General features: G+C 29.6%; 47 protein-coding genes and 5 pseudogenes. 8 read left to right on the top strand and 44 right to left on the bottom strand.

What is annotated here, in order from left to right; all coding sequences use genetic code 11:
- Positions 1–232: IS30 family transposase (locus WAO56_RS05175; protein WP_422144809.1), on the top strand; the 232-nt coding region annotated here is incomplete at its 5' end.
- Positions 233–442: 210 nt separating this feature from the next.
- Here WAO56_RS05175 and WAO56_RS05170 read toward each other — a convergent pair.
- The 21 genes and pseudogenes from WAO56_RS05170 to WAO56_RS05070 form a co-directional block, all read right to left on the bottom strand.
- Positions 443–1,275, bottom strand: a pseudogene (locus tag WAO56_RS05170) (IS256 family transposase); the annotation flags it as partial.
- A 192-nt stretch (positions 1,276–1,467) separates the two neighbouring features.
- Positions 1,468–1,746 (bottom strand): ethanolamine utilization microcompartment protein EutM, encoded by a 279-nt coding sequence (gene eutM / locus WAO56_RS05165; protein ID WP_422144808.1) that lies wholly within the window; start codon positions 1,744–1,746, stop codon positions 1,468–1,470.
- 26 nt (positions 1,747–1,772) lie between these two features.
- A complete protein-coding gene (locus WAO56_RS05160; protein WP_422144807.1) occupies positions 1,773–2,411 on the bottom strand; it encodes a phosphate propanoyltransferase in 639 nt (212 codons plus the stop codon).
- 9 nt (positions 2,412–2,420) lie between these two features.
- A complete protein-coding gene (locus WAO56_RS05155) occupies positions 2,421–3,965 on the bottom strand; it encodes an acetaldehyde dehydrogenase (acetylating) (RefSeq protein ID WP_422144806.1) in 1,545 nt (514 codons plus the stop codon).
- Positions 3,966–4,266: 301 nt separating this feature from the next.
- Positions 4,267–4,536 (bottom strand): annotated as a pseudogene (locus tag WAO56_RS05150) (BMC domain-containing protein); the annotation flags it as partial.
- A 23-nt stretch (positions 4,537–4,559) separates the two neighbouring features.
- On the bottom strand, positions 4,560–5,141 hold the full coding sequence (locus tag WAO56_RS05145) for a cupin domain-containing protein (RefSeq protein WP_422144805.1): 582 nt from the start codon (positions 5,139–5,141) through the stop codon (positions 4,560–4,562).
- A gap of 26 nt (positions 5,142–5,167) precedes the next feature.
- Positions 5,168–5,431 (bottom strand): EutN/CcmL family microcompartment protein, encoded by a 264-nt coding sequence (locus WAO56_RS05140; RefSeq protein ID WP_422144804.1) that lies wholly within the window; start codon positions 5,429–5,431, stop codon positions 5,168–5,170.
- 1 nt (position 5,432) lies between these two features.
- A complete protein-coding gene (locus WAO56_RS05135) occupies positions 5,433–5,729 on the bottom strand; it encodes a BMC domain-containing protein (RefSeq protein WP_422144803.1) in 297 nt (98 codons plus the stop codon).
- 8 nt (positions 5,730–5,737) lie between these two features.
- Positions 5,738–6,583, bottom strand: a complete 846-nt coding sequence (gene eutJ, locus WAO56_RS05130) for an ethanolamine utilization protein EutJ (RefSeq protein WP_422144802.1) — start codon at positions 6,581–6,583, stop codon at positions 5,738–5,740.
- A 2-nt stretch (positions 6,584–6,585) separates the two neighbouring features.
- Positions 6,586–7,128 carry a hypothetical protein gene (locus WAO56_RS05125; protein ID WP_422144801.1) on the bottom strand — a complete coding sequence of 181 codons (543 nt, stop codon included), beginning with the start codon at positions 7,126–7,128 and terminating at the stop codon, positions 6,586–6,588.
- A gap of 1 nt (position 7,129) precedes the next feature.
- Positions 7,130–8,266 carry a 1-propanol dehydrogenase PduQ gene (locus WAO56_RS05120; RefSeq protein WP_422144800.1) on the bottom strand — a complete coding sequence of 379 codons (1,137 nt, stop codon included), beginning with the start codon at positions 8,264–8,266 and terminating at the stop codon, positions 7,130–7,132.
- Between the two features lie 25 nt (positions 8,267–8,291).
- Positions 8,292–8,645 (bottom strand): BMC domain-containing protein, encoded by a 354-nt coding sequence (locus WAO56_RS05115; RefSeq protein ID WP_422144799.1) that lies wholly within the window; start codon positions 8,643–8,645, stop codon positions 8,292–8,294.
- Positions 8,646–8,660: 15 nt separating this feature from the next.
- Positions 8,661–9,611 carry a choline TMA-lyase-activating enzyme gene (cutD, locus tag WAO56_RS05110; protein ID WP_422144798.1) on the bottom strand — a complete coding sequence of 317 codons (951 nt, stop codon included), beginning with the start codon at positions 9,609–9,611 and terminating at the stop codon, positions 8,661–8,663.
- A 19-nt stretch (positions 9,612–9,630) separates the two neighbouring features.
- Entirely contained in the window at positions 9,631–12,177 is a 2,547-nt protein-coding gene (gene cutC / locus WAO56_RS05105) for a choline trimethylamine-lyase (RefSeq protein WP_422144797.1), read from the bottom strand.
- 13 nt (positions 12,178–12,190) lie between these two features.
- On the bottom strand, positions 12,191–13,603 hold the full coding sequence (locus WAO56_RS05100; protein WP_422144796.1) for an aldehyde dehydrogenase family protein: 1,413 nt from the start codon (positions 13,601–13,603) through the stop codon (positions 12,191–12,193).
- A 12-nt stretch (positions 13,604–13,615) separates the two neighbouring features.
- Entirely contained in the window at positions 13,616–13,918 is a 303-nt protein-coding gene (locus WAO56_RS05095) for a BMC domain-containing protein (RefSeq protein WP_422144795.1), read from the bottom strand.
- 13 nt (positions 13,919–13,931) lie between these two features.
- Positions 13,932–14,231 carry a BMC domain-containing protein gene (locus tag WAO56_RS05090; RefSeq protein ID WP_422144794.1) on the bottom strand — a complete coding sequence of 100 codons (300 nt, stop codon included), beginning with the start codon at positions 14,229–14,231 and terminating at the stop codon, positions 13,932–13,934.
- A gap of 27 nt (positions 14,232–14,258) precedes the next feature.
- On the bottom strand, positions 14,259–14,531 hold the full coding sequence (locus tag WAO56_RS05085) for a hypothetical protein (protein WP_422144793.1): 273 nt from the start codon (positions 14,529–14,531) through the stop codon (positions 14,259–14,261).
- Positions 14,532–14,533: 2 nt separating this feature from the next.
- Positions 14,534–15,532: a DMT family transporter gene (locus WAO56_RS05080; RefSeq protein ID WP_422144792.1), complete on the bottom strand. Its 999-nt coding sequence runs from the start codon at positions 15,530–15,532 to the stop codon at positions 14,534–14,536.
- Between the two features lie 41 nt (positions 15,533–15,573).
- A complete protein-coding gene (eutM, locus tag WAO56_RS05075; RefSeq protein ID WP_422144791.1) occupies positions 15,574–15,861 on the bottom strand; it encodes an ethanolamine utilization microcompartment protein EutM in 288 nt (95 codons plus the stop codon).
- A 219-nt stretch (positions 15,862–16,080) separates the two neighbouring features.
- Positions 16,081–16,917: a MerR family transcriptional regulator gene (locus WAO56_RS05070; RefSeq protein ID WP_422144790.1), complete on the bottom strand. Its 837-nt coding sequence runs from the start codon at positions 16,915–16,917 to the stop codon at positions 16,081–16,083.
- 515 nt (positions 16,918–17,432) lie between these two features.
- Between WAO56_RS05070 and pflB the strand changes: the two genes are divergently transcribed.
- From pflB to pflA, 3 genes are read left to right on the top strand one after another with little or no spacing between them, the layout of a single operon-like run.
- Entirely contained in the window at positions 17,433–19,517 is a 2,085-nt protein-coding gene (gene pflB / locus WAO56_RS05065) for a formate C-acetyltransferase (RefSeq protein WP_422144789.1), read from the top strand.
- Positions 19,518–19,534: 17 nt separating this feature from the next.
- Positions 19,535–19,777: an autonomous glycyl radical cofactor GrcA3 gene (gene grcA3, locus WAO56_RS05060; RefSeq protein ID WP_422144788.1), complete on the top strand. Its 243-nt coding sequence runs from the start codon at positions 19,535–19,537 to the stop codon at positions 19,775–19,777.
- Between the two features lies 1 nt (position 19,778).
- Positions 19,779–20,543, top strand: coding sequence for a pyruvate formate-lyase-activating protein (gene pflA / locus WAO56_RS05055; RefSeq protein ID WP_422144787.1), 765 nt, complete (start codon positions 19,779–19,781; stop codon positions 20,541–20,543).
- A 24-nt stretch (positions 20,544–20,567) separates the two neighbouring features.
- Here the strand turns inward: pflA and WAO56_RS05050 are convergent, their stop codons facing one another.
- From WAO56_RS05050 to WAO56_RS05030, 5 genes are read right to left on the bottom strand one after another with little or no spacing between them, the layout of a single operon-like run.
- A complete protein-coding gene (locus tag WAO56_RS05050; protein WP_422144786.1) occupies positions 20,568–21,917 on the bottom strand; it encodes a sensor histidine kinase in 1,350 nt (449 codons plus the stop codon).
- Positions 21,905–22,567, bottom strand: a complete 663-nt coding sequence (locus tag WAO56_RS05045; protein WP_422144785.1) for a response regulator transcription factor — start codon at positions 22,565–22,567, stop codon at positions 21,905–21,907. Before WAO56_RS05045 ends, WAO56_RS05050 begins: the two co-directional genes overlap by 13 nt.
- Before the next feature lie 3 nt (positions 22,568–22,570).
- Complete coding sequence (locus WAO56_RS05040; RefSeq protein WP_422144784.1) at positions 22,571–23,293, bottom strand: lantibiotic immunity ABC transporter MutG family permease subunit; 723 nt, start codon at positions 23,291–23,293, stop codon at positions 22,571–22,573.
- Positions 23,290–24,039 carry an ABC transporter permease gene (locus tag WAO56_RS05035; protein WP_422144783.1) on the bottom strand — a complete coding sequence of 250 codons (750 nt, stop codon included), beginning with the start codon at positions 24,037–24,039 and terminating at the stop codon, positions 23,290–23,292. Before WAO56_RS05035 ends, WAO56_RS05040 begins: the two co-directional genes overlap by 4 nt.
- Positions 24,032–24,733, bottom strand: a complete 702-nt coding sequence (locus WAO56_RS05030) for a lantibiotic protection ABC transporter ATP-binding subunit (RefSeq protein WP_422144782.1) — start codon at positions 24,731–24,733, stop codon at positions 24,032–24,034. The genes WAO56_RS05035 and WAO56_RS05030 overlap by 8 nt, the downstream gene beginning before the upstream one ends.
- A 273-nt stretch (positions 24,734–25,006) precedes the next feature.
- On the opposite strand from WAO56_RS05030, the gene WAO56_RS05025 reads away from it, so the two are divergent.
- The gene (locus tag WAO56_RS05025) at positions 25,007–26,425 is read left to right on the top strand and encodes a cation:dicarboxylate symporter family transporter (protein ID WP_422144781.1); all 1,419 of its coding nucleotides are present in this window, start codon (positions 25,007–25,009) and stop codon (positions 26,423–26,425) included.
- Positions 26,426–26,467: 42 nt separating this feature from the next.
- On the opposite strand, the gene WAO56_RS05020 is transcribed toward WAO56_RS05025, so the two are convergent.
- The 10 genes from WAO56_RS05020 to WAO56_RS04975 all read right to left on the bottom strand — a co-directional run bounded on the left by WAO56_RS05020 (position 26,468) and on the right by WAO56_RS04975 (position 33,093).
- The gene (locus WAO56_RS05020) at positions 26,468–26,677 is read right to left on the bottom strand and encodes a helix-turn-helix transcriptional regulator (RefSeq protein WP_422144780.1); all 210 of its coding nucleotides are present in this window, start codon (positions 26,675–26,677) and stop codon (positions 26,468–26,470) included.
- A 9-nt stretch (positions 26,678–26,686) separates the two neighbouring features.
- On the bottom strand, positions 26,687–27,046 hold the full coding sequence (locus tag WAO56_RS05015) for a DUF6442 family protein (protein WP_422144779.1): 360 nt from the start codon (positions 27,044–27,046) through the stop codon (positions 26,687–26,689).
- Positions 27,047–27,059: 13 nt separating this feature from the next.
- Entirely contained in the window at positions 27,060–27,404 is a 345-nt protein-coding gene (locus WAO56_RS05010) for a DUF6442 family protein (RefSeq protein ID WP_422144778.1), read from the bottom strand.
- A 150-nt stretch (positions 27,405–27,554) separates the two neighbouring features.
- On the bottom strand, positions 27,555–28,049 hold the full coding sequence (locus WAO56_RS05005; RefSeq protein ID WP_422144777.1) for a D-glycero-alpha-D-manno-heptose-1,7-bisphosphate 7-phosphatase: 495 nt from the start codon (positions 28,047–28,049) through the stop codon (positions 27,555–27,557).
- Positions 28,046–28,804 (bottom strand): class I SAM-dependent methyltransferase, encoded by a 759-nt coding sequence (locus WAO56_RS05000; RefSeq protein ID WP_422144776.1) that lies wholly within the window; start codon positions 28,802–28,804, stop codon positions 28,046–28,048. Before WAO56_RS05000 ends, WAO56_RS05005 begins: the two co-directional genes overlap by 4 nt.
- A gap of 67 nt (positions 28,805–28,871) precedes the next feature.
- The gene (locus tag WAO56_RS04995) at positions 28,872–30,611 is read right to left on the bottom strand and encodes a thiamine pyrophosphate-dependent enzyme (RefSeq protein WP_422144775.1); all 1,740 of its coding nucleotides are present in this window, start codon (positions 30,609–30,611) and stop codon (positions 28,872–28,874) included.
- Between the two features lie 60 nt (positions 30,612–30,671).
- Positions 30,672–31,307 (bottom strand): class I SAM-dependent methyltransferase, encoded by a 636-nt coding sequence (locus tag WAO56_RS04990; protein WP_422144774.1) that lies wholly within the window; start codon positions 31,305–31,307, stop codon positions 30,672–30,674.
- 175 nt (positions 31,308–31,482) lie between these two features.
- Positions 31,483–32,616 (bottom strand): helix-turn-helix domain-containing protein, encoded by a 1,134-nt coding sequence (locus tag WAO56_RS04985; RefSeq protein ID WP_422144773.1) that lies wholly within the window; start codon positions 32,614–32,616, stop codon positions 31,483–31,485.
- Positions 32,600–32,878, bottom strand: a complete 279-nt coding sequence (locus WAO56_RS04980) for a hypothetical protein (RefSeq protein ID WP_422144772.1) — start codon at positions 32,876–32,878, stop codon at positions 32,600–32,602. Before WAO56_RS04980 ends, WAO56_RS04985 begins: the two co-directional genes overlap by 17 nt.
- A complete protein-coding gene (locus tag WAO56_RS04975; protein WP_422144771.1) occupies positions 32,845–33,093 on the bottom strand; it encodes an NUDIX domain-containing protein in 249 nt (82 codons plus the stop codon). The genes WAO56_RS04980 and WAO56_RS04975 overlap by 34 nt, the downstream gene beginning before the upstream one ends.
- Before the next feature lie 402 nt (positions 33,094–33,495).
- Here WAO56_RS04975 and WAO56_RS04970 point away from each other — a divergent pair.
- Positions 33,496–33,840, top strand: a pseudogene (locus WAO56_RS04970) (C-GCAxxG-C-C family protein); the annotation flags it as partial.
- Between the two features lie 120 nt (positions 33,841–33,960).
- Here WAO56_RS04970 and WAO56_RS04965 read toward each other — a convergent pair.
- From WAO56_RS04965 to WAO56_RS04955, 3 genes are read right to left on the bottom strand one after another with little or no spacing between them, the layout of a single operon-like run.
- A complete protein-coding gene (locus WAO56_RS04965; RefSeq protein WP_422144770.1) occupies positions 33,961–34,437 on the bottom strand; it encodes a hypothetical protein in 477 nt (158 codons plus the stop codon).
- A 15-nt stretch (positions 34,438–34,452) separates the two neighbouring features.
- Positions 34,453–34,884 carry a hypothetical protein gene (locus WAO56_RS04960; protein ID WP_422144769.1) on the bottom strand — a complete coding sequence of 144 codons (432 nt, stop codon included), beginning with the start codon at positions 34,882–34,884 and terminating at the stop codon, positions 34,453–34,455.
- A complete protein-coding gene (locus WAO56_RS04955; protein ID WP_422144768.1) occupies positions 34,884–35,084 on the bottom strand; it encodes a helix-turn-helix transcriptional regulator in 201 nt (66 codons plus the stop codon). The genes WAO56_RS04960 and WAO56_RS04955 overlap by 1 nt, the downstream gene beginning before the upstream one ends.
- A gap of 171 nt (positions 35,085–35,255) precedes the next feature.
- Here WAO56_RS04955 and WAO56_RS04950 point away from each other — a divergent pair, with 171 nt between their 5' ends.
- Both WAO56_RS04950 and WAO56_RS04945 read left to right on the top strand, forming a co-directional pair.
- Entirely contained in the window at positions 35,256–36,002 is a 747-nt protein-coding gene (locus tag WAO56_RS04950; protein ID WP_422144767.1) for a threonine/serine ThrE exporter family protein, read from the top strand.
- Positions 36,003–36,018: 16 nt separating this feature from the next.
- The gene (locus tag WAO56_RS04945) at positions 36,019–36,471 is read left to right on the top strand and encodes a threonine/serine exporter family protein (RefSeq protein ID WP_422144766.1); all 453 of its coding nucleotides are present in this window, start codon (positions 36,019–36,021) and stop codon (positions 36,469–36,471) included.
- 48 nt (positions 36,472–36,519) lie between these two features.
- On the opposite strand, the gene WAO56_RS04940 is transcribed toward WAO56_RS04945, so the two are convergent.
- The 5 genes and pseudogenes from WAO56_RS04940 to WAO56_RS04920 all read right to left on the bottom strand — a co-directional run.
- Positions 36,520–37,701 (bottom strand): M24 family metallopeptidase, encoded by a 1,182-nt coding sequence (locus tag WAO56_RS04940; protein WP_422144765.1) that lies wholly within the window; start codon positions 37,699–37,701, stop codon positions 36,520–36,522.
- Between the two features lie 26 nt (positions 37,702–37,727).
- Positions 37,728–39,263, bottom strand: a complete 1,536-nt coding sequence (locus WAO56_RS04935) for an AbgT family transporter (protein WP_422144764.1) — start codon at positions 39,261–39,263, stop codon at positions 37,728–37,730.
- Positions 39,264–39,419: 156 nt separating this feature from the next.
- Entirely contained in the window at positions 39,420–40,184 is a 765-nt protein-coding gene (locus tag WAO56_RS04930) for a tyrosine-protein phosphatase (protein ID WP_422144763.1), read from the bottom strand.
- Between the two features lie 68 nt (positions 40,185–40,252).
- Positions 40,253–40,630 (bottom strand): annotated as a pseudogene (locus WAO56_RS04925) (family 1 glycosylhydrolase); the annotation flags it as partial.
- Positions 40,631–40,882: 252 nt separating this feature from the next.
- A pseudogene (locus WAO56_RS04920) lies at positions 40,883–41,063 on the bottom strand (hypothetical protein); the annotation flags it as partial.

The following is a 41,063-nucleotide window of genomic DNA, read 5'->3' as shown; positions in this document are numbered from 1 at the left end:
ACTAGGAATAGATTTCTATTTTGCTGATCCATATAGTGCTTGGCAAAGAGGAACTAACGAGAATAGTAATGGACTATTAAGAGAATATTATCCAAAGAAAACAGATTTATCATCAATTGATGATAATGAATTAATAGAAGTTATATATGAGTTAAATACTAGACCGAGGAAATGTCTAGAATTTAACTCACCATTTGAAGCATTTTTATACGAATTAAATAATTATGAGTAGTGTTGCAATTATTATTGCAATTCAACATATATTTAATTGATTTTAATTTAAATTATGAATACTCCTGATTTGTCATTTTAAGATTTATAAGCTAACTTTAAAATTAATTAGTATAATTAAAGTAATAAACAATATATGATTTATATTTATTATTTCAAGCTATAAAAAATTGGGATTGTCAAGTTAAGTGTGTAAGTAGTTTTTTGTATTTTAAAAATTAGCATATTTTCGTAATCTTTCTGAAATTTTATCATCAATTAATAATTGATTTAAAACCATAGACCAATTACGAATAGTGCCATTTCCCCATTTATTTTGCAATTCCAAAATACGTAAATATAATACTTTTAAAAGAGCATTTTCACTAGGAAATGCTCTTTTTTTGTAACTTTTCTAAAACTTGAATGAATGGCTTCTATAGCGTTGGTTGTGTAAATAACCTTTCTAATATCTGAACCGTAATCAAATAATTGTTCCACATGTTTCCAATTTCGAGTCCAAACATCAATGGCTCCAGAATAAGAACTATATTCTCTAGTCAATTTATCAAAGACATTTTTAGCAGACTTTAAGCTAGGAGCACCATAAACTTTCTTTAGAGATCTTGTAAACTTTTTATACTCTTTTGTTGGAATATAGATTAAAGAATTTCTAACTAAATGAACGGTACACCTTCGAACCGCAGCCTTAGGAAATATTGATTTTGCATCGCTTTCTAATCCACTAACCCCGTCCATAGATATGAAGAATACATCTTCTACACCTCTTGTTTTTAATTCATCAAATATTTGCATCCACTGGTTTTTGCTTTCATTTTCAGCTAACCAGATCCCTAGAATTTCTTTATTACCCTTAAGATTAACTCCTAAAATTGTATATACAGCATACTCTTTTGCTTCATAATTGTTTCTTACAGTTACATACATGCAGTCAACAAACATAAAAGCATAACATTTTTCTAAAGGTCTAGTTTGCCACTGCTCTAATTCTTCTAAAACTACATCTGTTATGTCTGATATCATTTTGGCTGATACTGAAAAGCCACCGTGTGACCTTTAGGTTATAAATATCTTCAGTGGAAAATTAGAGACACCTAATAATATCTCTTTTTTCATAATTCAATAATATTATTAAAGGACCTACTTTGCAGTAGGTCCTTTATCTTTTGATATTCTTTTTTATTATGAGCTATTTTAAAAGAGCATTTTAGAAAAATGCTCTCTTTTAAAATAGTTTTATTTTGTTTCTGGTAAAATTGTTTCAACTTCGCCATGAGGTCTTGGTATAACATGAACAGATACTAATTCCCCAACTCTTTCAGCAGCTGCTGCTCCTGCATCTGTTGCTGCTTTTACAGCTCCTACATCTCCTCTTACCATAACGGTAACAAGTCCTCCACCTATGGTTTCTTTTCCTAATAATGTTACATTAGCTGCCTTCACCATTGCGTCAGCTGCCTCTATTGATCCTACTAATCCTCTTGTTTCAACCATTCCTAAAGCGTCAAATTTCATTTTTTTCCTCCTTGTAAATTTAAAATTTATTTAATAATTTTTATTTTTGATTTTGAATCTAATCCCATTGCATTGGCTTCCTCCATGTCTAGGTGACATTCCAATGCTGAATTTTCAACAGCTCTTACTATTACATTGTCCAATACTCCAGAGCGTATTCCTTCAATTTTTATACTTACATTTTCCCCATCTTTTACATTTAATTTATCTGCATCTTCCGGCAACATATGTATATGCCTTTGACCAATAATAAGACCATTTTCGGTTTGTACTGAGCCTTGGCTACCTATAATAGTTAGTCCTGGAGTGTTATCAAGCTTTCCTGACAATCTAGGCTCTGCTTTTATACCTAATTTAAAACAGTCCCCAGCTAATATTTCTATTTGAGTTTTTTCCCTTGTTGCTCCTAATATTCTAACTTTTTCTATTGCTCCTTTAGGCCCACAAATTATTACTGTTTCTTTTGCTGCATATTGTCCCGGCTGAGATAAATCCTTTAATTTTGTTAATTCATATCCCTTTCCAAAGAGAGTTTCTAAATCCTCCTTTGACAAATGAACATGTCTATTGGATATTCCAACAGGAATAGAGTCATCCTTCATATTTAAATTGTTATTTTCTAAACCGTATACTAAAATTTTTAATGCTTCTTCAAAATTGTCCATATATTTTCCCTACTTATTATTAATTGATAAAATTATTTCACGAACCAAGTCTTCAAGATTATTATTTTTTCCCTCGCTACAAATACCTTCATGGCTCTTATTACTATAGGACGCAGCTATTTCTGCTGGACTTAAGTTTAGGTCGTTTTTATTATTAATACTACAAGTTTTTCTTATATTTGAATTAGGAATTTCCATGTTTCTACAATCCTTAATTCCATAAGCCACTTTTTTCACATTAATTAAATGCTTTGGACTTATGTTTTCAGAAACTGAACTTCCTCCATAAGTACCACAACCAAGGGTAAAGGAAGTTGGTAAGCCTGTTGAAATACCTGTTCCTCCTTGACTTCCGCCTGTATTTACAAGTATACGTGAAGCCGGTTTTATTGAATATTTCAATACCATGTCATCATCTCTAGTATGGATACTCATTGTGTGTCCTATTCCGTTTTGTAGTAGGTCTATACTTAATTCACAAGCTTCTTTCCAATCTTTTACTGTGTAGAAACCTAAAACAGTTGTAAGTTTTTCATATGATAGGGGATACTTTTCTCCAACTCCATCTTGTTTCCCTATTAAAACCTTAGTATTTTCTGGAACGTTTATTCCTGCTGCTTTTGCAATTACAGTAGCCTGTCTACCTACAAATTTAGCATTCATCATATGTCCATTTTTAAAAATTACATTACATACCTTGTCCGTTTCCTCTTTAGTTAAAAAGTATCCACCTTGTCTTTTAAATTCCCTAACTACTTCATCATAATTGGATTCTTCACAAATTATCGATTGTTCAGATGCACAAATAGTTCCATAGTCAAAAGTCTTACTTGCTATAATCATTTCTACAGCCTCTTTTACATCAGCTGTTTTTTCTATATATGCTGGAGAGTTCCCTGCTCCTACTCCAATTGCTGGTTTTCCTGCACTATAAGCAGCCTTAACCATTCCTGGACCTCCGGTTGCTATAATTATTGCAACTTCTTCTGCCTTCATTAATTCATTAGTTGTTTGTAATGTAGGCATTGAAGCACAACTAATTATTCCCTTTGGAGCTCCTGCTTCTTCAGCTGCCCTATTCATTATTTCAGCTGCTTTTAATGTACACTTAACAGCTGCAGGATGTGGAGAAAATACAATAGCATTTCTAGACTTTAAGGCAATAATCGCTTTAAATATTGCTGTTGATGTTGGATTAGTTGATGGTATTATTCCCATTACAACACCTACTGGTTCAGCAACATCTATTGTTCTTTTTTCCTTATCCTCTCCTATAATCCCTATGGTTTTTAAATCCTTAATATCATCATATAAAAGCTTTGAGGCTGCTAAGTTTTTAAATGTTTTATCTGCTACATTTCCAAAACCAGTTTCTTCAACTGCCATTCTTGCAAGTATTTCTGCATTTTCTTCAGCTGCCAAAACCATATTTATAATTATTTTATCCACTTGTTCTTCGGTAAAATTATAAATTTCCTTAGAAGCCTTTTTTGCATTTCTAACTAAATTCCTTGCTTCTTGTAAGGATTGGAGATCATAATCATAGTTTTCCATCTTCTAAATCCCTCCTTGTATAGTATTTTTCTATTTCTTCAATTAATTGTTCCTTATTTAATTTTGAAAACTTCTTGTTTTCCATTTTAAAATCAGGTATTTCCTTAACTAATAACCTTATTTCAGAAACCTTCAAGTTTTTAATTTCGGAAATTGCTTCTTCTTTCCCTTTTTCTTTTAATAGGTTATCTAGTTTATTATTTTTTTCATCTTCTACTTTCTTTTCTTCTTTAACTTCTTCTTTTTCTTCTATGGTCTTTTCTTTAGAGAAATCCTCTGTATTTTCTTGTTTTACAGTTTTTTTATCAACTATTAGTTCTAATTCGTCACTAGGTCTAGCTATAACATGTTTAGAGCGTAAAAAATTTTCACCTAATTTACATACTTCTGCAGCTCCTGCATCTACTGCTGCTTTTACAGCTCCTACATCTCCTTCGACTATTATAGTTGTAATCCCACCTGTAACTTTTTCCTTTTTTATTAGTCTTACATCGGCAGCTTTTAACATAGAATCAGCTGCTTCTATTGATGCAATTAAGCCTTTTGTTTCTATTAGTCCAATTGCCTGCATATAATTCTCCTTACAATTTCAGATTAACATTTGGCGAAAAACATTTTTGTTTTACCATTTATTTTTACTTTTGTATTTTTAGGAAAATATACTATATCCCCTTGTTTACATAAATATTCTTCATTATCTATTTTTACTTTTAACTCTCCCTCTATAATGTAGTTAACTTGATTTTCTTCTATTTTTTTACTATAGGTTGAGTTTTCTATTTCAATTAAACCTGCTTTTAATTGTCCTTCTTTTGATTTAATTAATTCCTTAACAAATATTTTTTCACCATTTTTTGTTTCATCTAAAATACTCATTTTCACAGTATTACCTTTTATAAGTTTAAAGCCATTTTCGTGTTCCCAATAATCAAATTTAGGAAATAGGTCTGCTAGCATATTATTATCTATTAACTTTTTTAATAGTGTATATATTTTTTCGCTATTCATAATACTATTTTCTTCTTTTGTTTTTTTCCTATATATTATTTCAATCCCTAATGTTTCGGCTTTATCTACTGCAGAAGGAGTAATAATAGTATTTTTATCGATATAGATACTATTTGTGCTATGAGAAACTAATTCTTCTACATTATCAGCACATATTAATCGTTTCATAGCTATTCCTTTCTACATATAACAGGTTATTTTTCTTTAAAATCTTCATCTACAATGCCAACTACAGCTGCATCTATTGGTAGTTCATCATTCTCCATCATCTTTCTAGCTGAGGAGCCTGTTGTTATTATTACCTTATCTCCTATTCCTGCACCAATAACATCTGCTACAATTATTTCTTCACCCGCCTTACTTCCAGCAATAATTTCAGCAATCATTAATTTATAACCATTTAAAGACTCCGCTTTTCTAGTAGCCCAAATATTTCCTATTAATTTCCCAAATAGCATTTTAAAAATCTCCCTTTTCACTTCTTTTAATGTTTTCTAAAGCAACTTCTACCGAAGATGTGTCTCCAAAAATCGCTATTACAATTATATTCTGTGGACAGCTACCCTTTATTTCCTCTACTATTACACCAGCAGATTTTTCTGCAATATCCGATGCATATATAATGTCTATTAGTTTTCCTTGTACCAATCCAACAGCATCTATATTTTTAAAATCTATATTTTCCTTCGAACCTTTTCGTCGGTTTAAAATATCAATAGTTGCTTTAGATGGTGATTTTATAAATCTATAATTCATACAATCTCCTAAGAAATAATTTGTTCTGTGCAATTTCTAGCAATTCCTATTGGTGTTACAAAAATCGGGTTTATAGGTTTATATGTAGGAATACCTGTTTTCTTTTGAATAATCTTTTCTATTCCCTTTAAACAGCTACTTCCTCCAACTAAATAAATTTCATTAACACCATAGCCTTCAATACTATCTACTATAATCTTTGAAATTTTCTCTACTACAGGTTTTAAAGTAACTATTAACTCATCATGGTTGTTTTTATTTCTTTTATAAATTTCCGCTTCCTCATAAGATAATTTATAAGCTCCTGCAACTACTAAAGAAAAATGAGTTCCCCCTGTTGCTTCATCTATAACCTTCTCAACCTTTCCATCTTTAAATATGGAAATCCCCGTTGTTCCTCCACCTATGTCAACTATGGCACCATTTTCTATCTTTAATACTTCATTAGCTGCTGTAGGCTCGTTTACTATTGCTGTAATTTCAAAGCCTGCCCCCTGAACTACATTTTTTATTGTTCCTGCATCTAATCCATCTGTTCCTGGTGGTATTGCTGCTGCAGCATAAATTAATTCCGTTTCTAATTTATTGTCTAACTCTTCCTTTAATTCCCGAACTATATCTACTGCTCCTATATAGTCCACTATCATTCCGTCTTTTACAACATCTGCATATTTGTAGGCACCTGCTACAGTTCTTTTATTTTCATCTAGTACAGTAATAACAACACAAGCAGTACCTAAATCAACTCCACAATAATATGTATTACTTTTAGACTTTTTAGGTTTTTTTATTACATTCTCAAATTCCTGTATATCCTTGTTACAAATATCAATAATTGATTTTTCTTTTGACATTTCTATCCCCCTAAAAGTAAATCTATTATTTCTGTAAGTCTATAAATTATTCCATTAATAATTGGAGCTTCCTCTTTAAATATATCTAAATTATTTTTCAGTAGTGATTTTAAATAATTTAACTCAACAATTAGTTTTCCATTTTCAGTCTGCAAATCATCAAAGTCAATACTTATATTTTTTTCCTCACAAGATGTATTTTTAAAATAAATTCTACAATCAAATCTTTCATCTTCATTTAAATTCATTGTTTTAATATACTTGCTATAGTCAAATATTTCCTTTGCAATTAATTTATTATATTTTAATAATAATTGAGCTGTTTTTAAAAATTCCGCCTCTAATAAATTTAGTTCACTTTTAAATTCCTCATTTTTATTAAGGAGCTTTTTTTGCCTTTTGTTGCCACTATTAAACCTATAGCCCTTATCTATTAAATATCCTCTAGCACTTGGAGTTAATTTCATCCCTTCCTTAAGGGTGAAATTACTAAGACCTTCTTTTTTTTCAATAATACGTAAATCATTTTCTGTTAAAAATTTCATTTTACGCACCATTTAATAATCGCAGATATATTTTTTCTATATCCTCTTCTGATGCTTGTCTTGGATTTGTTATAGTGCAATTGTCCTTTAAGGCATTTTTAGCCATTTCCTTTATAGAATTTCTATATTCTTCTAAGTCTATATTTGTTTCTTTTATTGATAGGGGAATTCCTATTTTTTTCATAATCTTTCTAATTTCTCTTATTAATCCATGTACTGTTGCTTTTTTTGTACCATGACTAATTCCCATTAATTTAGAAATTTCAACGTATCTATCTAAAGTAGAGTTTTCATTATCTTCTTCTAAACCAGCATTGTAACTAATAATATAGGGTAAGAGCATGGCATTTATTCTTCCATGGGAAAGATTAAATCGCCCTCCTAATGAATGTGCCATACTATGACAAATTCCTAAGGAAGCAGCATTAAAGGCAATACCTGCCATAGCTGAAGCATTGTGCATATGTTCTCTAGCCTTAATATTGGAGCCATCTTTAACAACATCAATTAAATATTTATTAACTAGTTTTATGGCCTTTTCTGCAAAAGCATCTGAAAAATCTCCTGATTTAGTTGAAACATAAGCTTCTATTGCATGAGTAAGTACATCCATTCCAGTATCTGCTGTTATATTACTTGGTACGGAAACTGTAAATTGAGAATCTAGTATAGCAATATCTGGCAACATTTCCTCATCAACCAAGGCATATTTTACTTTTAACTTCGGATCGGTTATTACAGAAAATTCTGTAACTTCACTACCAGTTCCGCTTGTAGTTGGTATAGCAATTAACAACATCTTTTCAAAATTATTAATTTCTTCATATACTTTACAAATGGCTTTAGCTGAATCAATTGCTGAGCCACCTCCAAAAGCAATTACCGTTGTTGGGTTAATTCTTTTCATCTCCTCAAGTCCCTGTGCTACTATATCTATAGTAGGATTAGGTACTATTTTTGAAAATACTGAATAATTTATATTTCTTTCTTTTAAAATTGAAGTAATAGTATTTATTTTTCCTGATTTTTCCATAAATGGATCACAGATTATAAAGGTATTTTCTAAATCTAAGTCCTTTAGTTTTTCTAAGGAAGCTGTCCCCATATATATTTTGGTCTTCATAGCAAATTCTTGCATTTCATCCCTCCTTTCTTTTTAATTATTAAGTTCTTGTTATTGATGATGTAGTAAAACCCAGAATGTTTTTTAAAACATGATTTACCTCTAGTAAGGCAGTTTCAACACTTTCCACATCGCCAACAAGTAGTACATAGCCTGTCATTCTGTCAATATATCCTATTTCTACATTTGAAGCTTTCGCAGCAATATCAGCTGCAATAATAGAAGTTTCAAAAGGTGTTATTGCTAAAATCCCCATAGCCCCCAGCGATTTAACACCTACACTTTCATAAACTTCCTGTATAGGAGAGGCTATTACATGAGAAAGGGTAATTTGTTTACCTGGAACGGATTCTTCAATTATTCGAGTAATATTTTCATTTTTTATAAATTCCATCAAATCCCTTCTTTCTTAATGCTTAACTATTGTTACAGGAAAATCATATTCTTTTAGCCATGATTCTATTTGTTTTAACTCATTATCAGTTAAACTAGGATCTCCTTCTATTGGATATTCCATATCTAGCTGATTGTACTTATTAACTCCTAATTTATGATAAGGTAACAGGTCTATTCCTTTAAAGTTCTCATAATCCTTATATGGTTTTAAAAATTCAATTACTGCTTTTATTTCTTCCTTGCTGTCATTAATGTCTTTAAGCATTGGCATTCTTACATGAACATTAAACCTACTGTCTAATAATTCTCTAAGATTTTTTAATATTAATTCATTATTAACACCTGTTAAATTATTATGTTTAATAGGGTCCATTTGTTTAATGTCAAATAAAAATAAGTCAACATATTCAGCAATTTCTAGAAGTTTTTCTGTTTTTACATAACCACAAGTTTCAATTGCAGTATTAATTCCCTCTTCTTTTGAAGCCATTAATAGAGTTTTTGCTGCTTCTGGCTGTGCTGTACACTCGCCGCCTCCTAATGTAACTCCACCTCCGGACATTTCATAAAAGGTTTCATCCTCTTTTATTATTTCTAATAATTCAGATACGGTTTTTCTTTCCCCTGCAATTTCTAAAGCTTCATAATGGCAAGCATCTTTACATTTTCCACAACCTATACAAGTCTTAGTTCTGTCTATTTTATGTTCTTTACTTTCTTTTGATATATAATGTATTCCTTCTGGACATACTTCTACACAAGCACCACAGTTTATACATGCCGATTTTTTTATCATAATGTCAAATCTGTGTTCCAACCCCTCTGGATTGGAACACCATTTGCATCGGAGAGGACAACCTTTGAAAAATACAATAGTCCTAATTCCTGGTCCATCATACATATTATATTTTTGTACATTAAATATCATTGCTTTTCTTTCGATTGTATTTTTTTTGCTCCCCATTTATTTTCTCCATTTTTTATTAAAAACTTGTAAGCATTGTCCTACTTATAATTTCGTCTTGAACATCCTTACATAGTTCAACAAAGAATGCACTATAGCCGGCAACTCTTACTATTAAATCTCTATACTTTTCAGGATGTTTCTGTGCATCGATTAATGTTTCATTATCTAGGTAGTTAAATTGCATTTCCCCATTTCCCATTAAACAAGCAGATCTTAATAGGGTTATTAAACTTTCTTCTCCTTCTGGAGTATCTAATATACCTGCCATAATCTTAAAGTTATGCACCATACCTATATTCATATTGTCATTAGCCATTTTTGATACGGATTTTATAATAGCTGTAGGCCCTTTAAAATCTGCACCTTGACTTGGACTTATACCATCTGATAATGGTAACCATGCATTTCTACCATTTGCTGTAGCACCTGTCATTTGTCCAAAAGGTGTGTTATTGGAAATTGATAAGGTACCATGACTCAATCTAGAATATAATGTTTTGTATTTTCTATGTTCATTTTCTGTAAAGTTTACTAAATCTGAAGCTATTAAATCTGCATAATCATCATCGTTACCATATTTAGGTGCATTTAAACAGTCTTTTCTAATTTCTTCATAACCTACAAAATCTGCCTTTAATGCTTCATTTAATTCTCTTAAAGTATATTTCTTATCATCGAAAACCAATTTTTTAATTGCTGCCATTGAATCAACATAAGTAGCTAGGCCTGACCAAATAACACCAGGTCCAAAGTTATACATAGCTCCACCTGCTGAAACATCTTTTCCCTTTTCCATACATCCTTCATACATTATGGACATTAATGGCTTTGGTGCTAAATCTTTATGAACTCTTTGAGAAATAACAGTAGCAACACTGCTCCATTTAGTAATATATTTTATTTGTTCCTTTACTGCTTCTTCAAATTCCTCATATGTTTTAAATGATTCTAAATCTCCTAAATCTGGACATACTTGTTTTCCATACCATAATGGAACACCTCTATTTAATACTAGTTCTATACAAATAGGCCATTGAGTGTAAGCTGTAGAAGTCCATTGATATAACCTACCAGCTTTTTGAGGCTCTACACATCCCATTAAACAATAATCTCTAGCATCCTCAATAGAAACGCCTTTAGCCAACATCATCTTTATATGTGCATCATCAAAGTGACAAGCTGGGAATCCCATACCGGATCTAACAACATCTACTATTTTCTTTAAATATTTTCTTGGTGATTTATTGTGTATTCTACAAGCTAATGATGGTTGATATATTTTTACATGTCTAACAGCATCCATTAAAAGATAGGTTAAATCATTTGTTGCATCTCTACCATCTCTTGTAACTCCACCTACACACATATTTACAAATGGTTGGTAACCTGCAAAGAATTTAGAACCACCTTCACTAGTTATCCACATCATTTCTGACATTTTAATTAACATACATCCAGCTAGTTCAAAGGCTTGATAGTCATTTAATCTTCCAGATTCTATATCGTTTTTATAATAAGGATACATATACTGGTCAACACGGCCTATAGACATACCTGTTTGATTTTCTTCAACTACTAATAATGATTCTATTGTCCAAACTGCTTGAATAGCTTCCCAGAAGGTTTCAGGTTTATTTGCTGGCACTTTAGCATTTACTTCTGAAATTTTTAACAATTCAGCTTTTCTCTTAGGATCTCTTTCCTTTGATGCTAATTCCGCTGCATATTCTGACATTCTTTTTGCGTAGATCATTACCCCTTCTGTTGTATCTACAATAGATTTATAGAAATATATTTTTTCTATGTCTTCTGGATTTTCATAATCAAGTTCTTTCAAATGTTCTATAGCTTCTTTTTGAATATCCTTCATACCTTTTTTCATTAAAATTACATCGTAACCAGGATTTGAGTCTCCACCACCATTTAGTGCATGGTATGAGCAATCGGAAACAAAAGATTCTCCTGACAACTCCCAAACTCCAGCTTCCCTGTATTGATCTTCGCAGTACTCATCTACAGATTTTCCTTTCCAGTAAGGGAATAATTCCTCTTTCATTATTCTCTTATCTTCTTCGGATATATAGAAAGGATCTTGAGGTCTATCTCCAATTGTCTCTAACTCATCTTCCATCCATCTCCAAGCTATATCCGGTGAAAAAGCTCCGGCTCTAGGAGCTCCATTTGGTGCTCCTACAATTAACTCATTATCTTGAATAACAAGAGGTGCTGTTTCACAACAATATTTAAAACATTTTGCCCTTAATAGAATTTTAGGCATTCCTGGGTTCTCTTTGGCAATTTTTGTAATAGCCCTAGCCCTATGAGTTGTTATTGTTGGTGTATGTGTTAAGTATTTTTCTTTTAATTTTGCAAGTCTTTCTGTTATTCCATTAGGTATTTCACTACCTTCATAATCTATAACTACATCTTTTGTACTTCTGTCATTATTATTGGAAAATTCATCTGAAATAGATTCAAACATCTTCACTAATGACGCTCTTTCTTCCTCTGACATATCCTTTGTAGCTTCAGCAAGCTTTACTGAAAACTCTTGTAAGTTCATCTATTTTCCTCCCTTAATTTGATAGTTGATTTAATATTTCTTTTAAAATATCCATTAAATCATCTTTTTTATAAGCTATTTTTTCTTCTCCGTATCCAACTTTTCTTGTATATCTTAAATTTGTTGGATTTAAATTATCTTCTAAAAATCCTAAACCAGTTGTTAATCCACCAAGTATTACCGATGGAAATAAATCACTAGTTATGCCCATAGCCCCTAACGAAGCTCCAGTATTTACTAAAATTCTTGCTACGGGTTTTATCATTATAAATTGTTTAATTACAGAACTATCATTTGAATATATAGCTAAGGTATGACCCTTACTTTCAAACAATAAATTAAGACATTTTTCACAAGCATTAATCCAATCATTTTCCACATAATAGGAAATAATAGGACATTTTAATTCCTTTGAATATGGATTAAAGTCTGAAATATATTTTTGTTCTGAAACTAAAATACTAGATCCTTCAGGTATGTTAAAACCTGCTCTTTTAGCTAAAAATTCTGCAGATTTTCCTATATATTCCTCATCTAATGCTTCATTTTTCAGTATTAAATCTATTAGGGCTTCTTCTTGACTCTCCGTCATAAAATAAGCACCCTGTAGTTTCATTTCTTCTTTTACTTTTGAAGCTATAGTAATATCTGCAACTACAAATTGCTCAGCTCCTGGTAAAATTCCATTATTGAATTTTCTACTATCTATAATATTTTTAACAGCATTTTGTATATTAGCTGTCCTTTCAATAAAAACCGGACTTGCTCCTGTAGCTCCATAAATTTGTGGTTTTGAAATATTGGATAGTTCATAATTATATTTTTCCAAACCTATATTAATAATTAGATCTACACTTTCACTATTTATTAATTCAACAACTCCCTTTCTGGAAGATGTTGTTAGACAACTAACTGTATCTTCTGGAAGTCCTACTTTTTCTGCTATATATGAAAATACCTCTACTATTTTTCCTACTATTTTTTCCGCTCTTTTTGTAGGAGCAAATATTATTGTATTTCCAGTCTTTATTCCATTTAAGATAATATTTATAACTGCAGTAGCCGGATTAATAGATGGACAAATTGCAACAATAGTTCCTAAAGGAATACCTACTTCTAAAATTTCTCCATTATTGTTTTCCTTTAAAACACCTATGTATTTTTTATCTATTATTTCTTCATATATTAATTTAGACATTATTTTTATTTCATTATATTCATCTTCAATATTTCCATATCCAGTTTCTTCTACTGATAGTTTTGCTAAATTCATAAATTCATCTTTGATTTTTTCATAAAATAACTCTACTATTTCATTAAGTTTATTTTGTGAAAATTGTAGTAATGATTTTTTTGCAATATTAGAATTTTCCAACAATATACGCGCTTCCTGAATTGATACTAAATCCTTATCAATAAATTTCATATATTTTCTCCATTATTCTCTAAGTTGTTTTTCTAGAGAGTATTTTTCAATTATTTTTTCAAGATCGGTATGTGGTCTTGCAATAACAACTGAACTGTAAACTTCTGCCCCCATATTTTCCACTGCTTTTACACCAGCAGAAACAGCTGTTTTACATGCTCCTACATCGCCTCTTACAATAACAGAAATATATCCTGAAGCAACATTTTCATATCCAACAACTTCAACATTGGCCGACTTACACATTGCATCTGCTGCTTCAAGAACAAAGACCAAACCAAATGTTTCTATTAGTCCGATTGCCTCACCTACCATATTTCCTCCTTAATCAATTCGTGTCTATATCATGTACTGAAACTATATCCCCTACACTAGAAATAGGTCTTGGCATTACATTTTTAGCTGTTAAAGTCCCTATTTCACTAGCTGCCTTTGCTCCAATCTCGACTGCAGCTCTTACTGCAGCAACATCACCTTTAATCATTACTGTAACTAAGGTTGAGCCTATATTTTCGTATGATACTAATTCAACATCTGATGCTTTTAACATCTTATCGGCAGCTTCAAGAGCAGGAACAAGTCCAATAGTTTCTATTAATCCTAAGGCCTCTTCACCTCGATATCTCATTTCTCTTCTCCTTGTATAGTAAAATACTTATTTTTTTAATATATATTTTTCTATGGTGTTTTTTCCTTCATCATTTATTGAATAATATATGGCCAATTCTCCATTGTTATCTAGCTCATAATTTACTAACTCAATTAACTCATTTGCTTCCAAGGCCATTAAATGCTCTAAAAACATATCTTTAGTAAACTGCCCTTCATTGCCATAATCATTTTTTAGTTTTTCCATTATTTCTGAAACATCTGCTTTTTCTACATTGTATAAATATTTTAAAACAGCCGTTCTAGCTGGTAATAACATACTTAACTCTCCTTCCTAAATAAATCTAAAGGATTCATTGTTACAGTTACTGCTCCTACAATTATAAGAATTGATCCTATTACAATAGTTGATGTAAGTTCTTGACCTAAAAACAGGATTGAGAAAAACACTCCCCAGAAAGCATATGTAACATTTAATGACATACCAACTGCCGTTCCAACTGTTGAATTTGCCTTATACCATGATAAAAATGATGCTGCTGCACATAAACCTGATGCAATTAACCAAAATATTGGTGTTGTAGCCTCAAATGTTGCTTTCAATAATGGCAATTCTTTTATAATAGGTAGAATTACTACTAAAATTACTATTCCCGATAACAATTCCCTTATATTAACTGCAATGTCTGAATCTAAAAGGGAACCTCCATAACTTGAGATTACACCTTCTAAGCCCCAGCTTATAGCTGCAATAAAAGCACATATAATTCCTAATGTAAAATTAGGTGCGGCTTCCGGTTTTACTAAATTTATAACGATTGCCCCTGATATTACGATTAGCATTCCAAAGGCAACTCTTTTTGTTGGTTTCTGTTTTAAAAATATCCAAGCAAATATTGCCCCAAATAATCCACATGTTGCTGAAATAGGTATTGCATAAGCTCCAGCATTTGCTAAACCTACTAAATATGCACCATTTGCAATTGGCCCGCCAAGTAAAGAGCCCAATACAATCATTTTCCCAGGAAATGTATTAAGACTTCTTCCCATTTCTTTTATTCTTCCTTTTTTAAGGTTATAGAAAGTAAGCCAAATCCCTGCAAAAAGATCATTTAATCCGCAAGCTACCATAGGAGCTGCTAAAATTCCTATAGCACTTATTAATGGTTCTTGTCCACTTGCTATTGAAACTAAAGTCGAATATATTCCATATGTTAAACCTGAAATAACCCCCATGGCTATTCCTTTTCTTCTAAATTTATCGTTTACTGATTTCATCTTTAAATCAGCTGTTGCTATTCTACCTTTGTATCCTTCCATAAAATAAACTTACCTTTCTGCTTTAATTAAAATTTACAATCTTATTTCTCAGCCTTCATTTCTGGAACTATCGTATCAACTTCTTGATGTGGTCTTGGTATAACATGAACAGATACTAATTCTCCAACTCTTTCAGCTGCAGCTGCACCTGCATCTGTTGCTGCCTTTACTGCTGCAACATCTCCTCTAACCATAACTGTTACCAGTCCACCACCTATTATCTCCTTACCTATTAAAGTAACGTTTGCTGCTTTCACCATAGCATCTGCTGCTTCAATTGAACCTACTAATCCTTTTGTTTCGATCATTCCTAATGCGTCAAATTTCATTTTTATTCTCCTTATTAATATTTATTTAGCAATACAAATTCACTAGACTATGTTTATTTATATGTATTAAATTTTGGGGTATATTAATATAAAATTTACAATGTTCTTACAGAATTTAGTTTGTATTGCTATATTGTCTTCAGTTTAACATTACACTTAAGTGGAGAGTCAAATCTATTTTTAAACAAAAAAAGAAACGCTTCTTTTAGCGTTTCTCTTTTATTTATGAATAGGTATTAATATTTCTGTAACAAATTCATTTGAATTTCTTGTTGTCCAATAATCAACTAAGTATCTTTCATAAGATCTGCCTAATGGTCTATAACCTTTATTATTAATCCAATTATGTAATTTTTTATAGGATTCATCTATATTTTTATGTGGTCCAATATGATATATATTTGCATATAAACCACTACTCATAGTATGTTTTTTCAATAATCCTTTACATGGCTTTAATGGAGTTTGCATTATTTTAACATAATCGCTTTCCCCATTCATTTTATCTAAATATGAATCAAACATTAATATAACAGCTCCTGATATTTCATTGTCATGTTTTTCTAAATGTTCAACCCACTCTATATTTATTATGGATTCCATATAATTATAATTAAATTTTTGTTCTAAATAACAATATTTTTTCTCATTTAAATATTTATAACTCGGTTTATCTACTTGATGATCTACTACATACTGAGCCTCTTTTATTAATTCATGCCATTCCCTTGTAGCCTTGTAACTATTATCTAATTCTTCTCTTAAACTTTCCAGCTCTCTTGACTTATCTGCTAATTTTTCCCTTATTCTGCTTTTTGTATCACCTGATATTACGTCTTTCATCTCATTTAATTTAAAACCCATTTGTTTATAGTACTTTAATACTGGAACATTTAATAAAGTCTCTTTACTATAGTATCTATATCCTGTTTCTTCATCTATTTTATCAGGTAAAACAACACCTGTATCGCTATAGTAGCGAAGCGTTTTCTTACTAATTTTACAAATTTTGCTGGCTTCTCCAATTAAGTACATCTTATCATCTTCAATTTTCATAATCCTCTCCTAAATTAAATGTACTAATTACCTATTCATATTATTATTCTATACTTTCCACCTATGGGGAATGTCAAGAAAGTAATAATCTTTTATTATATTATAACCTTTAATTTGAATTTCCCTATTTTTAAGTATTCTAAAAAAATTAAGAAAATTAAACTCCTTAATATTATTATATAATTAATTATTTATTTAACTATATTCTAGTATTTATATAACGCCTTTTCACTTTTCACAATTTAAATTGCTAATATTTATAAATAAATAATATCAAAGTGATTTAGCTCATTTTAATATAAGCTTTATTAGGTTACAATTATAAAAATAATTAAATACCTAACTAAATTTACATAAATACATAATAATACGTGATCAGGTTCACTGATATTCATTATTAATTAAGCTATAATTACTATGCAAGGATAAAATTTTTATTTGCAATACCTACTATTTAGATAGGATTTAGTTGTTTAAAATATATAGCCCATTTATTTACAAATTAAGGAGATTTTATGAAAAAAGAATGGATAGGATTTTCAAATGGTAATTGGCAAAAAAAAGTTGATGTAAGAAATTTTATTCAAGAAAATTATACTGAATATAAGGGAGACGACAATTTCCTATGCTCTCCTACTGAGTCAACAAAAAAACTTTGGGATATTGTAACAGATTTACGTAAACAGGAAAGAGATGCCGGTGGAGTATTGGATATGGATACAAAAATCATATCTACTATTACTTCCCATAAAGCCGGTTACCTAAATAAAGATTTAGAAAAAATTGTTGGTTTTCAAACAGATAAACCTTTTAAAAGGTCCTTACAACCTTTTGGTGGTATAAGAATGTCCCTTGCTGCATGTAAGTCCTATGGCTACGACATCGATAATAATATTGTTGATATTTTTACAAAATACAGAAAAACTCATAATAGTGGAGTTTATGATGTTTATACAAGTGAAATGAGAAAGGCAAGGAAATCAGGTATTATAACCGGTCTTCCTGATGCCTATGGTAGGGGAAGAATAATCGGTGACTACAGAAGACTTGCCCTATACGGAGCAGACTTTTTAATTGAAGATAAAAAAAATCAATTGCTTAGTACTGAAGGAATGACAATGAGCGATGAAAATATAAAACTAAGAGAGGAGCTTTCTGAACAAATAAGAGCTTTAAATGAAGTAAAGGAATTAGGTGAAATTTATGGTTTCGACATTTCCAATCCTGCTAAAAATGCTCAAGAGGCTATTCAATGGTTATATATTGCCTATTTAGCTGCAGTTAAGGAGCAAAATGGTGCTGCTATGAGTATTGGAAGAACTTCAACTTTCTTAGATATTTATATTGAAAGGGATTTGAAAAATGAAACTTTAACCGAAAAAGAAGCCCAAGAATTAATTGACCATTTTATAATGAAGTTAAGACTTGTAAAATTTGCAAGAACTCCGGAATATAACGAATTATTTTCCGGTGACCCTACTTGGGTAACTGAATCAATTGCCGGAATGGGAGCAGACGGAAGGTCTTTAGTTACTAAAAATTCCTTTAGATATTTACACACTTTAGTAAATTTAGGAACTTCCCCAGAGCCAAATTTAACAGTACTTTGGTCTCCTAAACTTCCGGAGAATTTTAAAAGATACTGTGCTAAAATTTCTATTTTAACCTCATCTATACAATACGAAAATGACGAACTAATGAGACCAAATTTAGGTGACGATTATGCAATAGCTTGTTGTGTTTCTTCCATGGCAGTTGGAAAGGAAATGCAGTTTTTTGGAGCTAGGGCAAATCTTGCTAAATGTTTACTATATGCAATTAATGGCGGAGTTGATGAAAAGTCAAAGGTACAAGTTGGACCAAAATATAGACCGGTAAATACAGAATATTTAGATTATGATGATGTAATGGAAAAATATGACAGTATGATGGAATGGTTAGCAGAACTATATGTTAATACTTTAAATGTTATACATTATATGCATGACAAATACGCTTATGAAAGAGTGCAAATGGCCTTTCATGATAGAGATGTAAAAAGATATTTTGCTACAGGTATTGCCGGACTTTCTGTTGTTGCTGACTCCTTATCTGCTATTAAATATGCAAGGGTTAAACCAATTCGTGACGAAGATGGGATTATTACTAACTATGAAATAGAGGGTGATTATCCAAAATATGGAAACAATGACGATAGAGTTGATGAACTTGCTGTTGATTTAGTAGAAAGATTTATGAACAAAATTAGAAAACACAAAACATACAGAAACTCTATACCAACAATGTCAATATTAACAATTACTTCAAATGTAGTTTATGGTAAAAAAACCGGTTCTACTCCTGATGGCAGAAAGGCTGGAGAACCATTTGCTCCAGGGGCAAACCCAATGCACAGAAGGGATAAAAAAGGTGCCTTAGCTTCTTTATCATCTGTTGCAAAGTTGCCTTTTAAAGATTCACAAGATGGTATATCCAATACTTTTTCAATTGTACCAGATGCTTTAGGAAAAGAATTAAATATACTACAAGGGGATTTAGAGTTTGAATTTGAAAATAAAATTTGTGAATCCTGTGAGATTCCAAATTTAGACCTAGATTAACTGAAAAGGAGGCATTAATGAAAGTTAATAATTCACAAATAGATAATTTAGTTGCTATGTTAGATGGCTATTCTGAAAAAGGTGGTCACCATTTAAATGTAAATGTATTTACAAAAGATACTTTATTAGATGCTCAAAAGCATCCTGAGAAATATCCTCAATTAACCGTAAGAGTTTCCGGTTATGCCGTAAACTTTATAAATCTAACAAAGGAGCAGCAAGACGATATAATTAATAGAACTTTCCATGAGGGAATGTAGTATGAAAGGTTATATTCATTCTATTGAAACCTTTGGAACAGTTGACGGGCCAGGTATAAGATATGTAATTTTTATGCAGGGTTGTCCAATGAGATGTTTATATTGTCATAATCCCGATAGTTGGAAATTCCATAGGAAAAATGGCAAAACCGTTGACGAAATACTAGAGGACTATAATAGATATAAACCCTTTTTACACAAGGGTGGTATTACCGTATCAGGTGGAGAAGCACTCTTACAAATTGATTTTTTAATTGAACTTTTTGAAAAAGCTAAAGAAGAAAATATACACACATGCTTAGACACCAGTGGAGTTCCTTTTAATAGAAGTGAAAAATATTTAAACAAAATAGACCAGTTACTTAAAAATGTTGATTTAGTTCTTTTAGATATAAAACACATTAATGATGAAGAGCATAGGAAATTAACAGGAAGAAGTAATAAGGAAGTCTTGGATTTTGCTAATTACTTGTCTGAAAAAAACATCCCTGTATGGATAAGACATGTAATAGTACCAAATATAACCTATAAAACAGAATACCTTTTAAAACTTGGAGAATTTTTAGCAGAGTTAAATAATATAAAAGCTGTAGATATACTTCCCTATCATACAATGGGAGTTTCTAAATATAAAAATTTAGGAATTCCCTATCCCTTAGAGGGAACAGAAGCTTTAACTAAGGAACACGCTAGAAAGGCTTATGATATTGTAATGTACTCTATGAAGAAAAAAAGAGCAGAATTGAAAAATAAAAATATAGCATAAAAACATGGTTATTTGACCATGTTTTTATGCATTTAAAGGAATTATTATATTTACAATAGCTCCTTTGTTTCTATTATTTCCGATTATTATTTCTCCACTAATTTCTTTTAAAACTTTATTACTATAATAAAGACCTATACCTGAATGAGAATTCGTATTTTTGTTTCTGCCTTTATCTTCAGTATAAAAAATTTCCTTTCCTCGTACTAAAGCTTCTTCTGAAAATCCCTTTCCATCATCAAGAATAGTAAATATTAATTTTCCTTCTGCATTCAATTTTAAAACTACAGTATTTTCAGCTCTTTCTAAAGCATTCACTACAACATTATTCAAGGCTCTTTTTAATCTTTCTTCGCTATAATTTAAATATTTTTTCCCATTTAAATCATTTTCTATTATAAGTTTCTTATTATAATATTTTGAAAGCTTTTTAATTTCTAAAAAATATTTATTGAAAAATTCCATCAAATCAAATTCTTTAAAATCATCAACAATATTTTCATCTGTAATATTTTTCAATTCTTCTAAATACTTCTGTATTTTTAATGTATTTTCATAAATATAAGCTATATCCTCTTTATTTTCACCTTCTTCTTCCAATAAAAGCTCAGTTTCTCCCTTTATTACCGTTAATGGGGTTTTTATATCATGCATTAATGCCTGCATTTTTACTTTGTTTTCTTCTTCTTTTTCCCATTGCTGTTTTAAACTATTTTTTAAATTTTCTTGCATATAGGAAATTCCCTTTAAAAGTTCGTTTACTTCATATATTTCGCTTTCCTCTAAGGAGAAATTTAGATTATCTATATTCAAATTCTTTATTATCTCCTCTGTTTGCTGGAAATTTCTACTTATTTTTTTTGAATTTCTATAGGCTAAAATATAGATACATAATAGTATTTCCACTACCATTAAAATAATCCCCAGTGCTTCTATATTAGGAAGATATCTTTGTAATACTTCATTTTTATATTTAGCTTTAAAGGAATAAACAAGTATTAAAAGGCTATCTCCCCTTTCTATAGCCTTAATATATTTCCCTTGTCCTATAGCATTCTCTCCCTCTGTATAGGTTTCATATACCAGTTTTTCATTTTCTAAATTACCTTCCTCATATTTTCCATCTTTGGTGAAAACTCCATAAACCGCTGGAAATTTCAAAATTTTCTCTGGTTTACTATCCTCTTTTTTCAATTCGTCTATATTTTCACTTATATTAGCCTCTTCTTCATTTGCTGGGTAGACTAAACCGAATTTTATAGTCATTGTTATAAGACTTAAATTTAACAATACTATTAAAATGGAAATTAACACTATTTTTATAGTGTATTTTAAAAAAATATTTTTAAGTTTCTCACCTTTTATTCTTTCCATCTATATCCAATTCCCCATTCTGTCTTTATTGGTGATATATTATATTTCTTGAATTTACGTCTAATGTTTTTTATATGCTCTGTAATTGTACTATCAAAACTATCTTTATCATAGCCATATATCTTTTCAAATATCTGCTCCCTTGAAAATACCTGATTTCTATTTAAAGCCAAAAGTTCTGCTATTTCATATTCTGAACTTGTTAGATTGATAATATTATCCTTAACAGAAAATTCCTTTCCCTTTATATTTAGTTTGATTTCCCCTAGATTAATATGGTTTACTCTTTCTCTTTTTTCCCTACGAATATGAGCATTTACCCTTGCCCGTAATTCTACAAGAGAAAAAGGCTTAGATAAATAATCATCTCCTCCTAAGCCTAATCCCTTTATTAAAGAATTTTCATCATCTAAGGCTGTAAGAAAAATTATAGGTCCATCAAAATCCTCCCTTATATTCTTACAGATTTCAAATCCGTCAACTTCCGGCATCATAACATCAAGTAATATTAGATCAAATTCTCCCAAGTCCATTGTAAAAATATCCTTGGGATCTTGTTCCGTTTTTATTACATGACCTTCTTTTCTTAAAGCTTTATCTATTACTTTTAAAATTCCAATATTGTCATCTACAGCTAAAATCTTTGCCATTTTTTATTCCTCTATATTGTTTCCTTCCCAACTTCTATACCAAAACAATAAAAACAAAACAATTATAATCGTTACAATAAGTACTATTGTTTTTGAAAAATAATCTATATTTATTTTTATATTCTGTAATTTAATTATACTATAATATCTTAACGATCGTGATATCCAAGAGCAAGGGAAAAACTTCCATAAATAATCCCCTAATCTTGTTAAAAAAACTGCATTTATCATAGCTTCTATTGCCCCTAGAAAAATTGAAATATTTCTTGAAAATCTCATATCTACAAAAAAATGGACTAAATAAGTAGGTAACATTGTTACCGTTAAAATCAATATGGATTTTAATACTAATTCCATATAGTTGAAATTTCCTATAAGCAATTCATATAGAAATACTGAAAAAACAATTGCCAAAAACCCCATTACCCAAAGTCTAAATATTTTAGTAAAAAAATACTTGAGCTTATTTTCATTTAACAATATACCTTTAAAATTTCCAGCCTGTCTTTCTTGCTCTATATTTATTGTTACAACTATGGAAATCATAAAAGGTAGTCCTATGGATATTAAATCCAACAAGTATATTATTTGTCTAAATTCGCTAAATCCATACAAAAAACTAAGAAAAAGCATTCCCAACACCAATATTATTGGTGCTAGTAAATGGATTAAATACTCTCCTGATTTTTTTGCCTTTAAATTTTCCGTCCTTATAAACTTAATCATTTTACCAGCTTCCTTCTATTCCATAGTTTTATTAATAAAAATGAAAAAATTAAAAATACACTTATATTTATCCCTATTGATAAACCCATTTGCGAAATTGAAAGTAATGGTATTTCACCATTATTTAATACTCCATTAGGCTGTATTTTAAAAATAGTTGACATTAGCATTGAGGTAATGGAAAATGGATTATATAAGGCAACTTCCGTTTTCCACATTAAACCATCTAGTATGTTAAATATAATAATTCCACCAACTGTTACAAGTAAATAGGAAAACTTCTTAACCAATAATCCTACCATTGGTACTAAAAACAAATAGCTTATATTAATGATTAAATTTCCCAATATAATATTTAAAATACCTGTTCTAATTTCAAAATCAAAAAATTTACTGTAGACCAATATTAAAATTAATACCAATATTGTAAATATAACTGTTGATATAAGAGAACATATAGCAACTGTTACAAGCTTTGCAAGACCTAATTTCTCAGTGTCCTCTACCGATAACAAAAGTCCCTTATATTCATTTTTTTTATCATTTTGTCCAAATATATTTCCTGTAATTAAAACCAATATAGTTGGAAAGAATAATATATACCACCAGTTTAAAGCAATATCCAGCATATAGTATTCTCCCGCTACAACTGCAAGTACCATTGCAACAAAGGGAATTCCAACAACTATTTTCATTGTAGAAGTCCTTTTTAATTTTAAAAGTTCAGCCTTTACATAATTAAACATAAGCCTCACCCTTCCTTATGATCTCCATAAATGTTTCTTCTAAACTATGAGTTTTATCCAAATTTTCCTCGTACTCCAATTTGCCATTATAAATAATTCCTATTGTATCAGCAACCTGCTCTACTTCTGTTAAAATATGAGATGAAAGTATTACCGTTATACCTTTTCCAGGAAAGGATTTTATTAGTTTTCTTAATTCTTCAATACCTAAGGGGTCTAAGCCATTTGTCGGTTCATCTAATATTAATAAATCTGGCGATTTTAAAAGAGCTATGGCAATTCCTAACCTTTGCTTCATACCAGTGGAATACTTTTTAGCTATTTTCTTGTCCTTTTTCTTTAAGCCTACAAGTTCTAATAATTCAGTAAAATCCTTGTTTTCTAAATTATTCATTAAAGCATAAACTCTTAAATTCTCCTCTGCTGTTAAATTCGGATAAATAGCTGGCGACTCTATTAATGCTCCGATTTTTCGTATGTCCTCTTTTTTCCACAAGCTATTTTCAAAATATATGCTACCTGATGTTGGTTTGCTAATTCCGCAAATCATTTTTAACAATGTGGATTTTCCTGCCCCATTTGGACCTAAAAGTCCATATATAGTATTTTTTTTAAGATTTAAATTAATATTATTATTACTTTTTTGTTTTCCATAAATCTTTGTTAAATTTTCAGTTTTTAAAATATATTCCATAATTTTCCTCCTTTTTATTTATAATTAAATATTAATAAATAAATATAAGGAAAATATAAGGAAGTTAAATATTTTCTTAATTATAAATACCTAAGTTTTTAAATAAAAAATATATGTATTAACATTTAATAATAAAACATTAATTTCATAATTGATATACATTTCTAAAATCGGGTATAATATTTAAGTAATTTCAAAAAATCTTCACTTGGAATTACGACTAATATTGTAGGATTAATTAATTTCCTACAAAAAATGAAAGGAGTTGTATTTATGATTAATGAATCATTTTTTACCCAATTTTTAAAGCTAAGTAATTTTTATACTATTTCAGCTATTATTGTATTAGTAATTTCTTTATTATTTTTAAAATATTTGAAGAGTAAAAAATTAAGCTTTTCTAAACGTATGATTATTGCCTTAATATTAGGTTTAGGAATTGGGATTGCCATCGATTTAATTGGTGGAGAAAATACCGTTTATTTAGAATATGGTCGAGTTGAAATTTCATCTTGGTATGGACTTATTGGTACAGGCTTCCTTAAATTAGTTCAACTTTTAGCTATTCCAGTAGTATTTTTATCTATAATAAAAGTTGTAATTGACGTTCAGGGAAACAGACTTAGGACATTAACAGGAAAAACATTTTTTGCTTTATTAGGAACTACTGCCATATCTGCTATTGTTGGTATAATAGTTGTTAAAATATTTAACTTAAACGGAGCAACTTTTGCAGGGGAATTAACAGAACAAAAAATGGCAGCAATGAGTAATGTTGCTACCCAATCCTTCCCTGAATTTTTCTTAAATCTTGTACCTAACAATATTTTTGCTGTTATGGGAGATAATGGAAGTATAGTTTCCGTTGTAATTATTGCAGCTTTATTTGCTGGAGCAATAAGATTTTTAAAGGTGAAAAAGCCAAAGGAAGTAGAGCCTTTTGTTACCTTATTAGAATCATTAAAGGTTACCGTTAACTCTGTATTAACAAATATTATAAAACTTATGCCCTATGGTGTAGTTGCCTTAGTATCTAATACTATAATTTCCAATGGACTAAAATCCATTTATGGAATGTTAAGCTTTATAGGTGCACTTTATGTTGGTGTAATAATAATGTTGTTAGTCTATGTAGTAATTTTAATAGCAGTAGGTGCAAACCCTATAACATTTTATAAAAAAGCCTTTACAACATTATTATTTGCATTTTCTTCTCGTTCAAGTGTAGGTACCCTACCTTACACCTTAAAAACTTTAGAAAATGATTTAGGAGTTTCTAACCAAACTTCAAACTTTGTAGCAACTTTAGGAACTTCCATAGGAATGAATGGCTGTGCCGGAGTATTCCCTGCAATGTTAGGTGTTTTAATAGCATCTGCTGTTGGTACAGAAATGACATTTTCCTTCTATATGCTAGTAGTAGTCGTAGTAACAGTAGGCTCTATTGGTATAGCTGGCGTTCCTGGAACCGCAACTGTTGCAGCTACAGTTACTTTAAATGGATTAGGATTTGGCCATACTATTTCAAGTATTGGAGCTGTTTTTGGAATAGATCCAATTATAGATATGGGACGTACATTATTAAATGTAGCCGGCTCCATGGTTTCAGCAATTCTTGTAGATAAATGGGAAGGTACTTTTAATAAAGAAAAATATAATAGCCCAATGGAAAAAAATTCTGAAGAAGAATAAATAAAAGCTTATATCCTATTTAAAGGGTATAAGCTTTTTCTATTAAAAATAAAATAATTCTTCAAACTTTTTATCTAAGGCTATACATAAAATAAGGGCTAATTTAGCTGTTGGATTAAATTGTCCTGTTTCTATTGAACTAATGGTATTTCTTGAAACACCGACTAGGTCTGCTAGTTTTTGTTGGGAAAATCCTTTTTCTGTACGAACTTTTTTCAAATTATTATGTAGTATTAATTCTTCTTTTTTCATAATACTTCCTTAAATTGAAATAACAAATTTATATGTATATATGAAATACATAATTACATTAGCTAAAAAAGCTACTCCATATAAAATTGAAGATATAATATATTTTTTATCCTTAATTTTCCTATATATAAATAACTGATTGGCGGAAAGACATCCTAAAAGTATTGCTATGAATTCAAAAAATGGAATTCCTTGTTTTAATTTACCAATATCTGAAAATATTGGTTTTGAAATAGCAAAAAACAAACATAGTATAGCAACAACTATCATAGATTTATTCATAGCCTTTAGAAAAACCCTATCTTCATATTCTTTAATTTTTTCATTTCTTGCCCTATTTAAAATTTCTTCCTTATTTAAATTTTTCATTTTGATCTCCTTGCTATATTTTTAAAGTTGATTTTATATGAATTATAAAAGATATTATAAATAAAACTAAATATATGCAAATTAATATTATACCAACCTCTTTACTACTATTTTTATATTCGTATTTATATTTATAAAATTTTTCAATAAATTCTATGCCAGTGGATATTACTAATATAGCGGATATTACTCTTATATCAAAATCAATAATAGCATTAAAAATAAATAGTCCAAAAACTAAGGTGTAAATAAAAATAATTCTCTTTCTATTATATTTATTCTTTAAATATTCTTCTCCTTCGTCTTTGTTTTCATTTCTTGCTCTATTTAGTATTTCTTCCTTATTTAAATTTTTCATTCTGACCTCCTTGCCAAGTTTACTTGGTAAATACATTATAATCTCGCCAAGTTTTCTTGTCAATAGATATGTAAAAAAACTATATACAATTTTGCATATAGTTTTTTAACCATTTATTTTCAACTTCGACCAAATAAAACAGGTATATACCTATATAAATTTACTAATTTCCCAAATATTTTCAATTTTATTTTTACAATTTAAATTTATTCCAAAAAATTTTACTCCAATATTTTCTGCTAGTTCCATATCACATTTAGAATCCCCTATAAATATGGATTCACTCATGTCTATACTAGGATATTTTCTATTGGCTTGTTCTATCATTCCTATTTTTGGCTTTATACAATTGCATTTTTCTTCTCTTGAATGAGGGCAGTAAAATATATCCTCTATATTTATTCCATTGTCTTTTAATATTTCTAGTAATTTAATATTAAAGTCCTTATATTGTTTTGTTGTTATGTAGTTTTCCCCAATTATATATTGATTTGTTATAATAATAAATTTAAATCCCTTATTTTGTAAATATTTAAGTCCTTCTATTGAGCCAGGTAAAATTTCAGGCTCCTCTATTTTGCTCCATTGTTCGTCTTTATAGTCTTTGTTAATTGTTCCATCTCTATCTAAAAATGCTACTTTCATTTATTTTTCCTTGCTACAAATACATACCTATGTTCTGTTCCTTCTATAAATCCCTTTTCTTCAATATCCCTATCTATTGCAATAAGTTCGTCTATGGACCTATCTACAGAAAAATTTGGAAATTCCCACTCTATAATTTTAGCAAAATACACTAAAGCTCCTGTATCGAAAAATTTTATTGGTGTAAAGGACTCATTGCTGTAGATAATTTCAAAATCATTTTTTTCTAAATTAGGTAAAACCCTACTTAAAATATTATCCGAATATTTAGGTTTAAAATCCTTAATAAGCCTTTTAGAAAGGTCCCCATCATTTTCTCCACCGATTTGTTGACTTATAAAATATCCACCAGGTTTTAGTACTCTTGCTACTTCTTCTATTTTAAAAGACTCATGTCTATTTAATACCAGGTCAAAGGATTTATCTGGAAAGTTTAATATTTTATCGTCTGTTACAAACTCAACTTCTATTCCCATTGGAGATAATTTTTCTTTACAAAGTTTAAAGTTAGGTAAATATCCTTCTGTTACAGATATTAAGTTTGGATTATGTTTTAGTGATAGTACAAACTCTCCACCACCTGTTCCCATATCCAGTAATTTATAATCCTTCTTTAAATATTTTTCTATAATTTGTCTATAATCCCAAGGAATTTTTTCATCTTCCCATCTGCCTTTTAAATGTGAAAAATCCCAACCTTGAAAGGAAAATTTTTCTTCAGCCTTCCAACTTTTAATTTTATTTTCTAAATCCATGTAACCACCATCCTTAAACAATAAAAATCCTTAGTCTAAGTATAGCTTAAACTAAGGATTTTTTTAATTACATTTCTTTTAATATTTCTGACAATGCCGGTTGTCCAAATACATTATATGTTTTCTTAAATTCTTCTATTTCTTCTTTAGAATAAATTTCTGGATCTAATTTTATATTACTTGTGTCTAATGGATCTGAATATAGAAGTTTTGCATCTAATAATATAGGTTTTTTATTACCGGATTTTTGAAGTTTCATTATTTCGTCCATTGCCTTATTTAATTCTTCAATATTTTTAACTGTATAGGATATTGCTCCCATTCCCTCTGCAGTTTTTGCCCAATCTACATCGGTAATATCTACACCATACATAAAGTCCTTTTGTATTTGGGCATGTTGAATAAATCCGTAGGAACCATTACTTAATACTATATTAATAATTGGAAGTTCGTATCTTACCTGAGTAATAATCTCTTGCATATTCATGGCAAATCCACCATCGCCTGATATACTCCAGACCTGTCTTTCAGGATTTGTCAACTTTGCTGCAATACTGTAGGGAAGTCCTACTCCTAGAGTTGCAAACCAGCCACTTATTACATGCCTTCTCTTCTTGTTTAAAGGCAACATTCTTACAGAATACATGGTATTATTTCCAACATCTAAACCATAAAAAGCATCTTCTGTAGAACGGTCTCTTATTGCTTTTATTACTGCTTCTGCATTAAGTCCCTTACTGTCATCATCGGCAATATTTTCCAACCAATTATCCCAGTTTTGCTTATTTATTCTACAGGCTTTAAGAAAATCTGTTTCTTCTCTACTATAATCAGACTTTAATAACTCTTCTAAGAATTCTTTTCCATCGGCAACTATTCCCATTTCTACCGGAATTTGTTTACCAATATCCTCTAGATTATTATTTATTTGAACAATTTTTAAATCTTTAGGCCAAAATCTTGCAAATGGGAAATTAGTCCCAACAAATAACATTAAATCAGCCTTATTAATTGCCTCAAAGGCAGGTTTTGTCCCTAGACGTCCAAAGCTACCCATATAATTTTCATGATTATTTGGTGCTACAATTCCTATTGACAGTGCTGAACTTATTATTGGCATGGAAAATTTTTCAGATATTTTTACAACTGTATCCCTACCACCTTTAAGCCCTAAACCGCCATATATTACAGGTCTTTTAGCCTTCTTAATCATTTCTATAACCTTGTTTACATCATCCTTAACAATAGGTTGTTTTTTAACTATTGGAGGTGTTTTCTTCTCTTTCCTAGGACTATAGTCTATTTCCTTTTCAACTAAATCATTTGGTAGTATTACAACAGCTACTCCCTTTTTTGAATAGGCTGTCCTAATAGCTTCTTCAATTAAATTCGGGATTTGTTCTGCAGTTGTAGCCATTTTATTATATACCGCTACATCAGAATAAATAGGAATTTCATCCATTTCTTGAAAGAAATTAGTATTAACATTTTCTGTTGCTGACTGACCTACTATTGCCAGTAAAGGAACTCTATCCATTTTTGCATCGTATAGACCATTGAAAAGATTTGTTCCTCCCGGTGCTGCTGAGCCGTAACAAACACCAATTTCTCCTGAAAATTTAGAATAGGATGTTGCAGCCATTGCACCTGCTGATTCATGACGTACTTGTATATATTCAACCTTGTCTCTTTCAGTATAAAGGGCATCCATTAATCCGTTTACTGAACTTCCTGGTATACCATAAATATGTTTAACATTCCAAGAATGTAAAACATCTACTAAAGCTTGTCCTGCTGTTATTTTCATATGTCCACTCCCTATTAATTATTATAAGAATTACGCTTTATACTAATACCCATTTTATAACTATTTAGTCATAAATAGAATTCCGGAGCAATAGGAATATTTTTCAAAACTCATTTCTACATTAGTAAACCATTTTTTTGTATTGTCGTATATTAAATAATATTCATCATCATCCCAAATATCTATGTCTTTGGTTCTAGCGAATTCCATTTCTTTCTTTGTTTCTGTAATTATATCTGCAATAATTATTGTTCCTTTTTCAATTAAAATATTAAAGGCTTCTTCCAATAATGATTTTTTTGAACTATCTTCTAAATGATGTATTGCGTAATTGCAAATTATTATGTCAAATTTCTTTTTATTTATTTCATCCGGTAGTCCGTTAGCAAAATCCCAGTTTATTAAATTTGCATTTGGAATAAGAGTTTTTGTTTTTTTAAGCATTTCTTTAGAAAAATCTATTCCTGTAATATTATATCCTTTATCATATAATAATTTTGCTAAAGTACCTGTTCCTATTCCAATATCAAGTATATTTTTATAATTTGTTGTTAAAATATATTCTTCAATTCTATTTTGTATTTTTTCATAAGCTGCAAATGGATATTTATTTTCTTTATCACTTTCTCTTACTTGTCTATTATAATTTTTAGCCCAGCTATTAAATTTTTCAATTTCAAAACTATTTTCCTTCAAAATATCTCCTTTATTAGTCCATCTTATATTTTTGTCGTTCTTCCTACCTTTTTACCTTTTATATACTTAAATGATTTTTTTATACTTTTCATAATTTTACCTCCTTTTTATTAAAATTTGTCAATTAAATTGACCAGCTAGGTATTTTGTAATTTATCAATAGTACAATTAATATTTATAACAAAATTTTTCCCAGTCTTTTTACTATATTTTTAAATTTATCCTCCTTTTCAAGAACTGAAAAGCTAGGATTATTTAATATCGGCTCTACTAAAGCCTTTTTTACATCTTCTTCCTTCATAGTATTAGTTGACTGAAATATAAGATTATTTTCAAGCCATTCTTCTAATTTATCGAAAAGTTCTATTCCCTTTAATTGTAGTGGAAAGTCTAAATTTTCAATTATTTCCGTATATTCTTCTAAATATAATAGGGCCAAGTCAATTTTTCCTAATTGAGAGTAACCTAATGCTGTAAGTATATAATAACCTAGGGTAGAATTAGTTAGCATCTGCTTAAAGTCCAATAGGTCAATAATATTTCCACCTAATTTTACAAGTTTTTCAAACCATATTTCATTAACCGGTAATGTAGTTAGCTTTGCAACAATAATTCCTAAAATATTAATGGAATTTTGGTAAAGTAATATTTGAAAGCCATATTCAAATTCATCTAAATCTCCCTTGGCTAATAATGCAGATATATATACTTCATCAAGTCCATTATGAACAGGGGAAAGTAATTTTTCTCCAATACTTATTATTTTATTATATTCCTTTTTTACCATGAAGGTTACAGACTCTATTAGTTCTGCTTCCTCTAAATAAATAGTATTACTGGAAATATTTTTCACCTGGCCTGTAAGCTCAAAGACCTTATTGTAGTATTTTTCTAAATCCTCCTCTTCTTTTACTGAATAGGTTGAATTTAATAACCATTGTGCCATAGATATTAAAAATTTAGCTTGATTCTTATACTGTCTTAAGTAAAAGTTTAATTGTTTAAAAGCTTCTTCTATTCCCTTATTATTTAATAATCTATTTAAATTTTCTGTTAAAACTACTATTTGCTTATTTGTTAAATTCGATTCATAGCATAGTAATTCATCTATTGTAATATTAAATAAGGTTGCTAGCTCAGGTAGCAATAAAATATCGGGATGACTTCTTCCCCTTTCCCATTTTGACACAGAAGCTTTTGTTACTCCTAAGTAATCTGCTAATTGTTCCTGAGTCCAGTTTATTGATTTTCTTTTTTCAGAAATAATATCCCCAAGTTTTAAAACCTTGTTGCTAAATATATTTTCCATTTTCTTCCTTTTCTACTATTAACTCCATTGTTTTTGGTAAATCAAATATTCTCTCTTTTATAAATTCAGGATAGAGATATTCATCTTTTAATTTTTCAAAAGAAAGCCAAGTAAATTCCAATTTTTTATTATTATTTTCATATACTGTAAAGTTTTCCTTATTCTTTAAAACATCATTTTTAATATTAATTAAAAAATAAATACCTAATTCATGATATTTTTCCCTGCTTATATCTTCAATAAAAAATTTTCCACTAACCATAAGGGTCTTTCAATTTTTATATCCGATTTTAATTCCTCTTTAATTTCTCTTTTTATTGCTTCTTCTATTGTTTCATGTAACTTTACCCTACCACCTGGTAGATAGTAGTAGTCTGACTTTCCATCTTTCATAAAAAGTATCTTTTTATTGTTTAAAATTATAGCTCCTACTCTGTAATTAAATCTACCTTTTTCAACTTTTATTTCTATATCCATATTTCCTTCCTTTTGCAATTGCTTAGTTATAGCCTATATCATATAATAAACCTAACTATTAGGATAATTTGCAATGATTAAATAAACCAAAAGGATAATAAGTAATAATACCCCTAACATTTATTATACTGGAGAAAAGCAAAACTCTAAAATTTATAAATAAAGTGCTTTCCAGTATTATTGTTAGTAATACACCTTCTGAAAAAGATACTTTATAATTAATGGTAAAAAAACCAAATTTTTTTGTATACGACTTAACATTAATGAAAAAATAATTAAAGAGGAAAAAATATAAAGATATATAAGAAATAAATATAATTAACTAGGAGTGAAATTATGGTAAATATTGACTATGTAAATAATAAAATGGCTGAAGGACTAAACTGAGGTCAAGTAGTTGTAGATTATTTTACAAAAGATATAGGTATATCTAAAGAATTTGCACATAAGATGGCTGCCCTTTTAGGCTCGGGTCTTAACCTTGCATCTACTTGCGGTGCAGTTACAGGAGCATATTTAGTACTAGGTCTTAAATTTGGAGAAAACACCGGTTTTACAAAAGAAAAAATGAGAGAATTTAACGAAGAATTTATTAAAGAAAACAAATATTTTAATTGTCTAGATTTACTTGGCTATAATATGACAATTCCAAAAGAAAGACAAATAGCTGTAGATTCCGGAATTAAGGGCCATATCTGTCCTAAAGCCGTTGCAAGTTCAATTAATATTTTAGAAAAAATTATATAAAGCCTAATTACTAGGCTTTATATTTTTCTTTCCAAGATATATTCTTTATCGTTTTTTGCATCCGAGCCATCAAAAACTCCTAATATATTAACCTCCTAAAGTCTTTATAATTATTAAACCCTACTCTTTCCTATCCAATACCCTATAGGAAATAGTGTAGGATAAAAGCAATAATAAAAGTAATTTACCCATTAACATTCGAATCTCAGGATTTGTAATTCCCCTTGTCATAATGATTAAAACCATTGCTAATGCCAATATTCCCAAAGCTATTCTCGCCGATTTTAATGATATATTTTTATTTCTTTCATCACCCTGCCTAATTCTTTCGCTTTTTAACTTTAAAGGATTCTTTAATATATTCACAGTTTTAAAAATTAGAATAACACTTGCAAAAATAAGCCCGCTACCAAATCCATAATAGTAATACGCCCCTACTAAATTGTTAATCTTCAATATACTTTCCGATATTGTAGGAATTAATAAGGAAATAATTCCCATTAAAAATATAATTCCAAATAAGACCATCTTCTTCCTTAAAATAGCCCCATACTCCTTATCACTTTTTGTATTAACACTACAAAATAAACCTATCATTTTATTTTCCCTTCTTTACATTTCCTTTTCAATTTTTTCTCTATTATATATACTATAAATATTTATAAACACATAGGATATTGCAAGTATTATAATTGCTCTTTCTTCAACTCTTAAAAATATAAGCAATAATATAACAGCTCCAAATAAATACATTGCCATATTAAAGGCTTTAGCCTTTGTTAATTGAGATATTTTTATATTTCTTTCATCTTCTAAAGCTACAAGACTTTGTTTTTCTACTTTAGGATTATTTTTTATTCCATATTTTATTAAAATATTTCCCATTCCATGACCAAAAATTCCAATTCCAAAAATCAATAGAATATATGTTAATATCTCCACTAGACCTTTTAATTTACTGGTGCTTTTATAGAAAAATAATCCAAATACAATTAATAGAACACCAATAAATGATAAAATATAATCCTTTTTACTCTTTTTCATTACTCTTCCTCCTCATATATAAAAATATCTTCAATTTGCAGATTAAAATATTTCGCTATTTTAAATGCAAGATTAATGGAAGGATCATATCTTCCATTTTCCAACGAGCCTATAGTCTGTCTAGTAACTTCTAAGGCCTCTGCTAATTCTTCTTGGTTTATTCCCCTTTCCTTTCTAAGTTCCCTTAATCTATTTTTCACATCTATTTTACCTCCAAATGTTAAGTATGCTTTCCATTAATTTCATTATATCATCTTTTTCCCAAATGTAAAGCACGCTTTCCATAAAAGTATTTTTCCTAATATTGAATGGCTTTAGCAAATATGATATTCTAGTTAACATCATCGTATTAACTTATTTAGGAGAATTTTATGGAATTAGAAAAACTATTGGATTGTTCTACTAATATTGGCTATTTATTGCTATCTAATGGTGCTGAAGTATATAGGGTAGAACAAAGTATTGAATATATTTGTAAGGCATATAAGGTTGAGGATGTTAATGCCTTTGCTTTACTTGGTAATTTAATAGTTACAATTGAAAAAGATGGTAAATCTGTAACAAAAAGTAAAAGAATTAATAATATTTCTACAGACTTAGACAATGTAGAACAACTTATTGACCTATCACGATATATTTCTAAAAACTCTCCTGACTATGAGGAAATAAATAAAAGAATTTTAAAAATTACTAATTCACCTAAATACAGTACAGCAGTATATTATATTGGTTCAGCAGTAATTGCTGCTCCATCCTTTGTAATTTTCTTTGGCGGTACTTTTAAGGAAGCTTTTTTAACAATTCCCATTGCAATTATTATTACTTTTTTAAAGGAATTTCTTAATAGGGCAGAAATTAGTGGCTTGTTTGTAAATATTGTTTCAGGGTTATTTTTAATACTTGGTACCAATACAATAGAGCATTTCTTCACCGGTATTAATACCAGTAATATTATACTAGGTGCCTTAATGCTTCTAGTTCCAGGTCTTGCCTTAGCAAATGCTATGAGAGATATGATTATGAGTGATACTATTTCAGGTTTATCACGACTTATAGATGCTCTTTTAACTGCTGCTGGAATTGCCATTGGTATAGGTATAGGTATGTATTTCATATAATATAAGGAGAAAGATTTTGATTTATAGTAGTTTTTGGGCCTTTTTTTGTGCCTTCGGTTTTGGAATAATATTTAATATAAAGGGAAAGAATTTATTCTTTGCTTCTATAGGGGCTTTTGTCGGAAATATAGTATTTGTACTAACAAAAAATGCAACTAATTCCGATATTGTTGCCTATTATTTTTGTGCTATATCTTTTTCTTTATTAGCAGAAGTTTTTGCAATTTACAGAAAAATACCTGTTTCAATTTTTTTAAGTCCTTCTATGATACCTTTTGTACCGGGAGCAGCAATACTTTCTACAATGGAAAATCTAGTTGAAGGAAATGCAACTCAAACTTGGCAATATGGAGTTTATGCCCTACAAGTATCCGGTGCTATTGCTATGGGAGTAATAACTGTTTCCTTTGTGGTAAAAATTTGGAGAAACAGTATAAAAAAATATTTTTTTAAAATTAATGGTTCTTAAAATATAAAACAGTAGGAAAATTTCTTCCTACTGTTTTTGTTTTCTAAATTAAATATAATGAGGAGTTTTAGGTGTTAAAACCTCTGCTCCTGTTTCTGTTATAAGCACCATATCCTCTATATTAAAACCATTAAAATCATCTATATAACATGGTACTTCCATGGCTAAAACCATGCCAGCTTCTAACAATCTGGTTTCTCTACTATTTATATATGGCTCTTCAGCTGTTTGAGGTCCCATACTAATACTATGTCCTAAATGGCCTCTTTTATATGCCGGATATTTTTCCTTTACATAATTAAATCCTGTATTAAATAATTCATTAATTGGGATTCCCGGTTTTGCTAATTCTATCATTTTTCTTTGAGCTTCATATAGTCTATCTTTTAATTTATATAATTCTTTTTCAGCTCCTTCCATTACCCAAGCTCTGGAAGTATCTGTAGTATAAAAATCAAAGGCTGCATTTACTCCTGCATCATATTTTACAACATGGCCTTTTTCTATTACTCCATCTTCAGGAATAGTAAGTCTTGCACCATTTGGCCCTGTAGAAAACATAGACCAACTACTAGGTACACAAACTCCTGATTTTATTACATACTCTTTAAAACATTGGGACATTTCCTTTTCAGTAGTTCCTATGCCGACTATTTTACTTACTTCATAAAATCCATAATCTGCCACTTTGCAAATAGTTTTAAATATTTCTATTTCCTCTTTTGTCTTTACCGACCTTGAAAAAATAAATAAATCCGATATATTTCTAAATTCTGCAAAAGGTAGTTTTTCCTTTAATTGATTATAGTAATTAATTGGTAAATAATCTAACTCTAAACCTATAACTTTATTTTCCAAATCCATTTCTTTTATTGACTCTAACATTACTTCAAAGGAATTTACAAAATCAGGTTCTTTCGGAACAGTAGCATTTACTAAATCAGACCACTGTCTTACACCAACCCATGTTGTATATGGTTTTATTATATGAATATTATTTTCATTCTTTTTTACAAAGGTAGGATACTCAAAATCCATAGTAATTCCATGAGTTTTCACTTTTTCATCAGCTGACATTACTGCTAAAGTAAAACCTGCTTGACGTGAAACTGTATGTTGATGTCCTCCAAATCCAAGTATATAATGAACATTTTCCGGTGATGATACTATAGCACCATCTATACCATTTTCTCTTAATAATTTTTTAAATTTATTTTGTTTAGATTTCATTTCTTACCTCTTCTTAAAGCCCTAACTTAATAAAAAATAGATGCTCCTGGTCCAATTGGTAATCCTAATAGGTACCAAATTATAAACATAATTATCCAACTTACTAAAAATCCTAATGAATAAGGTAACATTGTTGAAACTACCGAGCCAATTCCTGCCTTTTTATCATATTTTTGGAAAAATGCCACTGTTAAAACGAAGAATGGCATTAAAGGTGCAATTATATTTGTACTGGAATCCCCTATTCTATAAGCTAACTGAGTCATTTCAGGAGAAATTCCCAACTGCATAAACATTGGAACAAAAATTGGTGCCATCATTGCCCACTTAGCCGAATCAACTGCAATAAATATATTTATAAATGCAGTTAATATAATAAATGCAATTAAAAGTGGAAGTCCAACAAAACCAATATTTTGTAATAAAGTTGCTCCTTTTACAGATAAAACTATTCCCATATTAGAATATTCAAAAGCTCCATTAAACTGTGCTGCAAAGAAAATTAACACAATAAAACTAGATAAACCGGAAATTGCCTTTTCCATTAATTTTATAATATCTTTTTCACTTGTTAATGTTTTTGCTCCGTATCCATATGCAATACCAGGTATTAAGAATAAAAGCATCATTATTATAATAATACTATTCATAAATGGAGATTTTAATATTCCACCAGTTTCAGGATCACGAAGTAACCCATTTGTAGGTATTACTAAAACAGCCACTATTATTAAATAAATTAAAGTAGCAATACCGGCAAATTTAATTCCTCTTTTTTCATCAGCAGTAACAGAGTCTGCTTCTTCTTTTACATCCGGTTTATATGCCGGAAGTCTTGGCTCAATAATTTTATCAGTAATAAAAGTTCCTACTATTACCAATAAAAAAGTTGATACAAACATAAAATACCAGTTTGCTACTGGCTGAACTACATAATTAGGATCTAATGTCTGTGCTGCAGCTGTAGCCATACCTGCAAACATTGGATCATTACTACCAATTAAAAGATTAGCACTCCACCCTCCGGAAACTCCAGCAAAAGCAGCTGCTAAACCAGCAATTGGATGTCTACCAAATGCCATAAATAAAATGGCTCCCAATGGTACTAATACAACATAACCTGTTGAACTAGCTATATTTGACATTATACCTAGAAAAATAACCACAGATGTAATTAATGCTTTTGGAGTATTTAAAGCAACTCTTCTCATTAATGCAGAAATTAATCCTGAACCATCTGCAACGCCAACCCCTAGCATTATAGTAAGTACAGTTCCCAATGCAAAGAATCCGGTAAAATTACCTATGGCACTTGTTAAAATATGTACTAAGCCATCTCTACTTAAAAGATTTTTTACTAAAACTGTTGTTTCTTCAAGTTTACCGTCAACAATAGCATCGTAGGTAACTTGTGTACCTAATTTGTTAAAAACAAATGATAGAAGTATTACTATTAGAAATAGTATAAAAAATAAAGTAGCTGGACTTGGTAATGCATTACCAACTCTTTCAACTCCATCAAGCATTCTTGACGATAATTTCCCTTCTTTTTTCTTACCCATATAATCCCCCTTTTCTTATAAAAACGTTTTTCTATAATAGAAAATACATTATTTATTATATTCTTAAAATAATAATATAACCATTTAACTGTTAAGTCAATTAACTGTATATAACATTATAGCTATTAAAACTAAATTTTAATAGCTATAATGTTTTTATATTAAATATTTTTCCAATAGAAATTTTCTTTCTTCCTTATCTACTTTTAATGCATTTTCTATATATCCGTCTAAGGAACCATATAGCTCATTAGCTTTATTAATAGAGGAAATTAGGTATTCTTCTTTTACATTTAATGCTATATCCATAGCTTTCAATTCGTTTTCTTTATATCCTAGCTCTTTCATTTTAGATATTATTCTATTATTTTCTTTTTCCCTCATTTTATTAGTTAAAAGATAATCATATAATATATTTTCTTTAGACACGCCTAATATATTTAAAATAATAGCTGCAGCAAAGCCGGTTCTGTCCTTACCTGCAAAACAATGAAAAACTAAGGAACCATTATTTTGTTTTAATAGTAAATCAATAAATTGTCTATAACCTGCAATTGCTCCGGAATCAACAATAAAATCCTCATAGGTCCTATTCATTAGATTATTTACCGCCTCTGGATTTGCTTCTTCTTTAAAGGTCTTTAAAGATGTAGCCCCATTGGTATTGTTTTTCAAAATATCTATATGAAAATAATCCACCCCATTAATTTTTGTATCCGGTGCTTCTTCCTTTTCATTTTCACTTCTAAAATCCACTATAGTTCTTAACTCATAATTGTTTAATAATATATTCTTGTCCTTTTCTGTAATATTTGTAATTTCTCCAGAACGAAGCAAGGTCATTTTCTTAACAGTCTTGCCTTCCCTTCCTTCATAACCACCTATATCCCTTAAATTTACAGGTCTTTCCACTAATGTCATAATAATCACCTTCTTTTATGTTCTTTTACTTATTTTAACACATAAAAAAATAGAAGAAACTAGTTCTTCTATTTTAATTCTTTATTTTCCGATAAACTCTTATACCAATATGCACTTTTTTTAGGAAATCTCTCCAATGTATTAAAATCTACATAGAACAAGCCATATCTTTTATTATATCCATTAGTCCATGAAAACAAGTCCATCAAAGACCATATAAAATATCCCTTTATTTCTACACCTTTTTCCATAGCATTTAATATTGCTTTGAAGTGTTCTTTTACATAGTCTATTCTATTATCATCCGTAATTTTTCCATCTACTATAACATCCTTATCACCCATACCATTTTCAGTAATATATATTTTATTATAGTTTGGATATTGTTCCTTTATAGATAAAAGCATATCTTCCAAACCCTTTGGGTATATTGGCCAATCCCACTCTTCATTTCATATCATCAGATATATATTAAACCTTTTAAATTAGCCATTATTAGAACGTTCATTTCTGTTCTATCCGTCTAATTTGGATACATTTATAATTAATTTTACCCGTTCCAGTCCCAGTTCCAGTAAGAAAATGACTCTTATCCAACATTAACTGAATTTACTTGTCATTGTAAACACCATATTTTTTAAGTATTCTAAAGAGTGTTACAATATATATAATGAGTTAAAGAACTATTGTCTCCACTTCTACTTTTTATTCACCTTATGACTTTCCCAGCTTTTAACCAAATTCATGGCTACCTCTTTTGGATCATCTGCTTGAGATATGACAGAAACTACAAAGAAACCTTCTACTCCAGTTTTTGCAAGTTCCTCTATATCCTCCAGCCCAACCCCTCCTCCTATAACTATAGGAATAGGACTGAGT

The sequence above is a fragment of the Miniphocaeibacter sp. genome (assembly GCF_049276255.1).
Taxonomy (GTDB): Bacteria; Bacillota; Clostridia; order Tissierellales; family Peptoniphilaceae; genus Miniphocaeibacter.
The sequence above is the reverse complement of the archived record's forward strand: the minus strand, read 5'-3'. Positions and strand labels throughout refer to the sequence as shown.

Excerpts from the sequence above, each read along its gene's own strand:
- eutM (WP_422144808.1), bottom strand. The coding sequence starts at position 1,746 with ATGAAATTTGACGCTTTAGGAATGGTTGAAACAAGAGGATTAGTAGGA.
- WAO56_RS05160 (WP_422144807.1), bottom strand. The coding sequence starts at position 2,411 with ATGGACAATTTTGAAGAAGCATTAAAAATTTTAGTATACGGTTTAGAA.
- WAO56_RS05155 (WP_422144806.1), bottom strand. The coding sequence starts at position 3,965 with ATGGAAAACTATGATTATGATCTCCAATCCTTACAAGAAGCAAGGAAT.
- WAO56_RS05145 (WP_422144805.1), bottom strand. The coding sequence starts at position 5,141 with ATGAAACGATTAATATGTGCTGATAATGTAGAAGAATTAGTTTCTCAT.
- WAO56_RS05140 (WP_422144804.1), bottom strand. The coding sequence starts at position 5,431 with ATGCTATTTGGGAAATTAATAGGAAATATTTGGGCTACTAGAAAAGCG.
- WAO56_RS05135 (WP_422144803.1), bottom strand. The coding sequence starts at position 5,729 with ATGAATTATAGATTTATAAAATCACCATCTAAAGCAACTATTGATATT.
- eutJ (WP_422144802.1), bottom strand. The coding sequence starts at position 6,583 with ATGTCAAAAGAAAAATCAATTATTGATATTTGTAACAAGGATATACAG.
- WAO56_RS05125 (WP_422144801.1), bottom strand. The coding sequence starts at position 7,128 with ATGAAATTTTTAACAGAAAATGATTTACGTATTATTGAAAAAAAAGAA.
- WAO56_RS05120 (WP_422144800.1), bottom strand. The coding sequence starts at position 8,266 with ATGCAAGAATTTGCTATGAAGACCAAAATATATATGGGGACAGCTTCC.
- WAO56_RS05115 (WP_422144799.1), bottom strand. The coding sequence starts at position 8,645 with ATGGAATTTATAAAAAATGAAAATATTACTCGAATAATTGAAGAATCC.
- cutD (WP_422144798.1), bottom strand. The coding sequence starts at position 9,611 with ATGGGGAGCAAAAAAAATACAATCGAAAGAAAAGCAATGATATTTAAT.
- cutC (WP_422144797.1), bottom strand. The coding sequence starts at position 12,177 with ATGAACTTACAAGAGTTTTCAGTAAAGCTTGCTGAAGCTACAAAGGAT.
- WAO56_RS05100 (WP_422144796.1), bottom strand. The coding sequence starts at position 13,603 with ATGAAATTTATTGATAAGGATTTAGTATCAATTCAGGAAGCGCGTATA.
- WAO56_RS05095 (WP_422144795.1), bottom strand. The coding sequence starts at position 13,918 with ATGGTAGGTGAGGCAATCGGACTAATAGAAACATTTGGTTTGGTCTTT.
- WAO56_RS05090 (WP_422144794.1), bottom strand. The coding sequence starts at position 14,231 with ATGAGATATCGAGGTGAAGAGGCCTTAGGATTAATAGAAACTATTGGA.
- WAO56_RS05085 (WP_422144793.1), bottom strand. The coding sequence starts at position 14,531 with ATGTTATTACCAGCTAGAACGGCTGTTTTAAAATATTTATACAATGTA.
- WAO56_RS05080 (WP_422144792.1), bottom strand. The coding sequence starts at position 15,532 with ATGGAAGGATACAAAGGTAGAATAGCAACAGCTGATTTAAAGATGAAA.
- eutM (WP_422144791.1), bottom strand. The coding sequence starts at position 15,861 with ATGAAATTTGACGCATTAGGAATGATCGAAACAAAAGGATTAGTAGGT.
- WAO56_RS05070 (WP_422144790.1), bottom strand. The coding sequence starts at position 16,917 with ATGAAAATTGAAGATGATAAGATGTACTTAATTGGAGAAGCCAGCAAA.
- pflB (WP_422144789.1), top strand. The coding sequence starts at position 17,433 with ATGAAAAAAGAATGGATAGGATTTTCAAATGGTAATTGGCAAAAAAAA.
- grcA3 (WP_422144788.1), top strand. The coding sequence starts at position 19,535 with ATGAAAGTTAATAATTCACAAATAGATAATTTAGTTGCTATGTTAGAT.
- pflA (WP_422144787.1), top strand. The coding sequence starts at position 19,779 with ATGAAAGGTTATATTCATTCTATTGAAACCTTTGGAACAGTTGACGGG.
- WAO56_RS05050 (WP_422144786.1), bottom strand. The coding sequence starts at position 21,917 with ATGGAAAGAATAAAAGGTGAGAAACTTAAAAATATTTTTTTAAAATAC.
- WAO56_RS05045 (WP_422144785.1), bottom strand. The coding sequence starts at position 22,567 with ATGGCAAAGATTTTAGCTGTAGATGACAATATTGGAATTTTAAAAGTA.
- WAO56_RS05040 (WP_422144784.1), bottom strand. The coding sequence starts at position 23,293 with ATGATTAAGTTTATAAGGACGGAAAATTTAAAGGCAAAAAAATCAGGA.
- WAO56_RS05035 (WP_422144783.1), bottom strand. The coding sequence starts at position 24,039 with ATGTTTAATTATGTAAAGGCTGAACTTTTAAAATTAAAAAGGACTTCT.
- WAO56_RS05030 (WP_422144782.1), bottom strand. The coding sequence starts at position 24,733 with ATGGAATATATTTTAAAAACTGAAAATTTAACAAAGATTTATGGAAAA.
- WAO56_RS05025 (WP_422144781.1), top strand. The coding sequence starts at position 25,007 with ATGATTAATGAATCATTTTTTACCCAATTTTTAAAGCTAAGTAATTTT.
- WAO56_RS05020 (WP_422144780.1), bottom strand. The coding sequence starts at position 26,677 with ATGAAAAAAGAAGAATTAATACTACATAATAATTTGAAAAAAGTTCGT.
- WAO56_RS05015 (WP_422144779.1), bottom strand. The coding sequence starts at position 27,046 with ATGAAAAATTTAAATAAGGAAGAAATTTTAAATAGGGCAAGAAATGAA.
- WAO56_RS05010 (WP_422144778.1), bottom strand. The coding sequence starts at position 27,404 with ATGAAAAATTTAAATAAGGAAGAAATACTAAATAGAGCAAGAAATGAA.
- WAO56_RS05005 (WP_422144777.1), bottom strand. The coding sequence starts at position 28,049 with ATGAAAGTAGCATTTTTAGATAGAGATGGAACAATTAACAAAGACTAT.
- WAO56_RS05000 (WP_422144776.1), bottom strand. The coding sequence starts at position 28,804 with ATGGATTTAGAAAATAAAATTAAAAGTTGGAAGGCTGAAGAAAAATTT.
- WAO56_RS04995 (WP_422144775.1), bottom strand. The coding sequence starts at position 30,611 with ATGAAAATAACAGCAGGACAAGCTTTAGTAGATGTTTTACATTCTTGG.
- WAO56_RS04985 (WP_422144773.1), bottom strand. The coding sequence starts at position 32,616 with ATGGAAAATATATTTAGCAACAAGGTTTTAAAACTTGGGGATATTATT.
- WAO56_RS04980 (WP_422144772.1), bottom strand. The coding sequence starts at position 32,878 with ATGGTTAGTGGAAAATTTTTTATTGAAGATATAAGCAGGGAAAAATAT.
- WAO56_RS04975 (WP_422144771.1), bottom strand. The coding sequence starts at position 33,093 with ATGGATATAGAAATAAAAGTTGAAAAAGGTAGATTTAATTACAGAGTA.
- WAO56_RS04965 (WP_422144770.1), bottom strand. The coding sequence starts at position 34,437 with ATGATAGGTTTATTTTGTAGTGTTAATACAAAAAGTGATAAGGAGTAT.
- WAO56_RS04960 (WP_422144769.1), bottom strand. The coding sequence starts at position 34,884 with ATGAAAAAGAGTAAAAAGGATTATATTTTATCATTTATTGGTGTTCTA.
- WAO56_RS04950 (WP_422144767.1), top strand. The coding sequence starts at position 35,256 with ATGGAATTAGAAAAACTATTGGATTGTTCTACTAATATTGGCTATTTA.
- WAO56_RS04940 (WP_422144765.1), bottom strand. The coding sequence starts at position 37,701 with ATGAAATCTAAACAAAATAAATTTAAAAAATTATTAAGAGAAAATGGT.
- WAO56_RS04935 (WP_422144764.1), bottom strand. The coding sequence starts at position 39,263 with ATGGGTAAGAAAAAAGAAGGGAAATTATCGTCAAGAATGCTTGATGGA.
- WAO56_RS04930 (WP_422144763.1), bottom strand. The coding sequence starts at position 40,184 with ATGACATTAGTGGAAAGACCTGTAAATTTAAGGGATATAGGTGGTTAT.